At 70.4% G+C, this 56,887-nt stretch carries 50 protein-coding genes and 5 tRNA genes (3 of these 55 running past the window's edge); 19 read left to right on the top strand and 36 right to left on the bottom strand.

What is annotated here, in order from left to right; genetic code table 11:
* Window position 1, bottom strand: a 1-nt sliver of a protein-coding gene (locus tag ACFPIH_RS21735; RefSeq protein ID WP_006379495.1) for a P-II family nitrogen regulator. The gene continues 338 nt to the left of window position 1, outside the view; only 1 of the gene's 339 nt is visible here; the start codon is cut by the window's left edge — 1 of its three bases falls inside, at window position 1; its stop codon lies off the left edge, out of view.
* On the bottom strand, window positions 1-1,329 hold the 5' portion of the coding sequence (locus tag ACFPIH_RS21730; protein ID WP_381174625.1) for an ammonium transporter. The gene continues 3 nt to the left of window position 1, outside the view; 1,329 of the gene's 1,332 nt are visible here — the first part of the coding sequence; the start codon lies at window positions 1,327-1,329; the stop codon falls past the left edge of the window. Before ACFPIH_RS21730 ends, ACFPIH_RS21735 begins: the two co-directional genes overlap by 4 nt.
* 328 nt (window positions 1,330-1,657) lie before the next feature.
* Window positions 1,658-3,142: a transcriptional repressor NsdA gene (gene nsdA, locus ACFPIH_RS21725; protein WP_381174623.1), complete on the bottom strand. Its 1,485-nt coding sequence runs from the start codon at window positions 3,140-3,142 to the stop codon at window positions 1,658-1,660.
* Window positions 3,143-3,590: 448 nt separating this feature from the next.
* Between nsdA and ACFPIH_RS21720 the strand changes: the two genes are divergently transcribed.
* Window positions 3,591-4,247, top strand: a complete 657-nt coding sequence (locus tag ACFPIH_RS21720; RefSeq protein ID WP_381174621.1) for a bifunctional DNA primase/polymerase — start codon at window positions 3,591-3,593, stop codon at window positions 4,245-4,247.
* A 98-nt stretch (window positions 4,248-4,345) separates the two neighbouring features.
* Here the strand turns inward: ACFPIH_RS21720 and ftsY are convergent, their stop codons facing one another.
* Window positions 4,346-5,551, bottom strand: coding sequence for a signal recognition particle-docking protein FtsY (ftsY, locus tag ACFPIH_RS21715; protein WP_381174619.1), 1,206 nt, complete (start codon window positions 5,549-5,551; stop codon window positions 4,346-4,348).
* 321 nt (window positions 5,552-5,872) lie between these two features.
* Between ftsY and ACFPIH_RS21710 the strand changes: the two genes are divergently transcribed.
* Together ACFPIH_RS21710 and ACFPIH_RS21705 are read left to right on the top strand one after the other, a co-directional pair.
* A complete protein-coding gene (locus ACFPIH_RS21710) occupies window positions 5,873-6,847 on the top strand; it encodes an LLM class flavin-dependent oxidoreductase (RefSeq protein ID WP_381174616.1) in 975 nt (324 codons plus the stop codon).
* A 53-nt stretch (window positions 6,848-6,900) separates the two neighbouring features.
* On the top strand, window positions 6,901-7,278 hold the full coding sequence (locus ACFPIH_RS21705) for a hypothetical protein (protein ID WP_381174614.1): 378 nt from the start codon (window positions 6,901-6,903) through the stop codon (window positions 7,276-7,278).
* 126 nt (window positions 7,279-7,404) lie between these two features.
* Here ACFPIH_RS21705 and ACFPIH_RS21700 read toward each other — a convergent pair whose 3' ends face one another.
* The 4 genes from ACFPIH_RS21700 to ACFPIH_RS21685 all read right to left on the bottom strand — a co-directional run bounded on the left by ACFPIH_RS21700 (window position 7,405) and on the right by ACFPIH_RS21685 (window position 13,846).
* The gene (locus ACFPIH_RS21700) at window positions 7,405-8,826 is read right to left on the bottom strand and encodes a sugar porter family MFS transporter (RefSeq protein ID WP_381174612.1); all 1,422 of its coding nucleotides are present in this window, start codon (window positions 8,824-8,826) and stop codon (window positions 7,405-7,407) included.
* A gap of 163 nt (window positions 8,827-8,989) precedes the next feature.
* Complete coding sequence (locus ACFPIH_RS21695) at window positions 8,990-12,760, bottom strand: AAA family ATPase (protein WP_381174610.1); 3,771 nt, start codon at window positions 12,758-12,760, stop codon at window positions 8,990-8,992.
* Between the two features lie 222 nt (window positions 12,761-12,982).
* Complete coding sequence (locus tag ACFPIH_RS21690) at window positions 12,983-13,186, bottom strand: hypothetical protein (RefSeq protein WP_030793895.1); 204 nt, start codon at window positions 13,184-13,186, stop codon at window positions 12,983-12,985.
* A gap of 378 nt (window positions 13,187-13,564) precedes the next feature.
* A complete protein-coding gene (locus tag ACFPIH_RS21685) occupies window positions 13,565-13,846 on the bottom strand; it encodes an acylphosphatase (RefSeq protein ID WP_381174608.1) in 282 nt (93 codons plus the stop codon).
* 142 nt (window positions 13,847-13,988) lie between these two features.
* Between ACFPIH_RS21685 and ACFPIH_RS21680 the strand changes: the two genes are divergently transcribed.
* Both ACFPIH_RS21680 and ACFPIH_RS21675 read left to right on the top strand, forming a co-directional pair.
* Window positions 13,989-15,185, top strand: a complete 1,197-nt coding sequence (locus tag ACFPIH_RS21680; protein WP_381174714.1) for a CAP domain-containing protein — start codon at window positions 13,989-13,991, stop codon at window positions 15,183-15,185.
* A 122-nt stretch (window positions 15,186-15,307) separates the two neighbouring features.
* Window positions 15,308-15,709: a winged helix-turn-helix transcriptional regulator gene (locus tag ACFPIH_RS21675; protein WP_381174606.1), complete on the top strand. Its 402-nt coding sequence runs from the start codon at window positions 15,308-15,310 to the stop codon at window positions 15,707-15,709.
* Here the strand turns inward: ACFPIH_RS21675 and mutM are convergent.
* The 8 genes from mutM to ACFPIH_RS21635 all read right to left on the bottom strand — a co-directional run bounded on the left by mutM (window position 15,682) and on the right by ACFPIH_RS21635 (window position 24,164).
* Window positions 15,682-16,542 (bottom strand): bifunctional DNA-formamidopyrimidine glycosylase/DNA-(apurinic or apyrimidinic site) lyase, encoded by an 861-nt coding sequence (mutM, locus tag ACFPIH_RS21670; protein ID WP_381174604.1) that lies wholly within the window; start codon window positions 16,540-16,542, stop codon window positions 15,682-15,684. The two genes, ACFPIH_RS21675 and mutM, sit on opposite strands and share 28 nt — an antisense overlap.
* A 161-nt stretch (window positions 16,543-16,703) precedes the next feature.
* The gene (gene rnc / locus ACFPIH_RS21665) at window positions 16,704-17,537 is read right to left on the bottom strand and encodes a ribonuclease III (RefSeq protein ID WP_381174712.1); all 834 of its coding nucleotides are present in this window, start codon (window positions 17,535-17,537) and stop codon (window positions 16,704-16,706) included.
* A 19-nt stretch (window positions 17,538-17,556) separates the two neighbouring features.
* A complete protein-coding gene (gene rpmF, locus ACFPIH_RS21660) occupies window positions 17,557-17,730 on the bottom strand; it encodes a 50S ribosomal protein L32 (RefSeq protein ID WP_003951102.1) in 174 nt (57 codons plus the stop codon).
* A 2-nt stretch (window positions 17,731-17,732) separates the two neighbouring features.
* Window positions 17,733-18,386 (bottom strand): YceD family protein, encoded by a 654-nt coding sequence (locus tag ACFPIH_RS21655; protein ID WP_381174602.1) that lies wholly within the window; start codon window positions 18,384-18,386, stop codon window positions 17,733-17,735.
* Between the two features lie 161 nt (window positions 18,387-18,547).
* On the bottom strand, window positions 18,548-19,678 hold the full coding sequence (locus ACFPIH_RS21650; RefSeq protein ID WP_381174600.1) for an ATP synthase F0 subunit B: 1,131 nt from the start codon (window positions 19,676-19,678) through the stop codon (window positions 18,548-18,550).
* 58 nt (window positions 19,679-19,736) lie between these two features.
* Window positions 19,737-20,216 carry a pantetheine-phosphate adenylyltransferase gene (gene coaD / locus ACFPIH_RS21645; RefSeq protein WP_381174709.1) on the bottom strand — a complete coding sequence of 160 codons (480 nt, stop codon included), beginning with the start codon at window positions 20,214-20,216 and terminating at the stop codon, window positions 19,737-19,739.
* A gap of 26 nt (window positions 20,217-20,242) precedes the next feature.
* Complete coding sequence (gene rsmD / locus ACFPIH_RS21640) at window positions 20,243-20,827, bottom strand: 16S rRNA (guanine(966)-N(2))-methyltransferase RsmD (protein WP_381174598.1); 585 nt, start codon at window positions 20,825-20,827, stop codon at window positions 20,243-20,245.
* A gap of 91 nt (window positions 20,828-20,918) precedes the next feature.
* Window positions 20,919-24,164, bottom strand: a complete 3,246-nt coding sequence (locus ACFPIH_RS21635; RefSeq protein WP_381174596.1) for a helicase-related protein — start codon at window positions 24,162-24,164, stop codon at window positions 20,919-20,921.
* Window positions 24,165-24,331: 167 nt separating this feature from the next.
* On the opposite strand from ACFPIH_RS21635, the gene ACFPIH_RS21630 reads away from it, so the two are divergent.
* Both ACFPIH_RS21630 and ACFPIH_RS21625 read left to right on the top strand, forming a co-directional pair.
* Window positions 24,332-26,203, top strand: coding sequence for an HSP90 family protein (locus ACFPIH_RS21630; protein WP_381174594.1), 1,872 nt, complete (start codon window positions 24,332-24,334; stop codon window positions 26,201-26,203).
* The gene (locus ACFPIH_RS21625; RefSeq protein WP_381174592.1) at window positions 26,203-29,199 is read left to right on the top strand and encodes a tetratricopeptide repeat protein; all 2,997 of its coding nucleotides are present in this window, start codon (window positions 26,203-26,205) and stop codon (window positions 29,197-29,199) included. The genes ACFPIH_RS21630 and ACFPIH_RS21625 overlap by 1 nt, the downstream gene beginning before the upstream one ends.
* Window positions 29,200-29,299: 100 nt before the next feature.
* On the opposite strand, the gene ACFPIH_RS21620 is transcribed toward ACFPIH_RS21625, so the two are convergent.
* Window positions 29,300-30,994 (bottom strand): DAK2 domain-containing protein, encoded by a 1,695-nt coding sequence (locus tag ACFPIH_RS21620; protein WP_381174590.1) that lies wholly within the window; start codon window positions 30,992-30,994, stop codon window positions 29,300-29,302.
* A 207-nt stretch (window positions 30,995-31,201) separates the two neighbouring features.
* Between ACFPIH_RS21620 and rpmB the strand changes: the two genes are divergently transcribed.
* Window positions 31,202-31,387 (top strand): 50S ribosomal protein L28, encoded by a 186-nt coding sequence (gene rpmB, locus ACFPIH_RS21615; RefSeq protein ID WP_003993230.1) that lies wholly within the window; start codon window positions 31,202-31,204, stop codon window positions 31,385-31,387.
* Between the two features lie 103 nt (window positions 31,388-31,490).
* On the opposite strand, the gene thiD is transcribed toward rpmB, so the two are convergent.
* Together thiD and ACFPIH_RS21605 are read right to left on the bottom strand one after the other, a co-directional pair.
* A complete protein-coding gene (gene thiD / locus ACFPIH_RS21610; protein WP_381174588.1) occupies window positions 31,491-32,279 on the bottom strand; it encodes a bifunctional hydroxymethylpyrimidine kinase/phosphomethylpyrimidine kinase in 789 nt (262 codons plus the stop codon).
* Window positions 32,276-33,241, bottom strand: coding sequence for a thiamine-phosphate kinase (locus ACFPIH_RS21605; RefSeq protein ID WP_381174586.1), 966 nt, complete (start codon window positions 33,239-33,241; stop codon window positions 32,276-32,278). The genes thiD and ACFPIH_RS21605 overlap by 4 nt, the downstream gene beginning before the upstream one ends.
* Before the next feature lie 206 nt (window positions 33,242-33,447).
* Between ACFPIH_RS21605 and ACFPIH_RS21600 the strand changes: the two genes are divergently transcribed.
* Both ACFPIH_RS21600 and ACFPIH_RS21595 read left to right on the top strand, forming a co-directional pair.
* Window positions 33,448-33,681 (top strand): Lrp/AsnC family transcriptional regulator, encoded by a 234-nt coding sequence (locus tag ACFPIH_RS21600; protein ID WP_381174584.1) that lies wholly within the window; start codon window positions 33,448-33,450, stop codon window positions 33,679-33,681.
* Window positions 33,682-33,701: 20 nt separating this feature from the next.
* Window positions 33,702-34,184: a DUF3515 domain-containing protein gene (locus ACFPIH_RS21595; protein WP_381174582.1), complete on the top strand. Its 483-nt coding sequence runs from the start codon at window positions 33,702-33,704 to the stop codon at window positions 34,182-34,184.
* 3 nt (window positions 34,185-34,187) lie between these two features.
* Here the strand turns inward: ACFPIH_RS21595 and ACFPIH_RS21590 are convergent, their stop codons facing one another.
* From ACFPIH_RS21590 to ACFPIH_RS21580, 3 genes are all read right to left on the bottom strand, one after another.
* A complete protein-coding gene (locus ACFPIH_RS21590) occupies window positions 34,188-35,345 on the bottom strand; it encodes a D-alanine--D-alanine ligase family protein (RefSeq protein WP_381174580.1) in 1,158 nt (385 codons plus the stop codon).
* An 80-nt stretch (window positions 35,346-35,425) separates the two neighbouring features.
* Complete coding sequence (locus ACFPIH_RS21585; protein ID WP_381174578.1) at window positions 35,426-36,436, bottom strand: NAD(P)H-dependent glycerol-3-phosphate dehydrogenase; 1,011 nt, start codon at window positions 36,434-36,436, stop codon at window positions 35,426-35,428.
* Window positions 36,433-37,239 carry a lysophospholipid acyltransferase family protein gene (locus ACFPIH_RS21580; RefSeq protein ID WP_381174576.1) on the bottom strand — a complete coding sequence of 269 codons (807 nt, stop codon included), beginning with the start codon at window positions 37,237-37,239 and terminating at the stop codon, window positions 36,433-36,435. Before ACFPIH_RS21580 ends, ACFPIH_RS21585 begins: the two co-directional genes overlap by 4 nt.
* A 160-nt stretch (window positions 37,240-37,399) precedes the next feature.
* Here ACFPIH_RS21580 and cofC point away from each other — a divergent pair, with 160 nt between their 5' ends.
* Complete coding sequence (gene cofC, locus ACFPIH_RS21575) at window positions 37,400-38,038, top strand: 2-phospho-L-lactate guanylyltransferase (protein WP_381174574.1); 639 nt, start codon at window positions 37,400-37,402, stop codon at window positions 38,036-38,038.
* Window positions 38,039-38,047: 9 nt separating this feature from the next.
* A complete protein-coding gene (locus ACFPIH_RS21570) occupies window positions 38,048-38,251 on the top strand; it encodes a hypothetical protein (protein WP_381174572.1) in 204 nt (67 codons plus the stop codon).
* Window positions 38,252-38,343: 92 nt separating this feature from the next.
* Here ACFPIH_RS21570 and ACFPIH_RS21565 read toward each other — a convergent pair whose 3' ends face one another.
* From ACFPIH_RS21565 to leuC, 4 genes are all read right to left on the bottom strand, one after another.
* Window positions 38,344-38,997, bottom strand: a complete 654-nt coding sequence (locus ACFPIH_RS21565; protein ID WP_381174570.1) for an HU family DNA-binding protein — start codon at window positions 38,995-38,997, stop codon at window positions 38,344-38,346.
* Between the two features lie 137 nt (window positions 38,998-39,134).
* On the bottom strand, window positions 39,135-39,365 hold the full coding sequence (locus ACFPIH_RS21560; protein WP_055634329.1) for an SCO5555 family protein: 231 nt from the start codon (window positions 39,363-39,365) through the stop codon (window positions 39,135-39,137).
* A gap of 276 nt (window positions 39,366-39,641) precedes the next feature.
* The gene (leuD, locus tag ACFPIH_RS21555) at window positions 39,642-40,235 is read right to left on the bottom strand and encodes a 3-isopropylmalate dehydratase small subunit (RefSeq protein WP_381174568.1); all 594 of its coding nucleotides are present in this window, start codon (window positions 40,233-40,235) and stop codon (window positions 39,642-39,644) included.
* A 6-nt stretch (window positions 40,236-40,241) separates the two neighbouring features.
* Complete coding sequence (gene leuC, locus ACFPIH_RS21550; RefSeq protein WP_381174566.1) at window positions 40,242-41,669, bottom strand: 3-isopropylmalate dehydratase large subunit; 1,428 nt, start codon at window positions 41,667-41,669, stop codon at window positions 40,242-40,244.
* Window positions 41,670-41,867: 198 nt separating this feature from the next.
* Between leuC and ndgR the strand changes: the two genes are divergently transcribed.
* On the top strand, window positions 41,868-42,584 hold the full coding sequence (ndgR, locus tag ACFPIH_RS21545) for an IclR family transcriptional regulator NdgR (protein WP_015036427.1): 717 nt from the start codon (window positions 41,868-41,870) through the stop codon (window positions 42,582-42,584).
* 71 nt (window positions 42,585-42,655) lie between these two features.
* On the opposite strand, the gene ACFPIH_RS21540 is transcribed toward ndgR, so the two are convergent.
* Complete coding sequence (locus tag ACFPIH_RS21540) at window positions 42,656-43,153, bottom strand: DUF4188 domain-containing protein (protein ID WP_381174564.1); 498 nt, start codon at window positions 43,151-43,153, stop codon at window positions 42,656-42,658.
* 38 nt (window positions 43,154-43,191) lie between these two features.
* Here ACFPIH_RS21540 and ACFPIH_RS21535 point away from each other — a divergent pair, with 38 nt between their 5' ends.
* The gene (locus ACFPIH_RS21535; protein ID WP_381174562.1) at window positions 43,192-43,836 is read left to right on the top strand and encodes a MerR family transcriptional regulator; all 645 of its coding nucleotides are present in this window, start codon (window positions 43,192-43,194) and stop codon (window positions 43,834-43,836) included.
* A 51-nt stretch (window positions 43,837-43,887) separates the two neighbouring features.
* Here ACFPIH_RS21535 and ACFPIH_RS21530 read toward each other — a convergent pair.
* The 9 genes from ACFPIH_RS21530 to ACFPIH_RS21490 form a co-directional block, all read right to left on the bottom strand.
* A tRNA-Glu gene (locus tag ACFPIH_RS21530) sits at window positions 43,888-43,960 on the bottom strand.
* A 28-nt stretch (window positions 43,961-43,988) separates the two neighbouring features.
* Window positions 43,989-44,060 (bottom strand) — tRNA-Gln (locus ACFPIH_RS21525).
* A gap of 20 nt (window positions 44,061-44,080) precedes the next feature.
* A tRNA-Glu gene (locus ACFPIH_RS21520) sits at window positions 44,081-44,153 on the bottom strand.
* 29 nt (window positions 44,154-44,182) lie between these two features.
* Window positions 44,183-44,255, bottom strand: a tRNA-Glu gene (locus ACFPIH_RS21515).
* Between the two features lie 21 nt (window positions 44,256-44,276).
* A tRNA-Gln gene (locus ACFPIH_RS21510) sits at window positions 44,277-44,348 on the bottom strand.
* A 91-nt stretch (window positions 44,349-44,439) separates the two neighbouring features.
* On the bottom strand, window positions 44,440-45,171 hold the full coding sequence (locus tag ACFPIH_RS21505) for an HAD family hydrolase (protein ID WP_381174560.1): 732 nt from the start codon (window positions 45,169-45,171) through the stop codon (window positions 44,440-44,442).
* An 89-nt stretch (window positions 45,172-45,260) separates the two neighbouring features.
* Window positions 45,261-46,739: a glutamate--tRNA ligase gene (gltX, locus tag ACFPIH_RS21500; RefSeq protein ID WP_381174558.1), complete on the bottom strand. Its 1,479-nt coding sequence runs from the start codon at window positions 46,737-46,739 to the stop codon at window positions 45,261-45,263.
* Window positions 46,723-47,508, bottom strand: coding sequence for a fumarylacetoacetate hydrolase family protein (locus ACFPIH_RS21495; RefSeq protein ID WP_381174556.1), 786 nt, complete (start codon window positions 47,506-47,508; stop codon window positions 46,723-46,725). Before ACFPIH_RS21495 ends, gltX begins: the two co-directional genes overlap by 17 nt.
* 150 nt (window positions 47,509-47,658) lie before the next feature.
* Window positions 47,659-47,856, bottom strand: coding sequence for a hypothetical protein (locus ACFPIH_RS21490; protein WP_381174718.1), 198 nt, complete (start codon window positions 47,854-47,856; stop codon window positions 47,659-47,661).
* Between the two features lie 576 nt (window positions 47,857-48,432).
* On the opposite strand from ACFPIH_RS21490, the gene ACFPIH_RS21485 reads away from it, so the two are divergent.
* The 5 genes from ACFPIH_RS21485 to ACFPIH_RS21465 form a co-directional block, all read left to right on the top strand.
* A complete protein-coding gene (locus ACFPIH_RS21485; protein ID WP_381174554.1) occupies window positions 48,433-52,188 on the top strand; it encodes a sensor histidine kinase in 3,756 nt (1,251 codons plus the stop codon).
* 9 nt (window positions 52,189-52,197) lie between these two features.
* Entirely contained in the window at window positions 52,198-52,611 is a 414-nt protein-coding gene (locus tag ACFPIH_RS21480; RefSeq protein ID WP_003993189.1) for a roadblock/LC7 domain-containing protein, read from the top strand.
* Between the two features lie 113 nt (window positions 52,612-52,724).
* Entirely contained in the window at window positions 52,725-53,123 is a 399-nt protein-coding gene (locus tag ACFPIH_RS21475) for a DUF742 domain-containing protein (protein WP_009190816.1), read from the top strand.
* The gene (locus tag ACFPIH_RS21470; RefSeq protein WP_030793795.1) at window positions 53,104-53,679 is read left to right on the top strand and encodes a GTP-binding protein; all 576 of its coding nucleotides are present in this window, start codon (window positions 53,104-53,106) and stop codon (window positions 53,677-53,679) included. The genes ACFPIH_RS21475 and ACFPIH_RS21470 overlap by 20 nt, the downstream gene beginning before the upstream one ends.
* Before the next feature lie 376 nt (window positions 53,680-54,055).
* Window positions 54,056-56,887, top strand: the 5' portion of a protein-coding gene (locus ACFPIH_RS21465) for a sensor histidine kinase (RefSeq protein ID WP_381174551.1). Its footprint extends 519 nt past the window's final position; the window shows 2,832 of its 3,351 coding nt (coding positions 1-2,832); it begins with the start codon at window positions 54,056-54,058; its stop codon lies off the right edge, out of view.

Below are 56,887 nucleotides of genomic sequence, written 5' to 3'. Positions count from 1 at the left end.
TGCGTCCACCTTCTTGCTGTCGGCGCCGGCACCGGCGGGCACTGCGTTGCGGGCGGCACCACCACCGGCGCCGCTGAAGTCGTACGCGGTCTCGGCGTGCTCGGCCTGGTCGATGCCGGAGATCTCCTCGTCCTCACTGACCCGCATACCGATGGTCTTGTCGAGGAGGAAGGCGAGGATCGCGGAGACGACCAGGGAGTAGCCGAGGACGGCGAAGACACCGGCGCACTGCTTCCAGAACTGGTCCAGGCCGCCGCCGTAGAAGAGGCCCTCGACGTCGGACTGGCCCTTGCCGCTGGCGAAGAAGCCGATCAGCAGGGAGCCGACGACACCGCCGACCAGGTGGACGCCGACGACGTCCAGGGAGTCGTCGTAGCCGAACTTGTACTTGAGGCCGACCGCCGCTGCGCAGGCGACACCGGCGATGACGCCGACCGCGATCGCGCCCATCGGGGAGACCGCGCCACCGGACGGGGTGATCGCGACCAGACCGGCGACCGCGCCGGAGGCTGCGCCCAGCGTGGTGAACGCGCCGTGGCGGATCTTCTCGTAGGCGAGCCAGGCGATCATGGCGGCGGCGGTGGCGATCTGCGTGTTGACGAACATCAGCGGGCCGACGCCGTCGTCGTTGCCGAGCCACGAGCCGGCGTTGAAGCCGAACCAGCCGAACCACAGCAGACCGGCGCCGAGCATGACCAGCGGCATGCTGTGCGGGCGCATCGGGTCCTTCTTGAAGCCGACGCGCTTGCCGATGACGAGGATCACGCCGAGCGCCGCGGCACCGGCGTTGATGTGGACCGCCGTACCACCGGCGAAGTCGATCACTCCGAGTTCGAAGGCCCAGCCTCCGGTGCCCCAGACCCAGTGCGCGACCGGGAAGTACACGATCGTCGCCCACAGCACGACGAAGATCGACCAGGCGGTGAACTTCACCCGGTCGGCGATCGCACCGCTTATCAGGGCCGGCGTGATGATCGCGAACATCATCTGGAAGACGGCGAAGACGAAGACCGGGATCGTGTACCCGGACCAGATGTCGGCCTTGTCGATGCCGGTCCAGCCGACGAAGTCCGACTCCCAGCCGATGATCGAGCCATGGTCCGTGCCGAACGCCATGGAGAAGCCGTAGAGCACCCACAGGATGGTGACGATGCCCATGCTGATGAAGCTCATCATCAGCATGTTGAGGGTGCTCTTGACGCGGACCATGCCTCCGTAGAAGAAGGCGAGGCCCGGGGTCATGATCAGCACCAGAGCGGAACAGATGAGCATGAAGCCTGTGTTGGCGGCAGACAACTTGTCTGCGGCAAGCGTGATGGCTGGTGCCATCGGCGTCTCCTCGTCGTAGGTACGGCCCCGTGCGGGCGAAGCCAGAAAGCGGTCATGAGGGGTGGGCCGGTTATGCGCCATGAGATTGACGCAGCGCGGTTTCGTTGGAAGCCCCTCGTTGTTTCGCCACCGTGACGAAGGCGCCCTGCACGTTACGGCTGAGTGAACTGCCTGATGTCCACCGAGCGGATCGTTATCGTGGCGCAACCTTCCGGGAGGGAAGGAAACCGGCCGCGGTCGGCCTTCCGATGACCTGGCATGGGGGAGCCGAGTCGGGCAGTTCGGGAGGGCCGGCCGCGGCCGGGGTTCAAGGGTTTTACCCCGTTGGTCAGACCGCTTCGGCGGTCTCCGGCAGCTCGATCGTGAGCCGCTCGGTCAGGTCCACGACCTCGGAGAGATCACCGAAATCGCGTACGGCGCTGTCGACGGTCTTTCGAATACGAGTGTTGACGCGCTCGGAGCGCACTTTCTTGGCCTCCTGCATGGCCTGGGTGGCGAGCAGGGCGCTCTGCCCGGGCTCGCGCTGCAGCAGATGGACGGTGGCCATGCCGATCAGATTCAGCACGTACGACCGCTGGTGGTCGCCGTCCGAGGCGAACAGCTCGACGGCCTTCTGCATCAGCGGCTCGGCGAGCGAGGCGTACGCGGGGCTGCGTCCTGCGACATAGGCGAGGTCGCGGAAGGAGTGGCTGTTCTCGCCGTACAGCTCGGCCTCGGAGAAGAAGCGGATCCAGTCGGGGTCCGGCTCGTCCCACTCGCCCGCGTCGGCGAAGGTGTCCTCGGCCATCCGCACCGCCCGTTTGCACCGGCCGGGCTGGCCCATATTGGCGTAGGCGCGGGCCTCCATCGCATACAGCATGGACTGGGTGCGCGGGCTCGCGCAGTCCCGGCTGCCGTACTGCGCGAGGTGGATCAGTTCGAGGGCGTCCTCGGGCCGTCCGAGGTGGATCATCTGGCGGCTCATGCTGGACAGGACGTACGAGCCGAGCGGCCGGTCACCGGCCTCCTTGGCGGCGTGCAGGGCGAGGACGAAGTACTTCTGCGCCGTCGGCTGGAGCCCTACGTCGTAGGACATCCAGCCGGCGAGTTCGGCCAGCTCGGCAGCGACCTTGAAGAGCTTCTTCGCGGTGGCCGCGGGCTGGGGCTCCTGGAGCAGGTCGGTCACCTCGTGCAGCTGTCCGACGACCGCCTTGCGGCGCAGACCGCCGCCGCACTGGGCGTCCCACTGCCGGAACATCACGGTGGTGGACTCCAGCAGGTCCAGCTCGGGCCGGGACAGCCGGCCGCGGGCCCGGCTGGTGGGGACGGACTCCGGTTCCGGGAGCGGGGCGGGCGGCGTGGGGACGAGCCAGCGCTGCATGGGCTCGATGAGGGTGGGGCCCGCGGACAGGGCCAGCGAGGTTCCGAGGAAGCCGCGCCGCGCCAGCATCAGGTCGCTGCGCGAGAACTCGCTGAGCAGGGACACCGTCTGCGGGCCCGTCCAGGGCAGGTCGACGCCGGTCGCGGAGGGCACCGGGCGGGCGGCGCGCAGACCGAGGTCCTCGACGGACACGACACAGCCGAACCGCTCGGAGAACAGCTCGGACAGGATCCTGGGGATGGGCTCGCGGGGGTTCTCGCCGTCCAGCCAGCGGCGCACGCGGGAGGTATCCGTGGAGATGTGGTTGGCGCCCAACTGCCGTGCGCGGCGGTTCACTTGCCGGGCGAGTTCACCCTTCGACCAGCCGCTGCGCACGAACCACGAAGTGAGCAGCTCGTTCGAGCGCTTGTCCGCGCTCGCAGCGTTGTTCCCGCTACCGCCGTTGCCGCTCACTGGAACGCCCCCATCCCTAGAGACCACTTGTCACCGAGTGCGCCAAGCCTTATCAGAATGCCGGTAAATACGGCCCTCCGTACGGTACTTGTCACCCTTCGAACGGAAAGGCGACTTGCCTCCGGCATACCCGCAAGGCCATGTGCCCCCAGGACCCGCACACTCAAAGTAATCCTACGATCACGGCCTCAGCCACGACGATCCCGGAAACGCCACCATTCGCCACCCCTTCGAATGAACTAACGATGACCCGTAGGCGATTCACTTGACACATGACGGCCGGAAGCGGGCGGAACGGAGCACTCAGGGGCGCGCGCAGTCGAACACACCACCCGGAATGCTTCAGGACGCCGCCTGCAACAGGCGGCCGCCGGACGCCGAAAGCACGCAGAGTTACGGCATGAGTCCGTTACGTAACCATCGATGCGTCGAACCCGTTGGAGGGGGCATGGGCTTCACGATCGGCGGCATTCGCGAGATCCGCTCCGGCGCGCGCAGGCGCGGTCGCTCGTCCGAGTGCACCGCCGTCGCCGAGTTCACGGGGCTGTGGGGCTGGGACGTCGTACCGGGCGCCAGGGCCTCGGCCGGCAGTTGTTCGTGCGGCCGTCCCGAGTGCCGCGAACCGGGCGCGCATCCCCTGGAGTTCGCCCCGCGCCTCCCGGCCGGCGCCACGCTGGACGACGTGACGAGGGCCTGGGCGGAGTGCCCCGGCGCCTCGGTGATGCTCCCGGTCGGGCACGCCTTCGACGTGATCGACGTGGCCGAGCCCGCCGGCCGCCGCGCCCTGGTCCGCCTCGAGCGCATGGGGCTCCCGCTCGGTCCGGTCACGGTCACCCCCGAGGGCCGCGCGCAGTTCTTCGTCGCCCCGGGCGCCGCCGCCGGCCTGACCGGCCTCCTCTACCGCATGGGCTGGGACGACCCGGCCGCCCTCGACCTGCGCGGCCTCGGCCCCGGTACGTTCGTCTCGGCGCCGCCCTCCGACCGGGCCGGCCTCGGCCCGGTGCACTGGCTGCGCGCCCCGGCCCTGGACTCGGCGACCCGGCCTCCGCAGGCCCGACTGCTCCTCGGCACCCTGGCGTACGTGGCACACCGCTCACGCGCATAGGCCGTACGTCCCTTCCCCGGACGTACACAGCAAAGCGCCCGCCCCCAACTGCATCTTGGGGACGGGCGCTTCTGCGGTCCCGGTTCCGGGACCGTGGATCACTCTCCGATAAGGGCGTCAACGAACGCCTCCGGCTCGAACGGCGCCAGGTCGTCCGCGCCCTCGCCGAGTCCGACGAGCTTGACCGGGACGCCCAGCTCCCGCTGCACCGCGACCACGATGCCGCCCTTGGCCGTGCCGTCCAGCTTGGTCAGCACGATGCCGGTGATGTCGACGACCTCGGCGAAGACCCGGGCCTGCACGAGCCCGTTCTGCCCGGTGGTGGCGTCCAGGACGAGCAGCACCTCGTCGAGCGGGGCGTGCTTCTCGACGACCCGCTTGACCTTCCCGAGCTCGTCCATGAGCCCGGTCTTGGTGTGCAGGCGGCCCGCGGTGTCGATCAGCACCACATCCACCCCCATCTCCTTGCCCTCCTTCACCGCGTCGAAGGCCACGGAGGCGGGATCGCCGGCCTCGGGGCCGCGCACGGTGTGGGCACCGACCCGCTCGCCCCAGGTCTGCAGCTGGTCGGCGGCGGCGGCGCGGAAGGTGTCGGCGGCGCCGAGGACGACGGTACGGCCGTCGGCGACGAGCACGCGCGCGAGCTTGCCGGTGGTGGTGGTCTTGCCGGTGCCGTTGACCCCGACGACCATCACGATGCCCGGCTTGCGGTCCGCGGGCTCGGTCTTCACCGTGCGGTCCACCTCCGTGCCGATCAGCTCGAGCAGTTCCTCGCGCAGCAGGGCGCGCAGCTCGTCGGGGGTGCGGGTACCGAGCACCCGCACCCGTTCGCGCAGCCGCTCGACCAGCTCCTGGGTGGGCGCCACACCGACGTCGGCGGTGAGCAGGGTGTCCTCGATCTCCTCCCAGGTGTCCTCGTCGAGGTGCTCGCGCGAGAGCAGCGTGAGCAGCCCCTTGCCGAGGGCGTTCTGGGAGCGGGACAGACGGGTGCGGAGACGTACGAGACGCCCCGCGGTGGGCTCCGGGATCTCGATCTGCGGAGCCTCGACGACAGGTGGCTCCTCGACCGCGACCCCGGTAGAGCCGCCGTCGGGAAGGTCCACCTCCTCGATCGTGCGGCGCGGTTCGTCGCGCGGCGTCTCGGCCTCGTCGCCTACGTGCGGCTCGGCCGGCGGCGCGGTGATGTCGGGCGCGGCGGGGGGAGGCGGGGGCAGCGGCTTCCTGCGCCGGCTGCCGACGACGAGCCCACCGAGCACCGCGAGCACGACCACGGCGATGACTACAGCAAGGATGATGGTTTCCATAGCCTGTCCAGTATGGCGTGATCTACCGCTCGGACGTTCGTTGCCCACACGGGGCCACAGGCCCCACCGGGCCGGGCTGGTCCGCCGTCCCACCGCAAGTCGGCCGGGAAGCCCCCGGGGGCGGAGTCACAACGGCACCGGTATGCGGAAGCCGTCGGGTACGCGGAACAGCGTCCCCAGGGTGTCTCACGGCCCATCCGGTGGGCCGCGACGCACCCTCCCCATTGTCTGCGGGCGGCACCTCGCACGGCCACACCCTGGCTACCTGACGACTCGTCAGTTACCGTCCCCTCCACACCGCCGACGAAGGGGATCGGTCCCATGCCCGTCACCGTCGTACGTTTCAACCTGGTCGCCCCCGACGCCACCCCCGCCGAGCTCGGCGCCCGCTACCGGGCCGCCCTGGAGATGGCCGGGTACGCCGACGAGCACGGGATCACGACCGTCCAGACCGAGGAGCACCACGGCGCCGAGAACAACTGGCTGCCGTCGCCGTTCGTCTTCGCGGGCGCGGTACTGGGGGCGACCCGGCGCCTCGCGGTCACCGTGTCGGCCGTGATCGGCCCGCTGCACGACCCGCTGCGGCTGGCCGAGGACATCGCCGTACTGGACCTGCTCAGCGGCGGCCGGCTGCTCACGGTCGCCGGGATCGGCTACCGGCCCGAGGAGTACGCCCGGGCCGGCGTGGACTGGACGAAGCGCGGCCGGCTCCAGGACGAGCTGCTGGAGACCGTACTGAAGGCGTGGACGGGCGAGGAGTTCGAGTACCGGGGCCGTACCGTACGGGTCACCCCGCGCCCGGCGTCCGATCCGCACCCCCTCCTCCTGGTCGGCGGCTCGTCGAAGGCCGCCGCCCGCAGGGCCGCGCGGCTGGGCCTGCCGTTCTTCCCGAGCGCCCACATGCCGGAGCTGGAGTCGTACTACAAGGAGCGCCTTGTGGAGTACGGCACCGAGGGCTGGACGATGATGCCGGGCGCCGAGACCCCGCTGCTGCACATCGCCGAGGACCCGGACCGGACGTGGTCCGAGTACGGCCGCCACTTCCTGCACGAGGCCCGTACCTACGCCTCCTGGCAGAGCGGCGGCGGGGTCCACTCGGCGGTGCGCTCGGCCGCGACCACGGTCGAGGACCTGCGCACCGAGGGCGTGTACCGCATCCTCACCCCGGAAGAGTGCACGGCCCAGGATCTCGACAACCTCGTACTCCACCCGCTGGCAGGCGGAATGCCGGTGGAGGAGGGCTGGCGCAGCCTGCGGCTGTTCGCGGAGGAGGTGCTGCCGCGGCTGGCGAGCTGAATTCGTAGCGGTATCCCCTGGACCGCCCCGTCCCCGGGTGATCGACTGCGGCCATGAGTCTCTGCGTGGACGTGTTCCTGCGTGATACGAACGGCGAGCGGCGGATCCTGGACGTGCCGGACGGGTGGGACGACTCGGCCGGCTTCGAGGTGTGGCGTACCACGGTGTGGGGGTCGGAGGCGGTGCGCTCGCTCGGGGCCCGGCTCCTGCCGGTGCTGGCCGACGGGGACCTGTGGCTGGAGGCCGGGGAGGTGGCGTCCCTGCTTGAGGAGGTGGCGGTGTTGCGGACGCATCTCGAACTGATCGCCACCCGCACACAGCACCCGCGGGGCCTCACGGAGCACAGGGAGCAGCTGGAGGTGCGGCTGCGCATCATCGAGGCGGCCGCGCTGCGCGCCCGGGAGCTGGGCGGGGGCATCGTCATCTGGTGACCGTCGCCGTGCCGTACGGCACACGCCGCCCCGGCTCGGGGGGGGTGAGCCGGGGCGGCGTGTGCCGTGGGTACGGGGAGAGGGGCAGCGGGGACTTGGCCCTTCTCCCCGGGTTCGGGGGGCCGGTCAGCCCATTTCCTCCAGGGCCTTGCCCTTCGTCTCCTTGACGTACTTCAGGACGAACGGGATGGAGAGCGCGGCGAAGGCCGTGTAGATCACGTAGGTCGCGGAGAGGTTCCAGTCGGCCAGCGACGGGAAGCTCGCGGTGATGGCCCAGTTGGCGATCCACTGCGCGGAGGCGGCGACACCGAGGGCGGCGGCGCGGATCCGGTTGGGGAACATCTCGCCGAGGAAGACCCAGACGACCACGCCCCAGGAGAGGGCGAAGAAGAGGACGAAGACATGGGCGGCGATCAGGGCGACCCAGCCCTGGGTGGCCGGCAGCTTGCCGTCGACGAGGTCGTAGGAGAAGGCCCAGGCCTCCAGGCCGAGGCCGATCACCATGCCCACGGAGCCGATGAGGGCGAGCGGCCTGCGGCCGATGCGGTCCACGAAGATCATCGCGATCACGGTGCCGAGGATGTTGATGATCGAGGTCGTGAAGGAGTAGAAGAACGACTCCGTCGGGTCGACGCCGACCGACTGCCACAGCGTCGAGGAGTAGTAGAACGCGACGTTGATGCCGACGAACTGCTGGAAGACCGAGAGGCCGATGCCGACCCAGACGATCGGCTTGAAGAAGAAGGAGCCGCCGAGCAGGTCCTTGAAGGTCGACTTGTGCTCGCTCTTCATCGCGTGCTCGATCTCCGCCACGCGCGCGTGCAGGTCGATCTTGTCGCCCTCGACCTCCGCCAGGATCTCGCGGGCGCGCTCCTGCCGGCCGACGGAGATCAGGAAGCGGGGCGACTCGGGGATCGCGAAGGAGAGCAGGCCGTAGAGGACGGCCGGGACGACCATCACGCCGAGCATGACCTGCCAGGCTTCCAGACCCATCAGCTCACCGCGCTGGTCGCCGCCGGCGGAGTTGAGCAGCCCCCAGTTGACCAGCTGTGAGATGGCGATGCCGATGACGATCGCGGCCTGCTGGAAGGAGCCGAGCCTGCCGCGGTAGGCGGGCGGGGCGACCTCGGCGATGTAGGCGGGGCCGATGACGGAGGCCATGCCTATGGCGAAGCCGCCGACGACCCGCCAGAGGGCGAAGTCCCACAGCGCGAACGGGAGCGCCGAGCCGACGGCGCTGACGGTGAACAGCACGGCGGCGATCTGCATGACCCGGATCCGGCCGATGCGGTCGGCGATCCGGCCGGCGGTCGCGGCGCCGATCGCGCAGCCGATCAGCGCGATGGCGATGACCTGGGCGAGGGCCGCGGAGCCGATGTCGTAGCGGTCCCGGATGGCCTCGACGGCGCCGTTGATGACGGAGCTGTCGTAGCCGAAGAGGAAGCCGCCCATCGCCGCTGCCGCCGCGATGAAGATGACGTGCCCGAGATGATCGGGATGAGCCGTCCCGGCTCCTGACTTGGGTGCCTGTGCTGTGGTCACGTTCATCTCCATCGTGGGGACCCCCAGATAGGTGGTACCTGAAGGTAAATCCAACACCGATGAAACGTATGCCTTCAAGACTCAAAATCAAACACGAGAATGGTGTGAGATCACAGACACAAGGACGGCACATGTGGCGCCCTGAGTTCACTTCTTGAAGGCATATGCCTCAGCGCAGCCGCTGGCTGATCACCTTCGACACACCGTCGCCCTGCATGGACACGCCGTACAGCGCGTCGGCGACCTCCATGGTCCGCTTCTGGTGGGTGATCACGATCAGCTGTGAGGACTCCTGCAACTCCTGCATGATGCGGATCAGCCGCTGGAGGTTGGTGTCGTCGAGGGCGGCCTCGACCTCGTCCATGACGTAGAACGGGCTGGGCCGCGCCTTGAAGATCGACACCAGCATCGCGACGGCCGTCAGCGACCGCTCGCCGCCGGAGAGCAGGCTGAGCCGCTTGACCTTCTTGCCCGGTGGCCGGGCCTCCACGTCCACACCCGTGGTGAGCATGTTGTCGGGATCGGTCAGGATCAACCGCCCCTCCCCGCCCGGGAACAGCCTGCTGAAGACCCCCTCGAACTGCAGAGCGGTGTCCCGGAACGCCTCGGTGAAGACCTGCTCGACGCGCTCGTCGACCTCCTTCACCACTTGAAGCAGGTCGGCGCGGGTCTTCTTCAGGTCCTCCAGCTGCTCGCTGAGGAACTTGTGGCGCTCCTCCAGCGCGGCGAACTCCTCCAGCGCGAGCGGGTTCACCTTGCCGAGCTGCTGGTACGCCCGCTCGGCCGCCCGCAGCCGCTTCTCCTGCTCGGACCGCAGAAAACGCACGGGCTGGTTGCGCGGATGCTCCGGGTCCTCCGGCAGCACCTCGCCCTCGGCGGGCGGGGAGGGCGGTACGAGCTGATGGGGGCCGTACTCGGAGACGAGCCCGGCGGGCTCCACCCCCAGCTCCTCCAACGCCTTCGTCTCCAGCTGCTCGATCCGCATCCGCTTCTCGGCGCCGAGCACCTCGCCCCGGTGGACGGAATCGGTCAGCTTGTCGAGTTCGGCCTTGAGGTCGCGGCCCGCGGTACGCGCGGCGGCCAGCTCCTGCTCGCGCCGGGCCTTCGCGGCCTCGGCGGCGACGCGCTCCGCGTCCGCCCGCCCGATGGACACCTCGACGTGCGCGAGCAGTTGCCGCGCGCCGGAGGCGACGGCCTCGGCGACGGCCGCCTCGTGCCGCAGCCGCGCCCGCCGCTGTTCGGCACGCGCGCGTGCCTCGCGTTCCGCGCGCGCGGCCCGGTCCAGCGAGTCGGCCCGTCCGGCGAGGCCCTTCACCCGTTCCTCGTGCGTACGGACCTGGAGCCGCGCCTCCATCTCGGTCTGCCGGGCGTTCGCCCCGTCGGCGGCGAGCCGGTCCCGTACCGAGGTGTCGGGCTCCTCCTCCACCGGCATCTCCTCGGCGACGGCCAGCCGTTCGGCGAGCTCCTCGACCTCCTCAAGGGCCCGGTCGAGAGCGTCCTGCGCCCGCGCGGCGGCGGCGACCGACCGCTCGGCCTCGCCCGCCGCACCGCGCGCCTGCCCGGCCAGCCGCCCGAGCTGCTGGGCCACGGCCGACTTCTCCCGGTCGGCGGCCCGCCGCCGCTCCCCCAGCTCCTCGACGAACGCGGCGCACTCCTTGCGCCGTTCCCCCGCCGCGCCCTGCGCCCCGGTCAGCTCCTCGCACCGCACGGCGAGCTCCTCGAGCTCGGCGGCCGCCTCGTCGACGGACGCCTGCACCTCCAGCAGACTGGGCGCCCCGGCCGACCCGCCCTGCGCGAAGTGCGCCCCGAGCAGATCGCCCTCGGCGGTGACAGCGGTCAACTCCGGCCGCGCGTACACCAGCTGCTCGGCGTCCTCCAGGGTCCCGACGACGACGATCCCGCGCAGCAGCCGCCGTACCGCGGGCATGAGCTCGGCGGGACCCCGGACGAGCTCGGCGGCGAAGGGAGGACCGGAGGGACGGGACACGTCGGGGACGGCACGGGCGGCCGGCCGCGCGACATCGGCCGAACCCGTACCGCCGATGCCACCGGCGCCCGGGCCGGCACCCCAGCTCCGGTCCGCCCCCACGCCGCCGGCCACGGCCGACGAGCCCGCCCCGGACGCCGGCCTGACGTCAGCGCCGTGTCCGGCTGTCGTGTCCGGGTCTCCGGGAGAGTGCGCCCCGGTGCCGCCCTCGTGTCTCCCACCCGTTTCCTCCGGGGCGCCCGCCAGGAGGAGTGCCGCTCGGCCCGCGTCCTGTTTGCGGAGCAGGCGGATGGCCTCGGTGGCGGAGGCGGGGGTCGTCACGGCGATCGCGTCGGCCGCCACGCCGAAGGCCGCCGCCAGGGCGACCTCGTGGCCCGGGGTGACCGTGAGGAGTTCGGCGGCCGGACCCAGCAGGCCGCCGAGCCGGTCCTTCGCGGCGAGGAGCGCGCCCGTACCGTCCTTGCGGCGCAGGCCGAGGGCGAGCGCCTCGTGACGGGCCCGGGTCGCGGCGCGGCGGCGTTCGGCCTCGGTGGCCGCCTCGCGGGCGGCGGACAGTGCGGCCTCCGCCTCCGCCAGTTGCCGTTTCGCCGCGTCGTGCCGCTCGCCGAGTTCCGCGTCGCCCGCGTCGAGGCCGTCGACCTCCGCCTTCAGGGTCTCGTACTCCTCCTGCGCGGCGAAGGCCCGTTCCTGGGCCTCGTCGCGGGTGGCGGCCAGCCGGTCGATCTCGGCCTGGGCCGAAGCCGCGCGCGAGCGGGCCGCGTTGACCTGGCCGTTCAGCCGGGCAAGGCCCTCGCGGCGGTCGGCGATGGCGCGGGCCGCGTCCTTCAGGCGCCGTTCCTCGACGGCGAGTTCGCGCTCCAGGTCGGCGCGATGGGAGACGGTGTCGTCGAGGGCGTGCTGGGCCGCCTCCAGGGCGGCCTCCAGCTCGGCCTCCTGCTCGCGGACACGGGCGGCCTCGCGCTCCATGTCCTCGGGGTCACGGCCCCGCCGTTCCTCGGGCGGCGCGGAGGTGGCGCTCTTCACGCGCGCGTCGGCGAGCGAGATCGTGCCGCGGACACGTTCGGCGAGCTGGGAGAGCTCGTACCAGGTCTGCTGGGCGCGCTGGAGGCGGGGCGAGAGCCGGCGGACCTCGTCCTCGAGGAGCGCCTCGCGCTGGAGGGCCTTGCGCAGCTCCTCCTCGGCGGCCTCCTTGCGTTCCTTGAGCGCGGCCTCGTCGGCCACTTCGGCCTGGAGCGCCTCCCGGAGCCGTACGAGATCGTCGGCGAGGAGGCGGAGACGGGCGTCGCGCAGGTCGGCCTGGATGACGGCGGCCCGGCGCGCGACCGCGGCCTGCCTGCCGAGGGGCTTGAGCTGGCGCCGCAGCTCGTCCGTCAGGTCCTGCACGCGCGCGAGGTTGGCCTGCATCGCGTCCAGCTTGCGGAGGGCCTTCTCTTTGCGTTTGCGGTGTTTCAGTACACCCGCCGCCTCCTCGATGAAGGCGCGACGGCCCATCGGGTCGGCGTGCAGCACGGAGTCGAGCTGGCCCTGGCCGACGATGACGTGCATCTCGCGGCCGATACCGGAGTCGGAGAGAAGGTCCTGGATGTCGAGCAGCCGGCAGGTGTCGCCGTTGATCTGGTACTCGCTGCCGCCGTTGCGGAACATGATCCGCGTGATGGTGACCTCGGCGTACTCGATGGGCAGGGCACCGTCGGTGTTGTCGATGGTCAGGGACACCTCGGCGCGGCCCAGCGGCGGGCGCCCGGTGGTGCCGGCGAAGATGACGTCCTCCATCTTGCCGCCGCGCAGCGACTTGGCGCCCTGTTCGCCCATGACCCAGCTGAGGGCGTCGACGACGTTGGACTTGCCCGAGCCGTTGGGCCCGACGACGCACGTGATTCCCGGTTCGAACCGGAGCGTGGTCGCTGAGGCGAACGACTTGAACCCTCGGAGGGTCAGGGCCTTGAGGTGCACGCCGCTGGACTTTACCCGTCGGCGATGCCCCACTCCATGAACGAGCGGTTTCACCCATGAACGCTCAGGGCAGACCACACGTTAAAGAGACTGAAAGGGTGGGCGGGGGCAAGAAAGAAGGGACGCCGAAGCGTCCCTTGCAACTTCTGACAACTTAAGCGGTCCGACGCGGTTGTTGTGCTGCCCAACCGCTGCGTGGACTGTCGTAGAGCGGTGCAGCGATCAGGTGAGCGCAGGCTCCGCCTGGTGTGCGTCGATGCTCTCCATGAACCTGTCGTGAGAAGCGGCAGCCGTGAGAGCGTCGTTCTCGGCCTGAATCCGTCCGAGCTCGGATTCGAGGTCCTGGACGCGCTGCTGGAGCCGTCGCATCTCGGCGAGGAGTCGCGGGTCGGAGCCGCCGACGTAACCGAGAAGCGCCTTTGCCATGATGGATGGTCCTCCACACTGAGTGACCGACCGAAGCGGTGTGGGTCGTGAGGGAATCGCACCCGCGGTGTCCGCCAGGATGTTGGTTTTACTGCTGTTCATCCATGCCAAACAGCTAAGGTGCGCGGGGCTTTCAGCGTCTCACCAAAAAGTTTGACGGTCAACACGATCACGCCCCGCAAAGGCGGGCTGCCCGGTGGCGCGCGGCCGGAACGGCGGCGCTGCGACTCCCGCGGGGCCCTCGGGACCTGGCGATCATCCTTGCGTGCGCAGCTTCCCACCGCAAGCGTTTCCTGGCAACCACCTGCCCCTTTCCGCCGGAGCAGGCGCCCGGCGGCAGTTTCGGGCACCCGCCCGCGGCGATCGCGAGCAGAACGGTCAGCGGATGGCGAAGCCGTCGTAGCCGCCGCGCGGTGTGTCCCATATCTCTGTGACTCCGTCCACATGCCCGGGCGTGTCGGCTCCGGTCAGCCAGCCGAGCAGCCCCTCGCAGCCTTCACGGGCGCCCTCCGCGACGATCTGGACCCGTCCGTCGGCCAAATTGAGAGCAAAGCCACTCAGCCCGCCGATCTCCAGTGCCTTCGCCCTCGTGAACCAGCGGAAACCCACACCCTGGACATGTCCGCGCACCCAGGCGACCAGCCGTACATCCTCGCTCATGGCTGCAACCTAACCGGGCAAAGTCTCTCGGGGCACTTCCTCCCCCGGCCCCATGCGGTACCGTCCCCACCCAACGATTCTCATATGAAACTCACTCGATCGAGTGATTCAGGTAGACCGTATGGACGAGGAAGGCAAGGACATGGGACGCCACCGACGCTCCGCCGCCGGCCGCGCCGCCACAAGCCGCGCCACGGGGGTCACACAGACGCACGGCTCGTACGCGGAAAGCCACGACGCCGGGGGCTCCTCCCTCGGCGGTCCGGACACACTCGGCATCGCGCCGTACCTGAACCCCGAGGCCTATGCCGACACGGTCGCGAGGAGTCAGAACTACCTGTACGCGACGGAAAGCGACCGCTTCGAGCGCTTTCCCGGCGACCCCTACGACACGGCCCTGTTCCCGGCCGACGGCTTCACGCCGGACGAGGGTGCGCTGCGGCCCGGCTCCGGGCGAGGCGGCACGGGGCGCCGTCGCAGGAAGAAGGCCGTGACTCCGGTCAAGACGGGCATCCTCGGCGTGTCCGCGGCGGTCGCCCTCGGCACCGTCGCGGTGGCCACGGGTGTGGTGCCGGGTCTGGAGAACTACAAGCTCGGCGGCGGCAGCGGCGGCGGTAACGACAACGTGCAGGCCGCCGACAGCCCCAGCAACTCGGCCTCCGAGTTCGGCGGCACCTCCGGTTCCGCCGACACCGGCGAGCGGGGCGGTACGTCGACCAGCCGCGACGCCGGCCGCTCGACCACGCCGTCCGCCTCCGCCTCCGCCTCGACCTCCGCCTCCGCCTCGACCTCCACCTCTGCCTCCCCGGCACCCTCGAAGCCCGCGCCGAGCACATCGGCGCCCGAGGCCGAGAAGAAGCCCGAGGTCACCCCCTCGAAGGAGCCGACCACGGCGCCCCCTTCGAAGAAGACCCCCACGAAGGCCCCGCAGGCGGCGGAGACCCCGAGCACCATCTCCGCCGAGGTACAGGCGGCGGCCCAGGTGCTGAAGCTGGTGAACGAGGAGCGGGCCAAGGTCGGCTGCAGCGCCCTGTCCGCGAACAGCTCGCTGTCGGACCTCGCCGAGAAGTTCAGCGACGACATGGCCGCGCGGGGCTTCTTCGACCACACCGACCCGGACGGGCTGACCCCGTGGGACCGGGCCGAGAAGGCCGGCATCACCGAACTCGGCGGCGAGAACATAGCCCGGGGGCAGGCCGACGCCGCCGCCGTGATGGAGGCCTGGATGAACAGCCCCGGCCACAAGGCGAACATCCTGAACTGCGACTTCAAGACGCTGGGCGTCGGTGTCCACTTCGGGTCCGGCGGGCCCTGGTGGACGCAGGACTTCGGCTACTAGGTCTCACCAGGGATTCTGCAGAAACGATCAAGCAGTCCGGCGGTGAGCGCCGCCGACAGCGAGCACTAACTTCCGGTTAGTGCAATCTGTTGGTTAGCGCTACCTTCGCGTACGCTTGTGGCATGACCATCACCCAGGAGTGTCCGGAGGAACAGGACCTCCCGTACAACGTGTTCGCCAAGGCCTGTCCGTCGCGCGGCACGCTGGAGCACATCACGGGCCGCTGGGGCGGACTGACGCTCGGCGCGCTGTACGAGGGTTCGCTGCGCTTCAACGAACTGCGCCGCCGGGTCGACGGCGTGAGCGAGAAGATGCTCTCCCAGACACTGCACGCGCTGGAACGCGACGGACTGGTGCACCGCGAGGCGCAGCCGACCAACCCGCCGCGCGTGGACTACGAACTCACGCCGCTGGGCCGCGAGGTCGCCGAGCGGCTGCTGTCCCTCATCCACTGCGTGGAGGAGCGGATGGACGACGTCCTGTCCGCCCGGGTGCGCTACGACGAGACGCGCGGCGCCCTCTGACACTGCGGGCAGAAGTAGCTGGACCGGTTCATCCAGGCCCGCCTGCGCATCGGGGAGCCGCACCTTTTGCAGGGCAGCCCCTCACGGCCGTACGCGTCCAGGGAGCGGTCGAAGTAGCCCGACTCGCCGTTGACGTTGACGTACAGGCTGTCGAAGCTGGTGCCGCCGACGGCGAGCGCCGCGTTCATGACATCCCGGACATGCCGGAGGAGTTCGAGGCTGCGGGGGCGGGTGAAGGTGCCCGTCGGGCGGTCGTAGTGCAGGCGGGAGCGCCACAGCGCCTCGTCCGCGTAGATGTTGCCGACGCCGCTGATCAGTGACTGGTCGAGCAGGGCCCGTTTGATGGTGGTACGCCTGCGCCGCAGGGCCTGGTGGAAGGCCTCGTCGTCGAACAGCGGGTCGAGGGGGTCGCGGGCGATGTGCCCGATGACGTCGGGCAGACCGTCCGGCGTGGTGTCGTGCAGGGACAGGCCGCCGAAGGTGCGCTGGTCGACGAAGCGCAGTTCGGTGTCCGTCTCGTCGGCGAATCGCACGCGGATCCTGAGGTGCTTCTCGTCCGGCGCCACGTGCGGCTGGACCAGCAGCTGCCCGCTCATCCCGAGGTGGGCCAGGATCGCCTGGTCCGTATCGGCCAGCGGCAGCCACAGGTACTTGCCGCGACGGCTGGGGGCTCCGATCCGCTGCCCCTTGAGGCGGTGCGCGAAGTCGTCGGCGCCGGCGAGGTGACGGCGTACGGCACGCGGGTGCAGCACCTCGACCTCGGCGACCGTGCGCAGGGCGACCCACCGCTCAAGCCCCCGCCGCACGACCTCGACCTCGGGCAACTCGGGCACGGTTCTCCTTCGGCTCGGATCCCGCTGCGCTCCCCGCGACGGCCCGGGAGTCGTCGTCGGCGCCTGGGGCAGAAAGGCGCGGCGCGAACAGAGGGTGACCTGCGCACCACCCTTGCCTCGGTCCCGTGAGGACGGGGCCGAGGCAAGGGTGGCGGTGTTCGTCAGGCGGAGGCGGACTCGGACTGGGACTCAGACTCGGAGTCCGCGCCGGCGGCGGCTTCGGCGGCTGCTGCGGCCTGGACCGCTTTCGCCTCCTTCGCCTCCTTGGCGCGCTCGTCCGCCGCGGCCCGGATGGACCGCCATGCGGACTCGGCGGCCTGCTGCTCCGCCTCCTTCTTGCTGCGGCCGGTGCCGGTGCCGTACGAGACGCCTCCGACGCGGGCGGCAGCAGTGAAGGTCTTCTCGTGGTCGGGGCCGGTCTCCGTGACCAGGTACTCGGGAACACCGAGCCCTTCGGTCGCGGTGAGCTCCTGGAGACTGGTCTTCCAGTCCAGGCCGGCACCGAGGTTCGAGGACTTCTCGATCAGCGGGTCGAACAGGCGGTGCACCAGTTCGGAGGCCGCGTCGAGGCCCTGGTCGAGATAGACCGCGCCGATCACCGCTTCAAGGGTGTCGGCGAGGATGGACGCCTTGTCCCGGCCGCCCGTGCCCTCTTCACCACGGCCGAGCCGGATGAAGGAGCCCAGGTCGAGGCCGCGGCCGACCTCCGCCAACGCACGTGAGTTGACCACCGCGGCCCGCAGCTTGGCCAGATGGCCTTCGGGCAGGTCGGGGTGGGTGCGGTACAGCGTGTCCGTGACGACGAGGCCGAGCACGGAGTCCCCGAGGAACTCCAGCCGCTCGTTCGTCGGCAGGCCGCCGTTCTCATATGCGTAGGAACGGTGGGTCAGCGCACGCACCAGAAGGGCGGACTCGAGCTGGTAGCCGAGCCGCCCTTCCAGAAGCGTGTGGGACGAGGCCTGGTTGTCCGCTGAGTTCTTCTTCGGCGTGGACACAGTGCCTCTCACCAGCCGCTCAGACCTCGAGGACCTGGCGCTTGTTGTAGGTGCCGCAAGACGGGCACGCGATGTGCTGCTGCTTGGGCTCGTGGCAGCGCTCGCACGCAACCAGGGTGGGGACCGCAGCCTTCCACTGCGACCGGCGGTGGCGCGTGTTGCTGCGCGACATCTTCCGCTTCGGAACAGCCACGGCTACTTCTCCTGCTTCTCGTTGGCGCGCGCCGATCGAGGCGCTTCACCACTGATCTCGTCCTTCTCGCCGTCTTCGAGTGAACCGGCGAGTCCCTGCAGTGCCGCCCAACGGATGTCGACGGCGTCGTGGTGGTGGCCCGGGTCGTCCGCCAGCCGGGCTCCGCACTCGGAGCACAGGCCGGGGCAGTCGTCCTGGCACACCGGCTGCATCGGCAGTGCGAGCACCACCGCGTCGCGCAGCACGGGTTCGAGGTCGAACAGGCCGTCCTCGATGAAGAGCCTGTCCTCGTCGTCCTCGGCGTCGTCGGCCGGCTCCGCTTTGGGGCGGCCCCGGTCGTCGGCGTCAGGGTACGAGAACATCTCCTGGAAGTCCGCTTCGACCTTCTGCTCGAGCGGCTCCAGACACCTTACGCACTCCCCCTTGGCCCGTGCACGGGCGGTGCCGGTGACCAGCACACCGTCCATGACCGACTCCAGGCGGAGTCCGAGCGCCACCGGGGCGCCTTCCGGCACTCCGATGACCCCCTGGATCCCCAGATCCTTTGGGGCGTCGATCTCACGGGTCAGGCGCTGCAGCGCGCCAGGACGCCGACCCAGCTCGTGTGTGTCGAACACGAGGGGGTTGCGGTGGTCGAGGCGGGCGTTCAGGGCCATTCCTGCTTTCGATCTGGTGAACTCGGGGGACGCTGCATTCGGTGTTCCCGGGCAGCGCTGATCGCGGGCGTATACGGAAACACCGAAGCGCACACGCGACCGAAGAGCCAGGATACTGGAGCATTCGCCCACAGCCCAATCCGGGTCGTCCCCGGCCGTCCTCAGAGGCCGCGGCCCTGCTCGTAGGCGCGCAGCTGCTCGGCGCTGATCATGCCGGTGTCGAAGAGGCTGGTCTCGTCCAGGGCGTAGCCCGCCTGCGACTGCTGCTGCGGGACCTGGTCCGGCTGGTCCTGCTGAGGGGTCTGCCCGGCGGTCTGCTGGGGGTCGTACGCCGCCTGCTGGGGGGCGTAGCCCTGGATGGGGGCCCCTCCCGCCTGAGCGTAGTCGAAGGTGGGGGAATAGGGGTCGGCGTGCTGGTAGCCGTAGGGGTCGGCCTGCTGGACGTAGCCCTGCTGGGCGTAGGTGTCGGCGTACGGGTCCGGCTGCTGCTGGAAGGCGTATGCCTCCTGCGGCTGCTCGTACGGCGCCTGCGCCACCGCGGCCTGCTCGGCGCGGGCGTCCTGGTCTGCGAGGGCGGCCAGGTCGGCGAGGTAGTCGGCGTCGGAGGAGTGCTGGAAGGTCGTGGTGTCGTCGGCGAGGGCGCCGAGATCGTCGCTGGCGATCCGGCCGTGCAGCTTCTGCCGGCCCTTGCCGACGGCCTCCAGGGTCTTGGAGAGCACCGCCTCGAACGCGCCGAGCTTGACGTCGACATAGGCGTCGGCGTCCTTGCGCAGGGTCTCGGGGTCGTGGCTGCGCTCCGGGGCGTCGTCGTCCTCGGGGTCCAGGTACCCCTGGCCGTCCGGGCCCGGGCCGGTGCCCAGCAGCTTCTCGCGACCCCGGCCGACCGAGCCGATGGTCTTGGTGAGGACGACCTCGAAGTTGGCGAGCTTGGAGTCGACGTAGTCGTCGGCCTCCGCGCGGATCTCCTCGGCCTCCTTGCGGGCGTCGGCGAGGATGCGGTCGGCCTCGTTCTGGGAGCGGCGGGCGATCTCGGTGTCGGAGATCAGGGAGCCGCGCTCGGCGTGCGCGGTGGAGATGATCCGCTCGGCCTCCTGGCGGGCCTGCTCGACCATCTGCTCCCGGCCGCCGATCAGTTCCTCGGCTTCCGCGAGCGAGTCGGGCAGGGCCGCACGCACCTCTTCCAGCAGGGCGAGCAGCTCGGCGCGGTTGATCACGCACGATGCCGACATGGGCATGGACCGGGCGCTGGAGACCGCCGTGACGATCTCGTCGAGCTTCTTCTGCACGTCCACCGGTTGCTCGCCACTCTCTACAGCTGTGTTGGAGACGGACGGGACGACTGTAGCCCCATCAGTCCCTGCGGAGCCGCTTGTTCAGGGCTTCCAGAACCTCCGGGGGAACCAGGTGTGCGACGTCTCCGCCCCAGGTCGCGACCTCCTTGACCAGGGAGGAGGAAAGGAAGCTGTAGGTGGGGTTGGTGGGCACGAAGAGCGTCTCGACGCCGGACAGCCCGTTGTTCATCTGGGCCATCTGCAGTTCGTAGTCGAAGTCGCTGACGGCGCGCAGGCCCTTGACGATCGCGGGGATGTCGCGCTGCTTGCAGAAGTCGACGAGGAGGCCGTGGAAGGCCTCGACGCGTACATTGCCGTACTTGGCGGTGACCTCGCGGATCAGGTTGATCCGCTCGTCGATCTCGAACAGGCCCTTCTTGGACTTGTTGATCATGACCGCGACATAGACCTCGTCGTACAGACGGGAGGCGCGGGAAATGATGTCGAGGTGTCCGTTGGTGATCGGGTCGAACGACCCGGGACAGACGGCGCGGCGCACTAGTGATCCCTCGCTCTCCGGTCCGGTCATCGTGCGTCTTCGCACGTAGAGGCGGCGCGACCGTACCAAAACGTTCCCTCGCCGTAGCGACGGGCCCGTAGCCCTTCGAAACCGTCCGGCCAGCCGAACTCTCCGCCTCTGGTACTGCGCTCCACGGTGACGAGCGCTTCCGCTACGAGCCAGCCCCCCGAGCGGAGTGTGAGCAGAATCTCCCGAAGATCGTCGTCCGAGACGGCGTAGGGCGGGTCGAGGAAAACGAGGTCGTACGGCTGTGTCGGCGCCGTCTGGATCACTTGCTGGGCCTTGCCCGCTCTTACCTCGGCGCCGGGGAGGCCGAGGTTTCTTACGTTTTCCCTGACTGTGCGGGCGGCTCTCGCGTCGGCTTCGACGAGGAGGGTGTGGCCGGCGCCGCGCGAGAGTGCCTCCAGGCCCACGGCTCCTGATCCGGCGTAGAGGTCCAGGACCCGTTCGCCGTCGAGAGGGCGGCCGAGGAGGGACTGCCAGGTGGAGAAGAGGCCCTCGCGGGCGCGGTCGGAAGTGGGACGGGTTCCGTTGCCCGGCGGGACCGCCAGGCGGCGCCCGCCGGCTGTGCCGGCGATCACGCGGGTCATCTTGGGTCCTTGGTTGTGGGCGGCTTTGAGGTTCAGTGTGGCTGGTCGCGCCCGCGCGGCGGTAGCCGCACATTGGGTAGGCCCACGCTTCTTACCCCTTGTCCAGGTACTGCTCCCTTTCCTCGTCCAGGAGCGCGTCCAGGGCTGTGCGGAGTCCGGGGAGCCGCTCGAGCTCCGGATCCGCCGCCACCACGGCCACCGCTTCCTCCCTGGCCTCCGCGATGACCTCCTCGTCCTCTATCACCGCCAGGACGCGGAGCGAGGTGCGCGCGCCCGACTGGGCCTGGCCCAGGACGTCGCCCTCTCGGCGTTGTTCGAGGTCGATGCGGGAGAGTGCGAAGCCGTCGAGGGTGTCGGCCACCGCCTTGAGGCGCTGGCGCGCGGGGCTCGCCTCGGGCATCTCCGTGACCAGGAGGCAGAGGCCGGGGGCCGAGCCGCGGCCCACGCGGCCGCGGAGCTGGTGGAGCTGGGAGACGCCGAAGCGGTCGGCGTCCATGATCACCATGGCGGTGGCGTTGGGCACGTTGACGCCGACTTCGATGACCGTCGTGGCCACCAGGACGTCCGTCTCGCCGGCGGCGAAGCGGCGCATCACGGCGTCCTTGTCGTCGGGGTGCATACGGCCGTGCAGGATCTCGACCTTCAGCCCCTGGAGAGGGCCCCGGGTGAGTTGCTCGGCCACTTCCACGACGGCGAGCGGCGGGCGCTTCTCGGCCTCGTCCTCGGGTGACGGCTTCTTCTTGCCGGCCTTCTTCGGGTCGTCCTCCTCATCCCCGATGCGCGGGCAGACCACGTACGCCTGATGGCCGTTTCCGACCTCCTCGCGCACGCGCTCCCACGCGCGCGCCAGGAAGTGGGGCTTGTCGGCGGCCGGGACGACATGACTGGCGATGGGTGAGCGCCCTGCGGGGAGCTGGTCCAGGACGGACGTCTCCAAGTCACCGAAGACGGTCATCGCGACCGTGCGCGGGATCGGGGTGGCAGTCATCACCAGCAGATGCGGGGGCTGTTTGCCTTTGCCGCGCAGGGCGTCCCGCTGTTCGACGCCGAAGCGGTGCTGTTCGTCGACGACGACCAGGCCGAGGTCGTGGAACTGGACCTTGTCCTCGATCAGCGCGTGCGTGCCGATCACGAGCCCGGCCTCGCCGGTGACGAGGTCGAGCAGCGCCTGGCGGCGCGCGGCGGTGCCCATGGAGCCGGTCAGGAGCACCACCTTGGTGGCCTTCTCGGCACCGCCGAGCATCCCGCCCTCCGCCAGCTCCCCCATCATTTCTGTGATCGACCGGTGGTGCTGCTGGGCGAGCACCTCGGTGGGCGCGAGCATCGCGGCCTGACCGCCCGCGTCGACGACGGCGAGCATGGCTCGGAGGGCCACCATGGTGTTGTGGGTGACCGTGAAGTTGTCGGTCACATAAGCGTGGCTCGGGTGGGCGACGCTAATGCATTGGACAGGTTTCCGCCCTACATGCTCAACGCTGCGAATCCCCCGCCGGAACGTGTTGCATTTCGGCCTCGAGCGGACCCTGTCGGCCTTTCGGGACAATCTGAACGGAGCATATTCATCCGGCAGCGCAATCGACACTTCGAAGTGTGCCTTCTTCGGAAGAACCCGCGCCCTTCCACCGAGTGAACGCACGAGCCATGCGGCATCCTCCGCCAGCCTCGACGATGCCGAGCAGAGAGAAATACTCAACCCGTTGGCCTGGATCGTGCCGTCAGTGTCCAGGAGTCCCTGCAGGAGGGCAAGGCGGTTCTTGATCGGGGTGTTCTTGAACTCCTCGGGAATGAATTTGCTGTGCGATGTCTCGCCCCACAGACGCAGGTTGCGCAGAGTCTGAATGACGGGATTGCGTACGCCTCCGGAGCGGTGAGTCAGCTGGATGGTGTAGTCGCAGGAGGACCCGGACACGGGAACCAGTCGACAGTCCGGCGCCACTGCGCCTGCGGCAGCATCGCGAATCTCCTCGTCAATGGTGGACAGGCGCAGGTTGTGGCGGAACGAACCGTCCCCGAGCAGCAGACCGAACAGATAGGGATCAAGCGGCAACTCCGAGTCGTCTCCGAGGTCGACCGGGGTCGCTGGGGGGATGTACCACTTCGACGATCCGTTCGCCTTGAACGCGTCGAGACGGATTTCCCGAGTCGTCATCACCTTGGGCAACTGTCCGCGGTGCCACCCGCAGCTCGTACCGACGATCCAGAGATGCTCGTCATCGCACTCCACAGAGCTTCCGTCGGAGAGAACAACGCGCCACACATCGCGCGTCCCCTGGGGATACACGCCATCAATCAGGGCGATCTCGCCATTGGGTACAATTACATGGTCCCCTACCTGTAGATATCCCATCTGCCGGAAACCAACGGGCGTCAGTACCAGCGAGTCGAGGGGCTGAGCCTTGCCGGAGCCCACCTCTCCTTGCAGGAGCCGGTGCATCGGGTGGTCCGTGGCCAGGTCGTCGAAGATCTCCTTCGAGACCTTCCGCTGGCCCTCCGTGAGGGTGAAGGGGAGGCGGTCGTCGAAGGCGGTCAGGAGGCCGTCGGGGGAGGGCCTGCGCGGGACCGCGGGGAGCTGGGAGTCGGCGTGGCGGCGGCGGGCCAGGGCCACCTGGAGGACGAATGCCTCGTCCCACTTGAGGCGGTCGCGGGCCGCGGCGATGTCGGCCTTGGTATGGGGGCGGTGGATCTTCTCGAGGGCCTCGGGGAGCGGGAGCAGGCCACGGCCCGCGCGCAGGCCGTCCGGGAGGGGGTCGACGGCCTCCTGGGCGCTGGGCAGGGCGATCTGGACGGCCTTGCCGATCTTCCAGGACTCCAGCTTGGCGGTGGCGGGGTAGATCGGGATCAGGGCGCCCGCCCAGCTCTCCACCGATTCCGCCGCGCTGTCGCCTTCGGCGCGCAGGAGTTCGTACGCCGGGTGGGCCAGTTGGAGGCGGCGGTTGAAGACGGAGACCTTGCCCGAGAACATCGCGCGGGTGCCCGGCAGGAGGTCCTTGTGCGGTTTGTGCACGCCGTTGCCGAAGAAGACGAGCTGGAGCCGGCCGCTGCCGTCGGTGATGGTGACTTCCAGCCGTTGTCCCTTGCCACGGGGGGCCTTGGCGGAGGCGAAGGAGTGCAGACGGGCGTCGGCGACCATGGCGACCACCGTGACGTGCTCGTCCATCGGCAGGTCGGCGAGGTGCGTGAGCTGGCCGCGCTCCTCGTATCTGCGCGGATAGTGGTGCAAAAGGTCGCCGACCGTGTGCAGGCCTAGATGCTCGGTCATCACCTTCGCGGTGGCGGGGCCGAGCACTTCTTTCAGGGGTTCACTCAGCGGTTTCTGCGGTGCGGGCACGAGATCCATTGCACACCACGGCACTGACATTGCCGTATACGTGTCCTGAAAGACCTGGTCAGACGGCTCGTTCGGGCTCTAGGATGGCGCGCCTCCGGCCATCATCCGCGGTCACCGCCCCACCGGGACCGCCCGACCCCGCGCCGTGTTCGTCCCCACATCGCGGCGCTGCAGCGATGGACTCCCAGACCTCACAGTCATCCCAGGCATCACCCTCACCTCATACGTTCCAGGTCGACCTGCGTGGTCTGGTGGACCTGCTGTCCCATCACCTCTACTCCAGTCCCAAGGTCTACCTGCGCGAGCTGCTGCAGAACGCCGTGGACGCCATCACCGCCCGGCGGGCCGAGGAGCCCGACGCCCCGGCGCGCGTACGGCTGTTCGCGTCCGGCGGGACGCTGCGGGTGGAGGACTCCGGCGTCGGGCTCTCCGAGGCCGACGTGCACAGCCTGCTGGCGACCATCGGGCGCAGCTCGAAGCGGGCGGAGGGGCTGCAGGAGGCCCGCTCCGACTTCCTCGGGCAGTTCGGGATCGGGCTGCTGGCCTGTTTCGTGGTCGCCGAACGGATCCGGGTGGTCAGTCGCAGTTCCCGTACGCCGGGTGAGCCGCCGGTGGAGTGGACAGCGCGCGACGACGGTTCGTACACCGTGCGGACCCTGCCCCACGACGAGCGGCCCGAACCGGGCACCACCGTGCATCTGGTGGCGCGGGCCGGGTCCGGGGAGTGGCTCGCCGAGGAGCGGGTGCTCCAGCTGGCGCGGGACTTCGGTTCGCTGCTGCCCTACGACGTCCGGGTGGGCGACGAGGCGGTCACCGATCTGCCCGCGCCCTGGGACCGGCCCTACCCCTCCCCCGCCAACCGGCGGGTGGCGCTGGCCCGGCACTGTCATCGGCAGTTCGGGTTCACGCCCCTGGACACCATCGAGCTGGACGTGCCGCTGGCGGGGATCCGCGGGGTGGCGTACGTGCTGCCGGCGGCGGTGAGTCCGGCGCAGCGGGCCTCGCACCGGGTGCACCTGAAGGGCATGCTGCTGACCGAGCGGGCCGAACAGCTGCTGCCGGACTGGGCGTTCTTCGTGCGCTGCGTCCTGGACACCGACAGTCTGCGGCCCACGGCCTCGCGCGAGTCCCTGTACGAGGACGAGACGCTGGCCGCCGTACGGGAGGCGCTGGGGGAACGGATCCGGTCGTGGCTGACCGGGCTCGCCGCCGGTGATCCCGAGCGGCTCTCGGCCTTTCTCGCCGTGCACCACCTGGGCGTGAAGTCGCTGGCGCGGCACGACACGGAGATGCTGCGCACGATGCTGCCGTGGCTGCCGTTCGAGACGACGGACGGTCGGCTGTCGCTGGAGGAGTTCGCGCAGCGGCACCCGGTGGTGCACTTCACCAGGACGGTCGAGGAGTACCGGCAGGTCGCGCCGATCGCGTCCGCGCAGGGCGTCGGAGTGATCAACGGCGGCTACACGTACGACAGCGAGCTGATCGAGGCGCTGCCCTCGGTGCGGCCGGGGACGGTGGTCGCCGAGCTGGACGCGGACACCGTGACCGCCCATCTGGACTCCGTGGACCCGGCGGAGGAGCTGGCGCTGGCCGGCTTCCTGGCAGCCGCCCGGGCGAAACTCGCCCCCCTGGGGTGCGATGTCGTCCTGCGTGCCTTCCATCCGCTGTCCGTGCCGGCCCTGCACCTGGACGACCGGGCGGCACGGCACGAGCAGGCGCGCGCGGAGGCCGAGGCGCAGGCCGACGACCTGTGGGCGGGCATCCTGGGTTCGCTGCGCGGCAGCGCGCCACGCGCGCGTCTCGTGCTGAACCATCTCAACCCGCTGATCCGCAGGATCAGTTCCCTGCGCGAGCCGGAACTGATCGGCACCGCCGCGGAGTCCCTGTACGGGCAGGCGTTGCTGATGGCCCAGCGCCCGCTGCGGCCCGCCGACTCGGCGCTGCTGAACCGGGCGTTCATCGGTCTCCTGGAATGGGCCACACACGGTGACGCCGCACCCGGTGATACCGCACAGGGGGAGGCCGCACACGGGGAGGACGACCACTGATGAGTGAGATCACGGACTTCGACGCACTGCGCCGGGCGATGGCCGAGAACGGCGAGCAGCCGGAGGGTCCGGCCCGCAACGCGCGCGCGGAGCACCTGCTGGCCGAGGCGGAGAAGCTGGACGTCCCGCTCGCGGTGATCGAGGCGCTCGGGCACCAGCTGAAGGTCTACAACTACAGCTCCGAGAAGGCGAAGATGTTCGTCCCCTTCGCGCGGCTGCTGCGCATGTGGGACGAACGGCCCAAGGACTTCGACGAGTACGAGACGCACTCGCTGCACTGGGTCTTCAAGTGGATGTCGGCGGGCATGCTGGACCAGCCGCACGTGCCGCTGGCGTCGGTGGAGAAGTGGCTGGGCGAGATGGAGCACCGCTACCGGCTCGCCGGGCACTCCGAGCGGGCGGTGCGCAGCGCCGAGTTCAGTGTGGCGACGCACGTCGGGGACGTGGCGCGGGCCGAGCGGGCGTTCACCGCCTGGCTGGCCGCGGACCGGGACGCGATGGCCGACTGCCACGCGTGCGAGTTGCACGGGCAGGGCTGGTGGCAGGCGGAGCGGGGCCGGGACGAGGAGGCGCTGCGGCTGTGGGCGCCGGTCCTGGACGGCGAGTACGCGTGCGCGCACGAGCCGCACACGGTCTTGGCGTCGTCCCTGGTGCCGCTGCTGCGCCTCGACCGGGTGGACGATGCGCGCGCCAACCATCTGCGGGGCTTCCGGCTGGTACGGCCCATGGAGAGCATGCGGGGCGCGTACGCCGACCATGTCGAGTTCTGCGCGCTGACCGGCAACGAGGCGCGCGCTCTGGAGCTGCTCGCGGAGCGGCCGGCCTACTTCACGGACGACGGTCATCCGCGCAGCAAGCTGGAGTTCCTGAGCGTCGTGGCGCTGGTCATGGAGCGCCTGGCGGAGCGGGGTCTCGGCGGGCAGCGGGTGCCCGGTCCGGCCGGGCGGGAGTGGACCGCGGACGAACTCGCGGCACACGCGTGTGCGGAGGCGCTCGCGCTGGCCGGCCGGTTCGACGAGCGCAACGGCACGCCGCACGTGAGCGAGCGGGCACGCGCGCGGATGACGCAGCGGCCCCTGGTGGAGCGGCTGCCGCTGGGAGTACGGGCGGTGCGGCCGCCCGCAGCGGTGCCGGTGCCGGTGCCGCGGCCGTCGGCACCCCGGGAGGCCGCCGAGCCCGCCCCCTCCGACCTGGGCACACTGCTCGCCGAGGCCCGGCGGCTGTCGGACACCCTCCAGCCGGACGCCGTCGAGGCGTGGACGGCGGTCGCGCGGGCCGCCGAGTCGGCCGACGGGGTGGAGCTGGACCTGCGCGACCGCGCGGAGATCGCCGACCACGAGGCGATCGCGCTGGGCCCGCAGGGTGCGGAAACGTTCGAGCGGGCGGCGGAGCTGTACGCCGCGGCGGGCGACCCCGGGGAGGCCCTGGCGGCACGCGCGCGTGGGGCGTACGTCCGTGCGCTCGCCGGGGAGGACGTCGAGGAGGCGCTCGCTGCGGTCGCCGGGCCGTACGACGACGTCCTCGCCCTGTACGCCGAGGGCGGCACCGAGGTGCGGCAGGCGGCGGGTGTGCTGATGGCGCGGGCGCGGATCCTGATGCGGCGCCTGCACGAGGCCGACGGACCGCTGGCGGAAACGGTTCTGGCGGAGGCGGAGGCCGCCGCCCGGGAGCTGCTGGCGCTGGTCGGGGGCCGCACCGGGGACGACGTACGGCTCACCGCGCGGGTCGCCGAGGGGCACGCGATGCTCGGGGAGCTCGCGACGCACTCGGGGAACGCCGAGGCGGGCGCCGAGCTGTACGCGCGCGCGGCGGCGGACTTCGCCGGGGCGGGGCTGCCGTGGTTCGCGGTGGAGTACGAGGCCCGCCTTGCCGGTCTCGCGCACCATCTCGGCGACATGGAGGAGGCCGAGCGGGCGCTGCGGGCCGCCCTGGAGCACGGCGGACCGTACCTGGAGCCGGCCGGACGGGCGCAGCTGCACCTCCAGCTCGCCGAGGTCGTCGGGGGCCGGGGCGAGGCGGAGGAGGCCGCGGAACACGCCCTGGAGGCGGCGCACTGGGCCGACGAGGCGGGCGAGAGCCCGACGTTCGGCGCGTGGGCGCGGCACCAGCTGGGCGGGTACCTGGTCCGGCAGGGCCGGTGGGCCGAGGCCGCCGAGGTGCTGGAGTCGGCGCTGGCCGACCTGAGCGCCGAGACGCACGGCGACGGGGCGGTCGTCCAGACCCAGTGGTGGCTGGGCGACTGTCTGAGCGAACTCGGGGAGCACCGGGACGCCGCCGAGCGGCGGCTGCGGGCCGCCGAGATCGCCCGGCACTGGCCCGAGCAGCACGACCACGCGACGCTCGCCCATCTGGCCGCCGAGTCCCTCGGCCAGGCGGGGCTGCACGACGAGGCGGACCGGGCCTACGAGCGCGCGGGCGACCTGTGGCGCGGGCTCGGCAATGTGCACGGCCTGGTGCGCTCCCTGCGCGCCCGCGCGTGGCTGGCACTGCGCGCCGACAACGGCACGGGGGCGGCCCACGCTCTGATGACGAGCGCCGTGGAGGAGTGCGCCGACGCGCTGGGGGTGACGGACGACGAGGAGGAACGGCTGCGGCTGGTCGCGGAGCTCGGCCACACCCACCGCCAGTTCGGGGACCTGCTGGCGCGCTCGGCGGCCGAGGACGCCGACGACGACTCGATCCGGGACGCCCTGGAGGGGGCGCTGTCCCAGATGGCGGAGGCGGTGGCGGTGTTCTGCGCCCTGGACGGCGACGCCGTGCACGCCCGCACCGGCGCCGAGCTGGCGGCCGGGTGGCTGGAGAGCGACCTGGGCCGGCCGGAGGCCGCGGCGGCACGCGCGCGTGCGGTGCTGCGGGCCTATACGACGCCCGAGGACGAGTGGGAGAGCGAGACCGAGGACGGGGGCGACGACGGCGAGGAAGCAGGGACCGTGCGGGCACGGCGGGCGGAGGCGGAGCAGTTGCTCCAGGTGGCGCTGGAACAGGAGGATCGTTGAACAATCACCCCACGCCTCACGTCACACTTCACATCACGCCTCACACCACTCCTCACACCACTCCTCACACCACTCCTCACACCACTCCTCACACCACTCCTCACTCCACGCCGATCAGCAGCAGCGCTCCCTGCCGTCCACCCCGGTACACCACCGTGTCGACGGCCAGGTAGGCCTCCCGCACCCGTCCCTCCAGGTGCTCGGCGATCCCTTCGGGGGCTTCGTCGCCGAGCACGAGGGTGACGAGTTCGCCGCCCGCCGACAGCATGCGGTCCAGGACGGCCGCGGCGGTGGCGGTGACGTCGGCGCCGATGACGGCCACGTCGCCGTCGACGAGCCCGAGGACGTCGCCTGTCTGGCAGATGCCGGCCATGGTCCACGACTGCCGCTCGGCGACGGCGACCTCGGCGTAGCGGGTGGCGCCGGCCGCCGAGGTCATGGAGACGACGTCCTCGTCGAAGCGGCGGTCGGGCTCGTGCACGGCGAGCGCGGCGATGCCCTGGACGGCCGAGCGGGTCGGGATCAGGGCGACCCGGATGCCCTCCACGCGGGCCTGTTCGGCGGCTGCGGCGGCGGTGTGGCGCAGGTCGGCGTCGTTGGGCAGCAGCACGACCTCACGCGCGTGGGCCCGGCGTACGGCCTCGACGAGCTCCCCGCTGGCGGGCGGCTCCCCGGGGCGCGCGAGGACCGTGGTCGCGCCGGCCTCGGTGTACAGCCCGGCCAGGCCCTCGCCGGGGACCACGGCGACGACCGCCCGCTGGGCGCGTTCGCGGACCGGGCGTTCGCCCCCACGCGTGTGCGCGTCACCGGCGCCGAAGTGGGTGATACGGATCCGGTACGGCCGCCCGGCCTCGACGCCCGCCTCCACGGCGGCGCCCGCGTCGTCCACGTGCACATGGACGTTCCACAGGCCGTCGCCGCCGACCACGACGAGCGAGTCCCCGAGGCCGTCGAGACGCCCCCGCAGCCGGTCGACGGCCGCGTCCTCGGCCTCCAACAGATAGATCACCTCGAAACCGGGCCCATCGCCCCCCTCAGCCCCCTCACCGCAGTCCTCGACGACACCCAGGCCGCCGCGAGACCGATCACCACGCCCCCCGGAAGCCTCGGAAGCAGCGGCCGGGGCAGGCGAAGGCGTCTCCCCCGTGAACGTCTCCACCAGCGCCGCCAGTACCGCGACCAGTCCGCGCCCGCCCGCGTCCACCACTCCGGCGCGCTCCAGGACGGACAGCTGCCCCGGAGTCGCGGCGAGTGCCGTGCACGCCCCCCGGTAGGCCGCGCGGGCGACCGTCCCGCAGTCCCCCCCGGTCCCCTCGGCCGCGTCGGCGGCGGCCTCGGCGACGGACAGAACGGTCCCCTCGACCGGGTGGGCGACGGCATGGCGGGCGGAGTCGGCCGCACGCCGCAGCGCCAGCCGCAGCCCCTGCGCGTCGACATGGGAGACATCACTCCCGGCGGCCAGCACCTGGGCCATGCCGCGCAGCAGCTGCGCCAGGATCGTCCCGGAGTTCCCGCGCGCGCCTATGAGCGCGCCGTGCGCCATCGCGCGCGCGGCGTCGGCGAGGGAGGGACCCCCGGCGGAGGAACCGGCCTCGTAGCCGGCGAACACCGCCTCCACGGCCGTCGAGGCGGACTCGACGGTCAGGTACAGATTGGTGCCGGTGTCCCCGTCCGCGACGGGGTACACATTGATCGCGTCGATCTCCTCGCGCGCGCGGCCCAGCGCGGTGAGCGCGAGGCCGCACCAGGTGCGCACCGCGAGAGCATCGAAGAATGTCTGCGGCACCTGCGCCACCTGCGCCTCCCTGAGCTGCTGGACTGCACGCAGCGTAGAGCAGCCATGGTAGTTTCGTTCTACCGGAGCAGTCGTTGTATGCTTCTCCGGTTGCCCGATCCGAATCGGGCTCTCCCTGGCAACGCCACTCAGATCTCTGATCCTGCGATCTCGATCCCGGCATGCCGGGATCAACCGTAAGTGCATCTGAAGTCTTTGGAGTGACCCGTGGCTGCCAACTGCGACGTCTGCGGCAAGGGGCCGGGCTTCGGCAACAACATCTCGCACTCGCACCGCCGTACGTCCCGTCGCTGGAACCCCAACATCCAGCGTGTGCGTACCGTGGTCGGTGGGACGCCGAAGCGCGTGAACGCCTGCACCTCGTGCATCAAGGCCGGCAAGGTCTCGCGCTGACGCACAGCCAAGCGCGCGGCCACTGCTGGTTCGCTGCATCAAGCCGGTCCACCTCACGGTAGACCGGCTTTTTGCTGTCACCCACGTCTGTCACCGGCGCCTGTCACCCGCGCCCGAGTTCCCACCCATGATCCACCGGCCCGATCCCCCCGCCGAGCGCGAATCCGGCCGCGACGGCCCCCGTGACATACGCCTTCGCGACCCGCACCGCATCCGGCACGGAGTCCCCCGCAGCGAGCCGTGAAGCGATCGCGGAAGCCAGCGTGCACCCCGTCCCATGCGTATGCCGGTTGTCGTGGCGCGGCGCGCGCAGCCAGTGTTCCTCGGTGCCGTCCGTCAGCAAGTCCACGGCGTCGCCGGGAAGATGGCCGCCCTTGATCAGCACCCACCGGGGGCCGTACACCAGCACGGCCGCCGCGGCCTCCCGCAGCCCCTCCTCCGACTCGACGTGTACGCCGGTGAGTTGGGCGACCTCGTCGAGGTTCGGGGTGGCGACGGTCGCGACCGGGAGCAGCCGGGAGCGCACGGAGTCCAGCGCGGAGGCGGCCAGCAGCGCATCCCCGTGCTTGGAGACGCCGACCGGGTCGACGACGGCCGGCGCGTCCGTGTCCGCGAGCAACTCGGCGACGGCCTCGACGAGTTCGGCCGAGGCCAGCATGCCGGTCTTCACGGCCTGTACGCCGATGTCGTCGACGACGCTGCGGTACTGGGCCCGCACCGCCTCCACCGGGAGTTCCCAGGCGCCCTGCACACCGCGGGAGTTCTGCGCGGTGACCGCCGTGACGACGCTCATGCCGTGCACGCCGAGCGCCAGCATCGTCTTCAGGTCGGCCTGGATGCCCGCGCCGCCGCCGGAGTCCGAGCCCGCCACCGTCAGAACGCGGGGCCTCACTGCTCTATGTCCCCGAAGTGGTCCCAGCCGCCCTGCCGGGTCCAGGGCGCCCCGTCGACCGTCACCTGGGGCAGCGCGGACGGGTTGAGGACCTCGCCGATCACCTTCCAGCGGGCGGGCAGCTTCACGTCCGGCGGGAAGGTCGCCACGATCGCGTGGTCCTCTCCCCCGGTCAGCACCCACTGGATGGGGTCGACGCCGACGGCCTGTCCGATGTCGTTCATCTGGGTCGGGATGTCGATGGCGCCGGAGCGGATGTCGATACGGACCTTGCTGGCCTCGGCGATGTGTCCGAGGTCGGCGATGAGCCCGTCGCTGACGTCGCACATCGCGGTCGCGCCGAGCGTCGCCGCGGCCGGGCCCGCGTGGTACGGCGGTTCGGGCCGGCGGTGGGCCTCGACGAAGGCGCGGGGCGAGCGGAAGCCGCGGGAGAGGACCGCGTACCCGGCGGCGGACCAGCCCAGCCAGCCGGTCACCGCGACGAGGTCGCCGGGCTGGGCGCCCGCCCGGGTGACCGGCTCCTGGTTGCGCAGATCGCCGAGCGCGGTGATCGACACCATGATGGTGTCGCCGCGTACGACGTCACCGCCGACCACGGACGCGCCGGCCACCTGACACTCGTCGCGCAGGCCGTCCATCAGCTCGCTCGCCCAGGTCACCGGCAGTTCGGGGGGCACGACGAGGCCGAGCAGCAGGGCGGTGGGCACCGCGCCCATCGCGGCGATGTCGGCCAGGTTCTGGGCGGCTGCCTTGCGGCCGACGTCGTAGGCGGTGGACCAGTCGCGGCGGAAGTGCCGGCCCTCCAGCAGGATGTCGGTGCTGGCCACGACCCGGCGGTCGGGCGCGGCGACCACCGCGGCGTCGTCGCCGGGGCCGACCCGCACCGCCGAGGTGGTGGTGAGACGGGAGGTGAGCTCCCTGATGAGCCCGAACTCCCCCAGCTCACCGACAGTGCCCTTCATCGGCCTTTCGCCCCTTCTCTCCCTGCCCGTGCCCGGTCGCGCAGGACCAGTGTCCTCGATACGGTCGATGTGACCGTCAGCTTCTGTCGTGCCTGCACCCCGGCACGGGAGCCGCGCTCCTCACGGGTCTCCCCGTGGCGCGCGGCGACGCGATACCGTGGCGTTCCTTTTCCCCACATGATCCTCGTGGCCGCCCTGGAGGTTCCGTGGTACAGGCGTACATCCTGATCCAGACGGAGGTCGGCAAAGCGTCGACCGTCGCGGAGGAGATCAGCAAGATTCCTGGCGTGGTCCAGGCCGAGGACGTCACGGGTCCGTACGACGTGATCGTGCGGGCACAGGCCGACACGGTCGACGGCCTCGGCAGAATGGTGGTCGCCAAGGTCCAGCAGGTGGACGGGATCACCCGTACCCTGACCTGCCCGGTCGTGCATCTGTAGCCCCCGTCTACCCTTGGCCGGTGAACCTTTTCCGTCACCGGCTCAGTGGTCTGCCCGCCCTCGTTCTGCTCTGTGCCGCCGTGGGTTGCTCATCGGCAGACGACAGCGCGTCTGCGGCGGTTCCCAGCCCCGCGGCGAAGGCCGCGCGGCTTTGCGAGAACCTGGACAAGGCGCTGCCGTCGAAGGTGGACGGCCAGGGCCGCCGGGATCCCGAGCCCGCCTCGGCGCTGACCGCGGGCTGGGGGGACCCGGCGATCATACTGCGCTGCGGTGTCGAACGGCCCGAGAAGATGAGCGACGAAAACGCCGACGGGGGCGAGGTGAACGGCGTGGGGTGGCTGATGGAGAAGCAAGGAGACGGTTCGTACCGCTGCACTACGACCGTGCGCACGGTGTACGTCGAGGTGACGATCCCCGAGGCCCGCGCGGGCAACGGCGCGGCGCCCCTCGTCGACCTCGGGCCGGCGATCAAGAAGGCGATCCCCGAAGGGATCGCCGACTGAGGACTACCTGAGGCCCGTCGAGCGACGCAGGGCCGCCTGGATGAGCCGGTCCACCAGCTCGGGATAGCCGATGCCGGTCGCCTCCCACATCTTCGGGTACATCGAGATCGGCGTGAAGCCCGGCATCGTGTTGATCTCGTTGATGACGAACTCGCCGTCCTCGGTGAGGAAGAAGTCCGCGCGGACCAGGCCCTCGCAGGAGGCGGCGTCGAAGGCGTCCACGGCCAGCTTCCGGACCTCGGCCGTCTCCTCCGGGGTCAGCGGGGCTGGGACGATCCCCGGGGTCGAGTCGATGTACTTCGCCTCGAAGTCGTAGTACGCGTGCGCGTCCGGAGGCGGGATCTCGGCGGGTACGGAGGCCCGCGGACCGTCCTCGAACTCCAGCACCCCGCACTCGATCTCCCGGCCCCGCAGCGCCGCCTCGACGAGGATCTTCGGGTCGTGGCGCTGGGCCTCGGCGATCGCCTCGTCCAGGCCGGACAGGTCGTCGACCTTGGTGATGCCGATCGACGAACCCGCGCGCGCGGGCTTCACGAAGAGCGGCCAGCCGTGCTCACCGGCGAAGTCGACGATCTTCTTGCGGGCCGCGGACTCGTCGCGCTCCCACTCGCGCGGGCGGATCACCACGTACGGGCCGACCTTGAGCCCGAAGGAGGTGAACACCCGCTTCATGTACTCCTTGTCCTGGCCGACGGCCGAGGCGAGGACACCCGAACCGACATACGGGACACCGGAGAGCTCCAGGAGACCCTGCAGGGTGCCGTCCTCGCCGTAGGGGCCGTGCAGGACGGGGAAGACGACGTCGACCTCGCCGAGCGCCTTGGGCACCGATCCGGGCTCGCTGTAGACGACTTCGCGGTTCCCGGGGTCGACGGGGAGCACCACGCCGCCCTCCTGGGAGTCGGTGAGTTCCTCGATCTCCGGCGTACGGCGGTCGGTGATCGCCATGCGGTCGGGTTCGTCGGCGATGAGGGCCCAGCGTCCGTCCCGGGTGATACCGATCGGCAGGACCTCGTACTTGGTCCGGTCGATGGCCTTCAGAACGGCGCCGGCGGTGACCACGGAGATCCCGTGTTCGGAGCTGCGTCCGCCGGACACGACGGCCACACGCGGTTTGCGAGACGGCTGCTCGGGGCTCTGGGGGAGGTTCTCGGTGCTCATATCGGCATGAGAGTACCCGGTGGTAGGGCCCCGAGACAGCGTGGAAACCGCCGGTTTCACGCGGTGTCGTTCAGTGTCGCTCAGCGTCGTTCGGGCTTCGCGCTGCGCGACATCAGCTCCTTGAGCGCGACCACCGGCGGCTTGCCCTCGTGGACGATGTCCACGACCGTCTCGGTGATGGGCATGTCGACGCCGTGCCGGCGGGCCAGATCCGCCACGGACTCGCAGGACTTGACGCCCTCGGCGGTCTGCCGGGTGACCGCGATGGTCTCCTGCAGGGTCATGCCCCGGCCGAGGTTGGTGCCGAAGGTGTGGTTGCGGGAGAGCGGCGAGGAGCAGGTCGCCACCAGGTCGCCCAGGCCCGCGAGTCCGGCGAAGGTCAGCGGGTCGGCGCCCATCGCCAGACCCAGCCGGGTGGTCTCGGCGAGCCCGCGCGTGATGAGCGAGCCCTTGGCGTTGTCCCCGAGGCCCATGCCGTCCGCGATGCCGACGGCCAGTCCGATGACGTTCTTCACGGCGCCGCCGAGTTCGCAGCCCACCACGTCGGTGTTGGTGTACGGGCGGAAGTACGGCGTGTGGCAGGCGGTCTGGAGTTGCTGCGCGACGGCCTCGTCGGTGCAGGCGACCACGGCCGCGGCCGGCATCCGGGCGGCGATCTCACGGGCCAGGTTGGGTCCGGTGACCACGGCGACCCGGCTCGGGCCGACCTTGGCGACGTCCTCGATCACCTCGGTCATCCGCATGGTCGTACCGAGTTCGACGCCCTTCATCAGCGAGACCAGGACGGTGTCCCTGGCGAGCAGCGGGGTCCACTCGGCGAGGTTGGCCCGCAGCGTCTGGGAGGGGATCGCGAGGACCGTGAAGTCGGCGTCGCGGGCGGCCTCGGCGGGGTCGGCGGTGGCGCGGAGGTTCTCGGGGAGTTCGACGCCGGGGAGGTAGTCGGGGTTGGTCCGGGTGGAGTTGACCGCGTCGGCGAGACCGGCGCGGCGCGCCCAGAGCGTCACCTCGCAGCCCGCGTCGGCGAGGACCGTGCCGAAGGCGGTACCCCAGGATCCTGTGCCGAAGACGGCCGCCTTGACGGGCTTGCTCACTTGCTGCTCTCCCCCTCGTGGGCGGCCCGCGCCTCGGGCCGACCGCTGTGCTCCTCGTGATGGCTGTGCTGCGCCTCGGTCCGGCGCCGCTGCTCGATCCGCTCGCGGCGCGGGTCGTAGGGCGTGTCGGGCGCCTTCTCGCCGCGGATCTCCTCCAGCAGGCGGGTCACCTCGGCCATGATCACCTCGGTCGCCTCCTTCAGCACCTCCGCGGTCATGTCCTGGCCGTAGAAGCGCGTCAGGTCCACGGGCGGGCCCGCGAGCACGTGGTGGGTCTTGCGCGGCAGGACGTTCAGCTTCTTGCTGTATGGCGGCAGCAGTTCGTTGGCGCCCCACTGGGCGACGGGGATCACCGGGCACCTGGTCTCCAGGGCGACGCGCGCGGCACCGGTCTTGGCCGTCATGGGCCAGCCGTGGGGGTCGCGGGTGATGGTGCCCTCGGGGTAGAACACGACGCACTCACCGCGCTCCACGGCGTCCACCGCGGCGCGGAACGCGCTCAGCGCGTCCGTGGACTCGCGGTAGACGGGGATCTGTCCGGTGCCGCGCATCGCGGCCCCGACGAACCCCTTCTTGAACAGCGCGCTCTTCGCGAGGAATCGCGGCACTCGCCCGGTGTTGTACTGGTAGTGCCCGTAGGTGAAGGGGTCGACGTGGGAATTGTGGTTCACCGCGGTGATGAATCCACCGTCGGCCGGAATGTGCGCCATTCCGCGCCAGTCCCGCTTGACCAGAACCACCAGCCAGGGTTTGCAGAGGACCGCTGCGAAGCGGTACCAGAAGCCGATTCTGCGGCGGGGCACGCGGACACCTTCCTCTAGGACTTCCCCGGCTTCCCTGTGCCTGGGGCCGGACAAGTGTCGCCCCGGGCCGCCGGTCTGTCGAGAACACGGTACGCCCGCCCACCCGAGCGGCGGTGAGGCCGGGTGACAATGGCCGCGACGAGAGAGGGACGGTACGCCGGTGCAGTGGACCTTGGTCATACCTCTGAAGCCCTTGGCGCTGGCCAAGAGCAGGCTCGCGGACACCGCCTCGGACGGGCTGCGGCCGGGCCTGGCCCTCGCCTTCGCCGAGGACACGGTGACGGCGGCGCTGGCCTGCGCGGCCGTACGGGACGTGGTGGTCGTCACGGACGACCCGCTGGCCGGGCATGTCCTCGCGGCCCTGGGCGCGCGGATCGTCCCGGACGAGCCCCGCAGCGGCCTCAACGCCGCCCTCACGCACGGGGCGGCGTCCGTACGGCGATCACGTCCCGAATCTCCGCTCGCGGCCCTGAACGCCGATCTGCCGGCGCTGCGCCCGCCGGAATTGGCGAGGGTCCTGGACGCCGCGTCGGAATTCCCGCGCGCTTTTCTCCCGGACGCCGCGGGAATCGGCACGACGCTGCTGGCGGTGTCGGCCGACCGTGAATTGCTTCCCGCATTCGGTACGGATTCCCGAGCCCGCCATCGCGCCTCGGGCGCGGCGGAACTCCGGCTCGCCGCGGTGCATTCGGTACGGCAGGACGTGGACACCGGTGACGACCTGCGCGCGGCGCTGGCGCTGGGAGTCGGCCCCCGTACGGCCGCGGCGGCCGCGCGGCTGCTCGGTATCGGGCAGTAGGCTGCGGGCATGCAGGCGACCGCGTACACGTACGACCCGGACACCCGCAGCGGGCAGGTACTGCTGGACGACGGCACTCCGGTGCCCTTCGACGCGCCGGCGTTCGACGCGGGCGGGCTGCGACTGCTGCGGCCGGGCCAGCGGGTACGTATCGAGACCGAGGGCGACGGCGACGCGCGCCGCGCCATCCTCGTGACCCTGCACACCTTCTGAGACCCGGCTGTCCCCGGACACGCCGCGGGCCGGGCTCCGTGAGGGAGTCCGGCCCGGCGCGTGAGTTCCCTTGCCGCCGTAGGGGGTGACCCCTACGCCTGGCGGGCGGTGGCCTTCTTGGCGGTGGTCTTGCGCGCGGTCGACTTCTTGGCGGGGGCCGTCGTCGCCGTCGCCTTCTTGGCCGCCGGGGCCTTCTTGGCGGCCGTCTTCTTCGCGGTGGCCGTCTTGGCGGTGGTGGCCTTCTTGGCCGCCGACGTCTTGGCGGTCGCCTTCTTCGCGGTGGTCTTCTTCGCGGTGGCCGTGGTCTTCTTCGCCGTGGTCTTCTTCGCCGTCGCCGTGGTCTTCTTGGCGGCCGCCCTGGTGGTGGTGGCCTTCTTCGCCGCCGCCTTCTTGACCGTCGCCGAGGCACCGCCGGTCAGGCTGCCCTTGGGCGCCTTCTTGACCGCGACCTCGCCGCCGCGCGGCAGCTTCTTCGAGCCGCTCACCAGGTCCTTGAAGCCCTGGCCCGCGCGGAAGCGCGGCACGGACGTCTTCTTGACCCGAACCCGCTCGCCCGTCTGGGGGTTGCGAGCGTAACGGGCCGGGCGGTCGACCTTCTCGAACGAACCGAAGCCGGTGACCGAGACCCGGTCCCCCGCGACGGTCGCACGGACGATGGCGTCCAGGACCGCGTCGACCGCCTCGGCGGCCTGCTGGCGGCCGCCCAGCTTGTCGGCAATCGCTTCTACGAGCTGCGCCTTGTTCACGTCTTCCCCTTCGGAGACCTCGCCAGAACGAAAGTGTTCAAGCTTTTTCGCACGTTAGGCAGATATATACCGCAAATCAAACACGAAACGGGCTAATCACCCTTGTGCCGCAACGAACTCGGCTGTTCCGGAGGCGATCAACGCTCCTCTTCGGGCATTCGCCCCTCGTCGAGGTCCGTCATGAACCGCTCCAGACGCCTTGTCGCATCGGCGAGATCGTGCTTGGCCGCGGCCGTAATGACCAGCAGCTTCCGGGTCAGCGCCATCCGTACGCCCTCCGGGACTTGCAGTGCGCGCACTCTTGTGTGCGCTTCCTTGAGCTGGTTCGCGACCGCCGTATAGAGCTCGAGTTGGCCGTCGTGTTCCATGCACAGATTGTGCCATCTGGGGCGAGTTGTCGCCCGCCCAGGGGGCAACTGGCGCCTCGAACGGCCGTCCCGGCACCGACGGAGGTCACGTCCACACAGGGCGCCTACCCCAGCAATCACCTTCGTAACGTGGGAAGTTGGCAAGAACGGGGAAGGTTTCGCCGAGCCGCGCGGGCCCGGAAACGCCAGTACCCCCGATCGGTCCGATCGGGGGTACGTGAGCGTGTTGGGCTGGCCGAAACTCGACTTGCCCGGGGGCTGCCCAGGCTCACCGGCTCAGACCGGGAGCGTCCGCGGCTTGTACGACGGCCGCTTGGTCTCGTACGCGGAGATGTCCGCCTCGTTCTGGAGGGTGATGGAGATGTCGTCCAGCCCGTTCAGCAGCCGCCAGCGGGAGTTCTCGTCCAGCTCGAAGGACGCCGTGACACCCTCGGCGCGCACCTCGCGGGCCTCGAGGTCGACGGTGATCTCGGCCTGCGGGTCCCGCTCGGTGAGCTCCTGCAGCGTGTCCACGATCTTCTGCTCCAGAACCACCGTGAGCAGGCCGTTCTTCAGCGAGTTACCGCGGAAGATATCGGCGAACCGGGAGGAGATCACGGTCTTGAAGCCGTAGTTCTGCAGCGCCCAGACGGCGTGCTCACGGGAGGAGCCGGTGCCGAAGTCGGGGCCGGCGACCAGAACGGTCGCGCCCTGCCGCTCGGGGCGGTTGAGGATGAACTTCTCGTCCTTGCGCCAGGCCTCGAACAGCCCGTCCTCGAAACCGTCCCTGGTGACCTTCTTGAGCCAGTGAGCAGGGATGATCTGGTCGGTGTCGACGTTGGAGCGGCGCAGCGGGACGGCCCGGCCGGTGTGCGTGGTGAATGCTTCCATGACTGATCAGACTCCAGCGGGCGCGGGGGTGTCGGCGGACAGGTCGGCGGGGGACGCGAGGTGTCCCAGGACGGCCGTGGCGGCCGCGACCTGCGGAGACACCAGATGCGTACGGCCGCCCTTGCCCTGCCGGCCCTCGAAGTTGCGGTTCGAGGTGGAGGCGGAGCGCTCACCGGGGGCCAGCTGGTCGGGGTTCATGCCGAGACACATCGAGCAGCCCGCGTGCCGCCATTCGGCGCCGGCCTCCTTGAAGACGACGTCCAGACCCTCGGAGACGGCCTGCAGACCGACCCGTGCGGAGCCGGGGACGACCAGCATCCGTACGCCGTCGGCGACTTTGCGGCCCTCGACGATCGCGGCGGCGGCGCGCAGGTCCTCGATACGGCCGTTGGTGCAGGAACCTACGAAGACGGTGTCCACGTTGATGGCGCGCAGCGGCTGCCCGGCCTCCAACCCCATGTATTCCAGGGCCTTTTCGGCGGCGAAACGCTCCGAAGCGTCTTCGTACGAAGCCGGGTCGGGGACGGACGCCGAAAGCGGCGCGCCCTGGCCGGGGTTGGTGCCCCACGTGACGAACGGCGAGAGCGCGGCGGCGTCGATGACGACCTCCGCGTCGAAGACCGCGTCCTCGTCCGTCCGCAGGGTCTTCCAGTACTCCACCGCCGCGTCCCAGTCCGCGCCCTCGGGGGCGTGGGCGCGGCCCTCGAGGTACGCGAAGGTGGTCTCGTCGGGGGCGATCATGCCCGCGCGGGCGCCGGCCTCGATCGACATGTTGCAGATGGTCATCCGGGCCTCCATCGAGAGCTTCTCGATGGCGGAGCCGCGGTACTCCAGGATGTAGCCCTGGCCGCCACCGGTGCCGATCTTCGCGATGATCGCCAGGATCAGGTCCTTGGCGGTGACGCCGTCGGGCAGTTCGCCGTCGACCGTGATCGCCATGGTCTTGGGGCGGGCCAGCGGCAGCGTCTGGGTGGCCAGCACATGCTCGACCTGGGAGGTGCCGATGCCGAACGCCAGCGCGCCGAAGGCGCCGTGGGTGGAGGTGTGCGAGTCGCCGCAGACGACGGTGGTGCCCGGCTGGGTCAGTCCGAGCTGCGGACCCACCACATGGACGACGCCCTGCTCGACGTCGCCGAGCGAGTGCAGCCGCACCCCGAACTCGGCGCAGTTCTTGCGCAGCGTCTCCAGCTGGACGCGGGAGACCGGGTCCGCGATCGGCTTGTCGATGTCGAGGGTCGGGGTGTTGTGGTCCTCGGTGGCGATGGTGAGGTCCAGCCGGCGCACCGGGCGGCCGTTCTGCCGCAGACCGTCGAAGGCCTGGGGGCTGGTCACCTCGTGCAGAAGGTGCAGATCGATGAAGAGAAGGTCGGGCTCGCCCTCGGCGCGCCGGACGACGTGGTCGTCCCAGACCTTCTCCGCGAGTGTCCTACCCATCGCTTTCCCTCCGGCCGGCAGTGACGCTCCGGCCCAACTAGAGATCTTGTGGAGGCGACGCCCACGGGCTTGCTTCTCGGCGTTTCCGGGCACCCGCCGCCAGGCCCGCTGGTCTCCGGGCCGCCATGCTTCCAAGGGTTGCGCGTCTCACGGAAAAATGAACTTGCGTTTCACAGAGTGAGACGGGAATATCGTTTCATGGACAACAGTAGCGGCGTGGGCGTTCTGGACAAGGCGGCCCTTGTCCTGAGCGCCCTGGAGTCCGGTCCGGCCACCCTCGCGGGGCTGGTCGCGGCCACCGGACTCGCACGACCAACGGCCCACAGACTGGCCGTGGCCCTGGAACACCACCGGATGGTGGCACGTGACATGCAGGGCCGTTTCATTCTCGGCCCCCGGCTGGCCGAGCTGGCCGCGGCGGCCGGTGAGGACCGCCTCCTCGCGACGGCCGGCCCGGTGCTCACCCACCTCCGTGACGTGACGGGCGAGAGCGCTCAGCTCTACCGCCGCCAGGGCGACATGCGCATCTGCGTCGCCGCGGCGGAGCGACTGTCCGGTCTCCGGGACACGGTCCCGGTCGGTTCCACGCTCACCATGAAGGCGGGTTCCTCGGCACAGATCCTCATGGCCTGGGAGGAGCCGGAGCGCCTGCACCGCGGCCTCCAGGGCGCCCGCTTCACGGCGACGGCCCTGTCGGGCGTACGGCGCCGGGGCTGGGCCCAGTCGATCGGCGAGCGCGAGCCGGGCGTCGCGTCCGTCTCCGCGCCGGTGCGCGGCCCGTCCAACCGCGTGGTGGCCGCCGTATCCGTCTCGGGCCCCATCGAGCGCCTGACCCGCCACCCGGGCCGCATGCACGCCCAGGCAGTGATCGACGCGGCAGCCCGCCTGTCGGAAGCCCTGCGCCGGACGGGCTGAGCCCCTCGGGAGAAGGCAGGCCCCAACGCCGCGGCAGGCCCCTTCCCGCACGGACCCGGTTCCTCTCGGACTCAGCTCCCCTCCCCCGACCGGTACGCGTACCGGTCCTTCGCGTACCGCCCCCGTTCCCCGAGCGGCACCTGCCCGTGCGCCGCGGCGAGTCCGAACGCCGGCATGTCGGCGTAGACCGCCTCATAGGACCCCTCCGGCACGATGTACGCCTCATGCCAGAGACCCACGTGCCCGCGCGCCTTCCCGCCCTTCTCCAGGCGGTTGATCCTCGCCCAGGCGCGGTGGTGGAACGCGTCGGGCGCACCCGCGTACGTGTACAGCTTCTCCTTGGACTCCCAGTACTGGACGACGTAGTACGTCCGCGGGGAGGCCGTCAGCAGTACGCGGGAGAGCAGCCCGCGGCCCGGATCCTTCTTCAGTTCGGCCAGCATGCGGAACATCGCCAGCATGACCGGCAGCCACTGGTGTACGGCCCAGAAGTGGTTGACTCGCATGCCGATGAGCAGAACGACCACGTCACCGTGGGCGTCTGCGGTGGTACGGGTGGCTTCAGACATGCTTGGATAGTGACACTACCCAAGAAGGGGCGCAAGGTATGCGACTGGCCGAGTTGAGCAAACGCAGCGGGGTGGCCACCGCGACGATCAAGTACTACCTGCGCGAGGGCCTGTTGCCGCCGGGCCGCCAGGTCAACATGACCACCGCCGAGTACGACGAGGAGCATCTGCGCCGGCTGCGGCTGGTGCGGGCGATGATCCAGGTGGGCCGGATCCCGGTGGCGACGGTCAGGGAGGTGCTCGGGCATGTCGACGACGACTCGCTCGGCCGTACGGTCCGTCTCGGCGCGGCCCTGTGGGCGCTGCCGCAGGTCCCGGAGCCGGACGCGGAGGACGAGCACATGGGGGCCGCGCAGACCGAGGCGGACGAACTGCTGCACACCCTGGGCTGGGCGAACGCCCGCATGTTGACCACCATCTCGCCCGCCTACCGCTCACTGGTGGTGGCAGTGGCCGCGCTGCGCCGCGTGGGCTACGACTGGGACGCCGAACTGCTCGTGTCCTACGCCCGGTTGATGCACCGGGCGGCCGTCCTCGACCTGGACTTCGTGGAGACGCGGGAGTCGGAGGCGGAGCGCGTCGAGACCGCTGTACTGGGGGCGGTCCTGGTCGAGCCGATTCTGCGGGCGCTGCACCGGCTGGCGCAGGAGGAGGAGTCGGCGCGGCGGTACGGCTTCGAGTGAGCCCGGGTACGCGCAAGGCCCCCCGCCGAAGCGGGGGGCCTTGCGATGACGTACCCCCGACCGGATTCGAACCGGCGCTACCGCCTTGAGAGGGCGGCGTGCTAGGCCGCTACACAACGGGGGCGTGGACTCTGCGTTTCCGCAGGTCCGAGCTGGTCTACCTGGACTCGAACCAAGACTAACTGAACCAGAATCAGTCGTGCTGCCAATTACACCATAGACCAAAGTGGTTTAGACCAGTCAGTACCCCCGACCGGATTCGAACCGGCGCTACCGCCTTGAGAGGGCGGCGTGCTAGGCCGCTACACAACGGGGGCCCTAGCAGTTCCGAGATGATCGGAACCAGTACCCCCGACCGGATTCGAACCGGCGCTACTGCCTTGAGAGGGCAGCGTGCTAGGCCGCTACACAACGGGGGCGATGCAGATGAGCTCTGCGAGCTGGCCTACCTGGACTCGAACCAAGACTAACTGAACCAGAATCAGTCGTGCTGCCAATTACACCATAGGCCACTGGAACGCAAGCCCCGCAGGGGATCTTGTCCTAGTTTCGCGCCCTGGGTTTCCGGCCTTCCGGCCCGCTCCCCTCGGCGCAGGAAGAACATTACCCGAAGGTGGACGGGGCTCCAAAACGGGTATCCGCGCGGAGGATCGCGGGGAGTTCGGCGAGCGTGGCGATCCGGTGCCGCCCGGTCGGGAGCTCCACGGCCGCCGTACCGCCGTACCGATCGATCCACACGGACAGCAGTCCGGCGTCGGCGGCACCGCGGCCGTCGATCTCCGGGTGGTCGCCGACGTACGCCACCTCGTGCGGCGGCAGCGACAGCGCCTCGCAGGCCGCGAGGAAGGCGGCGGCCTCCGGCTTGGAGACGCCGAGCTCGGCGGCGCACAGGATGCTCTCGAAGCGGTCGTGGACACCGAGGACGCGCAGCTTGTGGTCCTGGACATGGAGGCTGGAGTTGGACAGCACCCCGTGCCGGTGGCTGCCGGCGAGGGCGTCGAGCACCGGCAGGACGTCCGGGAACAGCGCCCAGGCGGCCTCGTAGTGCGCGCGGTAGCGCCGGAACCAGTCCTCGGCCTCGTCGTCCGTCATCTCCGCGCCGAGGAACACCCGTACCCGGTCCCGCCGCTGCTCCTCGAAGCCCACCTCGCCGGCCGCGAACCGCGCCCACTGCTGGTCGGTGACCTCCCGCCACCGGTCGAGTGCCTGCTCGGCGGTGCCGTACCCGGCCATCAGGCCCTCGGCCACGAGATGCGCGCGCATCCCCTCGCGGTCGGCGGTCGTGTAGTCGAAGAGAGTGTCGTCAACGTCCCAGACCACGGCGCGAATGCTCATGTCTCCGACGGTATCTCAGACCGGTGCACCGAGAACCGAACGCCGAGGAGCGGCACCCGGACCGACGGGTGCCGCCCCTCCCCTGCGTCCTACAGCCGCGCCAGCGCCGCGTCGATGCGTGCCAGGGTCTTCTCCTTGCCCAGGACTTCCAGGGACTCGAAGAGGGGGAGGCCCACCGTGCGGCCGGTGACCGCGACCCGGACCGGGGCCTGGGCCTTGCCGAGCTTGAGGCCGTGGGCCTCGCCGGCGGCCAGGACGGCCTCCTTCAGGGACTCCGGGGAGGTCCAGTCGGCCGACTCCAGCTTCTCGCGGGCCGTGCGGAGCAACGCGTCCGAGCCCTCCTTCATCGCCTTCGTCCACGACGCCTCGTCGACGACGGGCTGCGGCAGGAAGAGGAAGTCGACGTTGTCGGTGATCTCGGAGAGGACCTTGAGGCGGGTCTGGGCGTGCGGGGCGATCGCCTCCCACTTCGCCTCGTCGAAGTCCTCCGCGGCCCAGGGGGCGAACGGCGCCCTCAGCCAGGGGGCGCAGCGCTCGGTGAAGTCCTTCACGTCCAGCAGCCGGATGTGGTCGGCGTTGATCGCCTCGCACTTCTTCAGGTCGAAGCGCGCCGGGTTGGGGTTGACGTCCGCGATGTCGAAGGCCGCGATCATCTCGTCCAGCGTGAAGATGTCCTGGTCGGCGGAGAGGGACCAGCCGAGCAGGGACAGGTAGTTGAGCAGACCCTCGGGGAGGAAGCCGCGCTCGCGGTAGAGGTTGAGCGAGGACTCGGGGTCGCGCTTGGAGAGCTTCTTGTTGCCCTCGCCCATCACGTAGGGGAGATGGCCGAAGGACGGCACGGACTTCGCGATGCCGAGTTCGATCAGCGCCTTGTACAGGGCGATCTGGCGGGGGGTGGAGGAGAGGAGGTCCTCGCCGCGCAGGATGTGGGTGATCTCCATCAGGGCGTCGTCGACCGGGTTGACGAGCGTGTAGAGCGGGGCGCCGTTCGCCCGGACGATGCCGTAGTCGGGCACGTTCTCCGGGGTGAACGTCAGCTCGCCGCGGACCAGGTCGGTGAAGGTGATCGTCTCGTCGGGCATCCGGAAGCGGACGATCGGGGTGCGGCCCTGGGCCTCGTACTGCGCCACCTGCGCCTCGGTGAGGTCGCGGCAGTGGCCGTCGTAGCCGGACGGCCTGCCGGCCGCGCGGGCGGCCTCGCGGCGGCTGTCCAGCTCCTCCTGGGAGCAGTAGCAGCGGTACGCGTGGCCGGCGGCGAGGAGCTTGTCGGCCACGTCCTGGTAGATGTCCATGCGCTGCGACTGGCGGTACGGCGCGTGCGGGCCGCCGATCTCGGGGCCCTCGTCCCAGTCGAAGCCCAGCCAGCGCAGCGAGTCGAGCAGCTGCTGGTAGGACTCCTCGGAGTCGCGGGCCGCGTCGGTGTCCTCGATGCGGAAGACCAGCGTGCCCTGGTGGTGCTTGGCGAAGGCCCAGTTGAACAGGGCGGTGCGGACCAGGCCCACATGGGGGTTACCGGTGGGCGAGGGGCAGAAACGTACGCGGACGGGTGCGCTAGCCACGCTTGACAACCTTGTTGGTGAGAGTGCCGATGCCTTCGATGGTGACGGCGACCTCGTCGCCGACAGCCAGGGGGCCGACCCCTGCGGGGGTGCCCGTGAGGATCACGTCGCCGGGGAGCAGCGTCATGGCCTCGGTGATGTTGACGATCAGATCCTCGATGGAGTGGATCATCTCGGTGGTGCGGCCCAGCTGGCGCTGTTCGCCGTTGACCGTGAGCTGGATCGTCAGGTCGGACGCGGTCTTGAGGTCCAGGTCCGTCTCCACCCAGGGGCCCAGCGGGCAGGAGGTGTCGAAGCCCTTGGCCCGCGCCCACTGCTTCTCGCGCCGCTGCACGTCGCGTGCGGTGACGTCGTTCGCGCAGGTGTAGCCGAGGATCACGTCCGCCACGCGCTCGCGCGGGACCTCGCGGCACATGCGGCCGATGACGACCGCGAGCTCGGCCTCGTGGTGCAGTTCCTCGGAGAAGGACGGGTACTGGATGGCGTCGCCGGAGCCGATCACGGAGGTGGACGGCTTGAAGAAGGCGAACGGGGCGTCCGGTACCTCGTTGCCCAGTTCGCGCGCGTGCTCGGCGTAGTTGCGGCCGAAGGCGACGACCTTGTTCGGGAGCACCGGCGGCAGCAGCCTGACCTTGCTCAGCGGGACCTTCGTGCCGGAGAGCTCGAAGTCCGCGAACGGGATGCCCTTGATGATGTCGAGGACGAGCTCGTCCGGCTTGTCGCCCTCGACCGCGCCGAAGGCGACGTTGCCGTCGATGGAGAACCTGGCGATGCGCACGGGTTGGTTGGCCCCTTGAGCTGGCTGGAGTGTGGGGCCCCAGGCTAACGCGGAAGGGCGTCCCCGGCTGGGGACGCCCTTGACATCCGTGGGTGACCGCCCTGAGCATTCGGCGGCCGGTGCGCGTACTTCGGATCGAGAACGTCGGAACTACTGCGCGGCGGAGGCCGTGACCGGGATCTCCATGAGGATGGTGCGCTTGGGGTTGGCGGTCTGGGACGGGAGGTCGACCGAGTGCTCGGGCTGCTCCGGGAGCCGCAGTTCCTCGGCGTCCGTGAGGTGCGCCAGGGTCGTGCGCCGCGGGTTGGCGATCTTGTGGAACATCGGCGCCGTCTTCGTCGTATTCACTGTTGTACTGAACCCTGTCGTGTAGGCGCCGCTGGCGCGGGTTGTCGGATGTGCCGTCCGCGTAAAGCGTCAGGCTAAACATGGGATTCCCGGAGAACGCGTGAAGGCCTCATGATCACTGTGTGAGTTTGCTCACGAATCCACGGTCAAAGCGGTCAATTCCGACCGGCATTCGGCCGCAAGGAAACGGACATTGACCCACTGAAGGGTTTATTCCGCTCCCGATCATGGCGACTGGGACACGAGTCACCCCTCAAGGCTTCACACCCTTATGCCCGCTTTATGTGGGATCTCTTTCCACGTCTCGTAACGTGACCCTCACGTACTGTCACTCATGTCACAGCCCGGCCAACACACCTTGTTGGAGATCCTGCACTGTGCTGGAATCTCTCGGACCGCCGCAGGATCGATGCCGGCGCACTGGGGGCGCACAAGCGCCAGTGGCGGCGGGAAGGGGGAGCCAGCGCCGGGTCACTCACGACCACCCGAGGGGCGCAATTCAGGGCGCCCTTCAACACGCCGACACCGTCCTTCCGTTCACCCGGAGGGGCGCCTGGTCCAGAGGTTGCGACGCTAGTGCAGGGACGTTTCAAGAGGGATGGCAGCGCTTCGGCCGAGCCGGAGCCGCACGGCGGGACTGGCCCGATGGCAGTCGGCTCCTCGCCCCAGCACGCCCAGAACCCGGGCCCGGCAGCGTCCGGCGACGGCGGTGAGCGCCCCGGGCGCCCCGGCGCGTCCGCGTCGCCGAGCCCCACTCCCCCGACTCCGACGGTCAAGTCGCCGACCGGTCCCAGCGGCCCCGGTTCCCGGGTGGCGCTGCGCAACTGGCGGATCTCCACGCGTCTGGTGGCGCTGCTGACCCTGCCGGTGGTCGCGGCCACCACCCTGGGCGGGCTGCGCATCAACCAGTCCATGGACGACATCCAGCAGCTCGACAACATGAAGCTGCTGACGGACATGACCAAGCAGGCCACCGAGCTCTCCGTCGCCCTCCAGGAGGAGCGCGACCGCTCGGCCGGCCCGCTGGCGCACGGCGCGAAGGCCACCGACCCCGCGATCAAGGGCTACCGCGACAAGACGGACCGCGCGCTGTCCGCCTTCCAGGACGCCTCCGAGGAGATCAACGACGCGGCCAGCGACGGCCAGCTCCAGGGCGTCCGCGAGACCCTCATCGGTCTGCTCGGCGACCTGACCAACCTCCAGAAGGTCCGCTCGGACGCTTACGCGGAAGCGGAGACCAACTCCTCCCGGACGGTCGACGCCTACCACCGGCTGATCACCAGCCTCCTCGACCTCTCCGAGGACATGGCGCAGGCCACCAGCAACCCGGAGATGATCCAGCGCACCCGCGCGCTGGCCGCGTTCTCCTCCGCCAAGGAGTGGGCCTCCGTCCAGCGCGCCATGATCTCCGCCGCGCTGCCCGCGACCAACAAGACCGACGGCAAGCTCTCCGAGAACGACCGGCAGTACGCCGAGGCCGCGCTGGAGAACGAGGAGTCCGAGCTCGGCAGCTTCCGCGGTATCTACGGCGACCAGAACGCCGAGGAACTGCTGGCGCCCATCGAGCAGGGCAACGCGGTCATCGAGGAGACGGACACCTACGCCTCCCGCGCGCTCAGCTCCGCCAGTGGTTTCACCTCGCAGGACCGGCGGTCGTACCAGGACTGGTTCGACGACAGCAAGACCAAGATCCAGCAGATGAACAACATCGAGCACACGCTGCTCGAGGACATGGAGCAGAAGGCGCGTGAGCTGCGCGCCGAGTCGGAGCGCGAGGCGTTCATCTCCGGTGCGCTCATCCTGCTCGTGCTCGGTGTCTCGCTGGTCGGCGCCTTCGTCGTCGCCCGGTCCATGATCCGCTCGCTGCGCCGCCTCCAGGAGACCGCCACCAAGGTCGCCCAGGACCGCCTGCCCGAGCTGGTCAAGCAGCTGTCCGAGTCCGACCCGCAGGACGTCGACACGTCCGTGGAGTCGGTCGGTGTGCACTCCCGGGACGAGATCGGCCAGGTGGCCGCGGCCTTCGACGACGTCCACCGCGAGGCGGTCCGGCTCGCTGCCGAGCAGGCCCTGCTGCGGGGCAACGTCAACGCGATGTTCACCAACCTCTCGCGCCGCTCCCAGGGCCTCATCCAGCGTCAGCTCTCGCTCATCTCCGAACTGGAGTCCCGCGAGGCCGACCCGGACCAGCTGTCCTCGCTCTTCAAGCTCGACCACCTCGCGACCCGCATGCGCCGTAACGGCGAGAACCTCCTCGTCCTCGCCGGTGAGGAGCCCGGCCGTCGCTGGACCCGTCCGGTCCCGCTGGTCGACGTGCTGCGCGCCGCCGCGTCCGAGGTGGAGCAGTACGAGCGCATCGAGCTGGCCTCCGTGCCGACCACCGAAGTGGCCGGCCGGGTCGTCAACGACCTCGTGCACCTCCTCGCCGAGCTGCTCGAGAACGCCACCTCGTTCTCCTCGCCGCAGACCAAGGTCAAGGTCACCGGTCACGCGCTGCCCGACGGCCGCGTCCTGATCGAGATCCACGACACCGGCATCGGCCTCTCCCCCGAGGACCTCGCCGCGATCAACGAGCGGCTCGCCTCGCCGCCCACCGTGGACGTGTCGGTCTCCCGGCGCATGGGCCTCTTCGTGGTCGGTCGTCTGTCGCAGCGGCACGGCATCCGCATCCAGCTCCGCCCCTCCGACTCCGGTGGTACGACCGCGCTGGTCATGCTGCCCGTGGACGTCGCCCAGGGCGGCAAGAAGCCCCAGCCCAAGCCCGGTCAGGGCGGTATCGCGGGCGGTCCGGCCGCCGCGCAGGCAGCAGCCGGTGCCGCCGCCGCGCGTCGCCAGGGCGGCCAGCAGGGCGGTGCCCTCGGTACGGCTCCCGCGAGCGGCGGCCGGCTCGCCGCCGGTCAGGGTCCCCGGGCAGCGCTGCCCGGCCGGGACGGCGGTGGCCGCCCCGGTGGCCAGCCGCCGCGCGGACCGCAGCCCCCCGTACCGCCGCAGCAGGACCGTCCGACCCCGGCCGGTGCGGGCGCCGGCTTCGGCGGCCAGGCACCGGGTGCCCCGCAGGGTCTGCAGGCCGCGGGTGCGGGCGGCCAGGACCAGGACTTCTTCGGCGGTGGCGGACGTCCGCCGCAGCGCAAGAACAACAACGGCAACGAGCAGCGTGGCCGCCAGCCGCAGCTCCCGCCGCGCGGTGGTCCGCGCGCGGAGCTGCCCGGTGGCAACCCGCAGCCCCGGGTCACCAGCTGGGGCGACGAGAACGCCCAGCCGCCGGTGCCGCGCACCCCGCTGGACGCTCCGCGCGGCCACGAGGAGCCGGACGTCGCGCAGACCTCGCGCATGCCGCGCTTCGAGGACCACAGGGGTCCAGGAGCCACCGGCGAGATGCCCGCGATCCCCCGGTTCGAGGAGCGTCAGGGCCCGGCCGGTCCCGCCGACTTCGGACGTCCCGCCGACTTCGGCCGTCCCGGCGCGAACGACCCGCAGAGCACGAGCCAGTTCCCGGCCGTCGGCGACCGTCAGGACAGCGGCCAGTTCCAGCGTCCCGGCTCCAACGGCTTCACCCGCTCCGACGTGTTCGGCGCCCCCAGCGCGCCGAGCTCGCCGAACGGACAGCAGGGGCAGAACGGGCGGAGCGCCCCGGCGAACCCGAACCAGTTCGCCCCGCAGGCCTACGACAACGGCTCCACCGGACAGTTCCCGGTGCCCGGCTTCGACAACTCCTCGACCGGTCAGCACGCGCTGCCCGGCCGCCAGGACCCGTCGTCCACGGGCCAGTTCGAACGTCCCCAGAACAACGGAACCGGCGGCTACGGCCTGCCGCAGCCGCCGGTTCCGCCGCGTCCCGCTCACCGTCCCGACCCGGAGGCACTGCCGCCGGCGGGTCCGGGCGACGGACGCACCCCGCTGTACGACACGCTGGAGACCAACTGGTTCCACGGTCCGCAGTCGGACGGCCAAGCCCCCGTACCGCCGGCTCCGCAGCAGCAGCCGCAGGCTCCGGCTGCTCCGCGGCGTCCCGCGGCGGGCAATGCCACCGGCGCCATCGGCTCTTCCTGGCGCACCTCGCCGAACGACGACCTCGTCCGGCAGGCCGAACGCGTCCGGCAGCCGGCCGCGGGCGGCGTCACCACCTCCGGTCTGCCGCGCCGGGTGCCCCGGGCGAACCTCGTCCCGGGCACGGCACAGCAGCAACAGCACCAAGCCGGTCCGCAGGTCTCGCGTGCGCCTGACGACGTACGCGGACGGCTGACCAATCTCCGTCGGGGCATCGCGCAGGGTCGTCAGGCCGGCACCGGTCAGACCGGCAGTTTCCCGAGCCCCACTCACCCGCAGGAGCGTTAGTTGAGCCAGATGAGCCAGGCTGCACAGAACCTGAACTGGTTGATCACCAACTTCGTGGACAACACCCCTGGGGTGTCCCACACCGTCGTCGTGTCCGCCGACGGGCTTCTGCTCGCGATGTCCGAGGGCTTCCCGCGCGACCGTGCCGACCAGCTGGCGGCGGTCGCGTCGGGGCTCACCTCGCTCACGGCCGGTGCCTCCCGGATCTTCGAGGGCGGCAGCGTTGCCCAGACGGTCGTCGAGATGGAAAGAGGGTTCCTCTTCCTCATGTCCGTCTCGGACGGCTCTTCCCTCGCCGTACTGGCGCACCCCGAGTGCGACATCGGCCTCGTCGGCTACGAGATGGCGCTGCTCGTCGATCGCGCGGGCGCGGTGCTCACGCCCGACCTGCGTGCCGAGCTACAGGGCAGTCTGCTCCACTGACCCGCCCCAGTACCACCCACCTCACGAAATCACCGTCCGGCCGACACAATTCCCCCCACCGGCCTCGACGGACGGCACGACTGACCGAGAATGCTGTCCCGCCCGGAGGATCCATGACCCCGCCCACCGCCCATCATGATCCGTACGCGGAGCCGTACGGCGATGAGGGCGACCAGCCGCTGGTGCGTCCGTACGCGATGACCGGTGGCCGGACCCGGCCGCGCTATCAGCTCGCCATCGAGGCACTGATCAGCACCACGGCCGACCCGGCAGCGCTCATGGGGCTGCTTCCCGAGCACCAGCGCATCTGTCATCTGTGCCGCGAGGTGAAGTCGGTCGCCGAGGTGTCGGCGCTGCTGGCCATGCCGCTCGGTGTGGCCCGGATCCTGGTGGCGGACCTCGCCGAGGCCGGTCTGGTGGCCATTCACCAGCCGGGCGGCGACGAGAACAACGGTGGCGCTCCGGACGTGACGCTGCTCGAAAGGGTGCTCAGTGGACTTCGCAAGCTCTGACGGTGGCCGGGCCACCACCTCGGCGAAGATCGTGGTGGCGGGCGGCTTCGGCGTGGGCAAGACCACGTTCGTGGGAGCGGTCTCCGAGATCAACCCGCTGCGTACGGAGGCCGTGATGACGTCCGCGAGCGCGGGCATCGACGACCTCACCCACACCGGGGACAAGACCACCACCACGGTGGCCATGGACTTCGGCCGTATCACCCTCGACCAGGACCTGATCCTGTACCTCTTCGGTACGCCGGGCCAGGACCGCTTCTGGTTCATGTGGGACGACCTGGTACGCGGTGCCATCGGCGCGGTGGTTCTGGTGGACACCCGCCGTCTCGCCGACTGCTTCCCCGCGGTCGACTACTTCGAGAACAGCGGTCTGCCGTTCGTCGTGGCCCTCAACGGCTTCGACGGCCAGCAGCCCTACCAGCCCGAAGAGGTGCGCGAGGCGCTGCAGATCGGGCCGGACACCCCGATCATCACGACCGACGCCCGGCACCGCTCGGATGCCAAGAGCGCGCTGATCACCCTGGTCGAGCACGCACTCATGGCGCGGCTGCGGTAACTTTCAAGAACGTAGTGCCATACGGCAGTTGTCGTAGACGCTCCGGAGCCGGCTGTGGCCTTTGACACGGCTGGCTCCGGTGTTCATAACGTTTCGGCAGAGGAATCGGGTGGTACCGCAACGCGTCGCGGTCATTTGGTCTCGCTGCGCGCACGAAAGCCCCGTCTTTTGACGGGGCTCGTTCTTTTTGACCGTTTTATGTGGGGCTTACATCACATCGAACCCGTACTACTCCATGTTTGGAAGAGCGCAGGTCGACATGCTGGAATGCCTGAACTGCCCAATAGTCAATGACGTACTGATGGTCGATGGCTGACCGGGCTCTGAGACACTGCGGCACGACGAAGGTGCCGACCGCCGAGAGGTTGTTGGTCGAGTGAGGCGAAGCAAGAAAAGTCCCGAGCCGGCGGCCCGGGGCAACTTCACCCCGCCGCCGCGCGGAGCGGCGACCGCCCCTGTACCCGGCTCGGAGCAGGCGGCCCCACCGGCCAAGAGCGGGGGACGGCTGTCCCCACGCAACTGGCGGGTGCCTACCAGGCTGAACGCGATCCTGCTCATACCCGTGCTGGTCGGCCTCATCATGGGCGGCTTCCAGGTGAAGGGCTCGATCGACACCTGGCAGGAGGCCCGCGACGCGGAGAAGGTCGCGAAGATCGTGGCCGCCGCCAGCCAGTACGCCGAGGCGCTCCTCGACGAGCGGGACGTCACCGCCCAGCCGCTGCTGCAGAACAAGCCGAACGACAAGATCGTCAAGGCCGCCCGCGCCACCACCGACGCGAAGGCCACCGCGTTCCACGACGAGGTCGTCGGGATGCCGGACACGGAAGGCCTCAAGCGCCGCCTGAAGTTGGTCGAAGAGGCCGAGCCGGCCCTGACGAAGATCCGCGCGGCCGCCTTCTCGAAGGCGATGGACCCGGTGAAGACCGAAGAGGGCTACGTCACGGTCGAGCACCTGCTGGTGGAGTTCTCCAACGAGCTCGGCCTCGGCACCGGCAACATCACGGCCTACGGCCGCACGGTGTACGCGGTCTCCCTCGGCAAGGGGGCCGAGTCCCTGCAGCGCGCGATCGGCATGCACCTTCTGGTCCGGCCCAGCCCCGACAAGAAGGTCTTCACCCAGCAGGTCACCGCGTTCACCTCGTACGCCTACCTGGAGGGCATCGCCCTGCAGGAGTACGTCTCCGGCGGCACCGTCCAGGACGCCGCGCGGCTCACCGAGGTCTTCAAGGAGAAGACCGAAGAGGGTCAGAAGCAGGCCGCCGCCGCGAAGGCCAAGGCGGAGGCCGCGGGCCAGGAGTTCGTCGCGCCGCCCACGATGACCGCGATGATCCAGGCGATCGGCAGCGGCCAGTCACCGGCACAGCTTGCCGCACAGGGCATCACCGCCGAGTCGTGGATGGCGGCCTCGACGCTGAAGTTCCAGGGTTACAGCCAGGTCGAGAACGAGCTCATCGACCGCGCGGTCAGTGAGGCGGGCAAGATCGCCTCCGACGCCCAGCGCGACGCCATCGTCAACGGCGCGATCGTCATCATCGCCCTGCTGGCGGCGTTCATCATCGCCTCCCTCATGGCGCGCCAGATGAGCACGTCCATGCGCCAGCTGCGCAACGCCGCCTTCGGCATCGCCGAGCAGCGGCTGCCGATGCTGGTCGACCAGCTCTCGCGCACCGACCCCGGCCGGGTCGACACCCGGGTCCAGCCGATCCCCATCAACACCAGGGACGAGATCGGCGAGGTCGCCCGCGCCTTCGACCAGGTCCACCGCGAGGCGGTCCGACTGGCCGCCGAGCAGGCTCTGCTCCGGGGCAACATCAACGCGATCTTCACCAACCTCTCGCGCCGCAACCAGTCCCTGATCGAGGGCCAGCTGACCCTGATCACCGACCTGGAGAACAACGAGGCCGACCCGGACCAGCTGGAGAACCTCTTCCGGCTGGACCATCTCGCGACCCGTATGCGCCGCAACGGCGAGAACCTCCTGGTCCTCGCCGGCGAGGAGCCCGGCCGCCGCTGGGACCAGCCGGTCCCGCTGGTCGACGTGCTGCGCGCCGCCTCCTCCGAGGTGGAGCAGTACGAGCGCATCGAGCTGTCCGGTGTCCCGGAGGCCGAGATCCACGGCCGCGCCGTGACCGACCTCGTGCACCTGCTCGCCGAGCTGCTGGAGAACGCGACGACGTTCTCCTCCCCGCAGACCAAGGTCCGGGTCACGGCCACCCGTCTTCCCGACGGCCGGGTCATGATCGAGATCCACGACAAGGGCATCGGCCTCACCGCCGAGGACTTCGCGGACATCAACCACAAGCTGGCCAACCCGCCGACCGTGGACGCCGCGATCTCCCAGCGCATGGGCCTCTTCGTGGTCGGCCGGCTGTCCGACCGGCACGGCATCCGCGTCCAGCTGCGCCCCTCGGGCGAGCAGGCCGGCACCACCTCGCTGGTCATGCTCCCGGACGCCATCACCCACGGTGGCGGCGGCGAACACCAGCCGGAGCGCGACGACTTCACGGTCTCGCAGATCATCCCGGAGCAGCAGCAGCTCCAGCAGCTCCCGGGCGAGGACTTCAACAACGGCCTGCCGATGCGCACGGCCGCCGAACTCGGCTTCGACGACAGCCGCTACGAGGTCCCCGACGACCTCCGCGACCTGGACCCCGTCGGCCGCTCGCTGATGCGCGAGGAGCGCAAGGCCGCCCTGGAGTCACAGGGCGGACAGCCGCAGCAGACGCAGGAGATCCCCGCGTTCCCCGAGGGCTTCGAGCCCGCCGCGCAGCAGCCGTCGTACGGCAACGGCTTCGATGCCTCTCCCCCCGGCTACGACGCCGGCCGGACGCCGTTCGCCGAACAGCCGTCGGCGTTCGACAGCCAGAACGGCCGGCACACCCAGAACGGCCAGGGCGGGCGCACATCGTACGAGGAGCCCCAGCAGGCGCCGTACGACGAGCGGCAGAGCGGGTCGTACGACGACCAGTACTTCGCGCCGAACAGCGGTCTGCCGCAGGGCGAGTCCTTCTCGTCCCCCGGCGCCCCGCCGCAGAACGGCGCCTTCCCGGCGAGCGGCGGCTACCCCGACCCGGCGTATGCGGAGCCCGCCCAGGACGAGCGCGCCCCCGCGCACACGCCCGTCGGCGAGGGCTTCCCGGCATACGAGGAGAAGCCCTACCAGGACGACTGGCCCCAGCAGTCCGGTTACCAGAACGGCTACGCGGAC

Source organism: Streptomyces vulcanius, from assembly GCF_042653945.1.
GTDB lineage: Bacteria > Actinomycetota > Actinomycetes > Streptomycetales > Streptomycetaceae > Streptomyces > Streptomyces mangrovi.
The sequence above is the reverse complement of the archived record's forward strand: the minus strand, read 5'-3'. Positions and strand labels throughout refer to the sequence as shown.

Excerpts from the sequence above, each read along its gene's own strand:
- ACFPIH_RS21720 (WP_381174621.1), top strand. The coding sequence starts at position 3,591 with ATGGGCTTCACGATCGGCGGCATTCGCGAGATCCGCTCCGGCGCGCGC.
- ftsY (WP_381174619.1), bottom strand. The coding sequence starts at position 5,551 with ATGGAAACCATCATCCTTGCTGTAGTCATCGCCGTGGTCGTGCTCGCG.
- ACFPIH_RS21710 (WP_381174616.1), top strand. The coding sequence starts at position 5,873 with ATGCCCGTCACCGTCGTACGTTTCAACCTGGTCGCCCCCGACGCCACC.
- ACFPIH_RS21705 (WP_381174614.1), top strand. The coding sequence starts at position 6,901 with ATGAGTCTCTGCGTGGACGTGTTCCTGCGTGATACGAACGGCGAGCGG.
- ACFPIH_RS21700 (WP_381174612.1), bottom strand. The coding sequence starts at position 8,826 with ATGAACGTGACCACAGCACAGGCACCCAAGTCAGGAGCCGGGACGGCT.
- ACFPIH_RS21690 (WP_030793895.1), bottom strand. The coding sequence starts at position 13,186 with ATGGCAAAGGCGCTTCTCGGTTACGTCGGCGGCTCCGACCCGCGACTC.
- ACFPIH_RS21685 (WP_381174608.1), bottom strand. The coding sequence starts at position 13,846 with ATGAGCGAGGATGTACGGCTGGTCGCCTGGGTGCGCGGACATGTCCAG.
- ACFPIH_RS21680 (WP_381174714.1), top strand. The coding sequence starts at position 13,989 with ATGGGACGCCACCGACGCTCCGCCGCCGGCCGCGCCGCCACAAGCCGC.
- ACFPIH_RS21675 (WP_381174606.1), top strand. The coding sequence starts at position 15,308 with ATGACCATCACCCAGGAGTGTCCGGAGGAACAGGACCTCCCGTACAAC.
- ACFPIH_RS21655 (WP_381174602.1), bottom strand. The coding sequence starts at position 18,386 with ATGGCCCTGAACGCCCGCCTCGACCACCGCAACCCCCTCGTGTTCGAC.
- rsmD (WP_381174598.1), bottom strand. The coding sequence starts at position 20,827 with ATGACCCGCGTGATCGCCGGCACAGCCGGCGGGCGCCGCCTGGCGGTC.
- ACFPIH_RS21635 (WP_381174596.1), bottom strand. The coding sequence starts at position 24,164 with ATGGATCTCGTGCCCGCACCGCAGAAACCGCTGAGTGAACCCCTGAAA.
- ACFPIH_RS21630 (WP_381174594.1), top strand. The coding sequence starts at position 24,332 with ATGGACTCCCAGACCTCACAGTCATCCCAGGCATCACCCTCACCTCAT.
- ACFPIH_RS21625 (WP_381174592.1), top strand. The coding sequence starts at position 26,203 with ATGAGTGAGATCACGGACTTCGACGCACTGCGCCGGGCGATGGCCGAG.
- ACFPIH_RS21605 (WP_381174586.1), bottom strand. The coding sequence starts at position 33,241 with ATGAAGGGCACTGTCGGTGAGCTGGGGGAGTTCGGGCTCATCAGGGAG.
- ACFPIH_RS21590 (WP_381174580.1), bottom strand. The coding sequence starts at position 35,345 with ATGAGCACCGAGAACCTCCCCCAGAGCCCCGAGCAGCCGTCTCGCAAA.
- ACFPIH_RS21570 (WP_381174572.1), top strand. The coding sequence starts at position 38,048 with ATGCAGGCGACCGCGTACACGTACGACCCGGACACCCGCAGCGGGCAG.
- ACFPIH_RS21560 (WP_055634329.1), bottom strand. The coding sequence starts at position 39,365 with ATGGAACACGACGGCCAACTCGAGCTCTATACGGCGGTCGCGAACCAG.
- leuD (WP_381174568.1), bottom strand. The coding sequence starts at position 40,235 with ATGGAAGCATTCACCACGCACACCGGCCGGGCCGTCCCGCTGCGCCGC.
- leuC (WP_381174566.1), bottom strand. The coding sequence starts at position 41,669 with ATGGGTAGGACACTCGCGGAGAAGGTCTGGGACGACCACGTCGTCCGG.
- ndgR (WP_015036427.1), top strand. The coding sequence starts at position 41,868 with ATGGACAACAGTAGCGGCGTGGGCGTTCTGGACAAGGCGGCCCTTGTC.
- ACFPIH_RS21540 (WP_381174564.1), bottom strand. The coding sequence starts at position 43,153 with ATGTCTGAAGCCACCCGTACCACCGCAGACGCCCACGGTGACGTGGTC.
- ACFPIH_RS21535 (WP_381174562.1), top strand. The coding sequence starts at position 43,192 with ATGCGACTGGCCGAGTTGAGCAAACGCAGCGGGGTGGCCACCGCGACG.
- ACFPIH_RS21505 (WP_381174560.1), bottom strand. The coding sequence starts at position 45,171 with ATGAGCATTCGCGCCGTGGTCTGGGACGTTGACGACACTCTCTTCGAC.
- ACFPIH_RS21480 (WP_003993189.1), top strand. The coding sequence starts at position 52,198 with ATGAGCCAGGCTGCACAGAACCTGAACTGGTTGATCACCAACTTCGTG.
- ACFPIH_RS21475 (WP_009190816.1), top strand. The coding sequence starts at position 52,725 with ATGACCCCGCCCACCGCCCATCATGATCCGTACGCGGAGCCGTACGGC.